Genomic DNA, 56,555 nt, shown 5'->3' on the forward strand with positions numbered 1-56,555 from the left:
GTGCTAATATAGCCGCAATAGTTTTCATGTTACCCTCCTTTTGTGCGCTTTTCTATAGTTTGCTTGGACATCACGATTCTATTCTGTAAAAAAACCAGCATTTCTGCTGGTTATTTTTGCGTATTAAACTCAAAGCTTAAATAATCTTGAACCGGAATCCATGCCCCGATCCCTTGCTGGGTTACGTTCCTTACCTCAATGCCTTTCTCACTACCTTTTAGTACAAGGTACACTTCTCCATATGTTACTTTTCCTTTTTCGTTTACAGCAGGCACATAACTCGAGAGCGTACCGTAATGGAGAGGGGCTATGTTATAAACGTTTGTTTTTCTTGTCCCTTTTCCAATGATGGTTTGAAAAGCGAGAGAAAGCTTTGTTTTTTCTGATGCCTTCATGAGCATCATTTTCTTAACATCATCACTGGAAGGAATTGAAGCTGTTAACCCTCCACTCACACTCTTTTCCTCTTCTTGACGGTACGACATTTTTGCGGTGCCTTTACCACCTCTATTGTCGTAGCGGTTAACGTTTGCTTGCTTGTACTGCCAATTAACATTTGTTTCTTGTGAATCATACATCAAAGGCCATTTCCCTAAATAAATACTTGCACGATACCCGATCGCGACTTTGGACGGAGAGATATGTGAATCATTTAGAATTTGAATAAGCTGAGGGTTTTCTATTTTGATATCAGTGGAATCAATTAACTCTCTTGTTAGCTCACTCGGTTGAAGTGTTGGTTGATCTTGTGTCGGATTTGGATAAGTGTTTTCTTTAGAGATATTCACTACCGAATCCGGTATTTGAATCGCATGTTTTTTAGAAACTTGTGTCGCTTCCTTCGCCATCGCATTCATTGGTAAGATGACTGTAAGAAGGATAATCATAAGAGCTATTTTCTTCATTTCTAGATTCTCCTTTTATCTGTATCTTTTTATACAGCAGACTCTTATGAGTATTTTTTTCAAGTTGTTGTCCTTTTATCCAACATCACATAAATCTTCTACCCCATACACTACCAAAAAAAGCCGCCGATGCTCGGCAGCTTACGTTACTTTTCAACTTCCTGTTCAAAAATCTCAATATCTCTCCACTTTCCGTACTTATAATACCCAATGGCAAAGATGCTCGATAAAACGAAGCTGATTCCGATGCCATAAGCGATCCCTTCTTCTCCAAACCAATCAGATAATAAATAGGTTAACGGTACTCTTAAGATCCAGAACGATATGATGTTTAATACCAATACTTGGACCATCGCACCTGCAGCTTTTACTACCCCATTCAATACGAAATTAATACCTAGAAACGGGTAAAAAAACGCGATCGTTTTTAAATAAGTCGTTCCGAATGCGATCGTTTCTGCATCATTAATAAAGAGTGAGACAAGGGTTTCTGCACTAAAGAAGATGATTGCACTAATCGTAAACGAGACACTTAGAATAAGGATGATACCATTTCTTGCTATTTCAGAAACACGATCCCACAACCCTGAACCAATGTTCTGACCAGCCATACTGTTAACGGCTGCTCCAAGCGTAAAGGCAGGAAGCATGATTACCCTGTCTAATCTTTGTGCTGCTCCAAACCCAGCTACAACTTGAGTACCGAAACTTGCAACGATTGCCATTATGGCGGTTACTCCCGCTGAGATCGTCATCATTTGCAGACCTGCAGGCACACCAAGCTTCGTGATTCGCTTCGTCTCTTTACCATCAGGCCAATGCGGCACAGTAAAAGGCACTTTGGATTTCCAAACCGAATAGATCACACCATAAAGGAATGCTGCTCCTTGAGCAATGATGGTTGCATATGCAGCACCTTCGATCCCCCAGTCAAAGTAACTTATAAACAAAGGGTCTAATCCTGCGTTTAAAATTACAGCAGCAAGTACAAATCGAATTGGCGTCTTACTATCTCCTAATGCTCGAAGCACTGTCCCAATAAAATTGTATCCAAACAAAAAAAGTATCCCTAAGAAGTTGATACGCAGATACAGCTTCGTCGTCTCAAATATATCCTCAGGAGTTCCTAAGAATGTTAATATCGCGTCTGTAAAAATAAAACCAATGATTCCAAACGTCACAGATAGCACTGTAAGAACAACTACGAAAGCATTTAATGATTCGATTAACCCTTCGTCGTCACCTGATCCCTTTCTTTGAGATAACACAGTAAGCGTTGCACTGTTAACACCGATAATAAAAGATAATACGGTAAAGATCACAGGAGCTGCGAGTGAAATTGCCCCAAGCGCATCTGAACCAAGTAAATTCCCAACCCAGAGACTATCAATAAATTGGTAGGATGTTTGTAGCATGTTGGTAAAAAATATGGGGAGCGAGAAAAAAATCATCTGTTTCGTGATGTTCCCCTGAGTAAAATCATAGGTGTTATTCATTTTTATTACCTTCTTTGATTTGAATTAAGTCTCTTTATGGTATACCCCTGGAGCGTCTTTGAAAAACAGAATGGCACACTTTGCAAATAATGGCATATTATCTTGTTTTAGAATTGCTCAATAAAGGAAGATTAAGATTAGCGTTGATATTGAAAGGAGAATGATGATGACGATGACTCAAACAGAATTGAAGGACAAAGTGTTAGAAATTCTAGAATCTCACCATGTTGGCACACTCAGTACGATAAAGGATAACAAACCGCACTCTCGCTTCATGACATTCTTTAATGAAGATCTAACATTGATGACTCCGACGAGCAAAGAAACACATAAAGTAGAAGATATTGAAGAAAACCATAATGTACATGTATTACTTGGATATGACGGTGAAGGTTGGCATGACCGCTATGTAGAAATTCAAGGTACCGTTAAGATCGATGACTCAAAAGAAACAAAGGAAAAAATCTGGGGAGATACGCTAAAAAGATGGTTCGATTCTCCCGAAGACCCGAACTACATCGTGTTAAGAATTACTCCAGAAACCATTCGTCTTATGAATGAAGGAGAAAATACGCCAGAGACGCTAGAGCTATAACAATAGAAGTGACACCAGGTACCTGGTGTCACTTCTTAATTTCAAATGTCTCTTCAAGCTCGATGCTATCGATTACGGATTGAGCCATCGAACAATGTTTTTTCGTTAATTCAAGAGCTTTTTCAACCTTTTGCTCATCAAGATCTCCTTCTAACGTGAAATGAAGGTGAATCTTCTCTACTCGGTTCGCTTTTTCTTCATTACGCGTAACATCAGCACTGATGTGGATATCTTCATATTTCATGCGTTTTTTATCTAAAATTTGACGAAGCACTCCACCACTACATACTGCGATCGAAGAAACGAGAAGTTGATATGGTCTAAAACCGGACTGCTCATCACCAGAAATATGTAATGTTCCGTATTCGAAGTCCGCTGTAAAACCAGTCTCTTCTTTTTTCATATTGAATTCCATCTTTTCCACTCCCTTTACGTTCAATATCTTTATTTTAAATGAGAGTCCGCCGAAATGCGAATGGTGGTTCTTTTCTGCCTTATCCATTATAATGGCACTCATATGATCGTCTTGACGGAGTGTGAAGAAGTTGATGAATCAATACCGGTACAGATTTTTAATATTGATTACAATCGTTTTTATATCTGGCTATTCTCAAGGCATGCTTTTACCGCTCTTATCGATTTTACTTGAAGAAGCTGGCGTTTCATCGAGCATGAACGGTCTAAATGCATCAGCCCTCTATATAGGAATACTTTTTGCCTCACCTTTCATCGAAAAACCGGTTAGGAAATATGGATATAAGCCAGCCATCTCGTTCGGATTAGTGTTAGTAGCAATTTCTATCACCCTTATACCGATCTGGCAAGCCTTCTGGTTTTGGTTTATCCTTCGAGTGATTGTTGGCATAGGAGACAACCTCCTACATTTCGCTACTCAGCTATGGATTACAACGAGCACTCCAAAAGAAAAGCGCGGAAGAAACATCGCGATTTATGGCTCTTCGTTTGGGCTTGGCTTTGCTGCTGGCCCGCTTTCAACAAGGTTAGTCGATCTATCGATTTACCTTCCGTTCTTACTTGCATCAGGGCTTGCACTCTTAACCTGGGGACTGTTAATTAGAATACGTAACGAATTTCCAGATTCCATCGATACGGGTTCAGATCGGGTTCTGATAAAGTATTGGAATGTCCTGAAAATTGGATGGGCAGCTTTACTCCCTTCATTCGGATACGGATTTTTAGAAGCGTCCTTGCATGGAAACTTTCCGGTATATGCGTTACGTATTGGACTTGATGTTAATGCAGTCTCCATCCTTCTTCCTTCGTTTGTTGTGGGAAGCTTAGTTTTTCAAATGCCGCTCGGAATATTAAGTGATAAATATGGACGGAAAAACGTTCTGTTAATAAGTATCTTCTGTGGATGGATCTGTCTATCTGCAGCGATTTTCACAACGTCACTTTCGATGTTATTCATCTTACTATTCATCTCGGGGATGACGGTTGGATCGCTTTTTTCACTGAGCATCACGTACTTAGCTGACCTCCTCCCTACTGACCTCTTACCAACTGGCAATATCTTAGCTGGTATTTTCTTTGGAGTCGGTAGTATCCTCGGCCCTTTTCTCGGCGGAATGTTTATCGACCTTTTGGAAAAGGGAAGTATCTTCTATGTGATCAGCGGAATGCTAATCGTCTTATTCGTAGGAATTGCGCTTCATACGACTACTCAACAAAACGCACCGCGTTATTCGACTAATTTATGAGTAAACTGAAACTTTTAAAGCCACTTTAATAGTATATAGAAAGCGTCGTTATTGACTTATCATATGAATATACTATAATGATAATTGTGATTAACTAATAATTATTATAAACAAATTACAATAAAAGGAGTCGATCCCCTTATGAAACTACGCGAAGAAATGCCAGAACTTGAAGGTGCTAAAACCTGGTTCAATGGAGAAGTTTCCAAAAGTGATTTAGTAGGAGACAAGCCTCTTACTCTTATTCATTTCTGGTCCATCAGCTGTGGCCTATGTAAAGAAGCTATGCCAATGGTGAATGAATTCCGTGATGAATATGCAGAAGACATGAACGTTATTGCTGTTCATATGCCTCGTTCTGAAAAAGACCTTGATCTAGATGAAATCAAACAGGTGGCTGATCAGCACGATATCTCTCAACCAATCTTTGTCGATAGTGATCATAAATTAACGGATGCTTTTGATAATCAATATGTACCTGCATACTATGTGTTTGATTCAGAAGGTAAACTCCGTCATTTCCAAGCTGGAGGCGAAGGACGCAAAATGTTAACGAAGCGTATCACGAAGCTTCTAGACAAAGCGAAAAAAGCAGAATAAAGAACGAAAGGCAGCTTACAATAAGCTGCCTTTTTATTTTCTCTTTAATTTTTTGTAGATAAAGAAACAAGTCCTGTATACGCCATACCCTACTACAGCACCGAAACCATTCAATAAAATATCATCGATATCGAATATTCGTTGCGCAGCAAGGTATTGAAGTAGTTCGATACTCGTACTGATCAATAACCCGATTAACGTTATGACAATAACGGACCTACACTTTCGGTGCACAAGAGGCACGAGAAAGCCCAGTGGCATAAAGAGTAGAACGTTTCCTATTATGTTCTTAATGATCAGCCAGTAACTCCCACTCTCCCACATCAACTTAATGCTATCGAACAATACAAGATTGACGGATTTTCCATATGGATAGTAATTGTAAATAAATAGAGTCGTGTAAAAGAGAGTGAGCAAATAGATAAAGAGTGCGAACGTTCCGCCTCTTCTCATCCACTTGTTATCTGTTTGAATGTCTTCGTTTTTGGTTTGCATGATTCCTATATCTCTCCCTATCCTCCATATGCTTACGAGCGACCGTTATGCTATAGTATTCTATACAAACTAAGTTCATGTAACTAAATTGAGGTGGTAAGATGCCCAACACATTAACAAGCACAGTGCTTACCCTATCATCAGCACTAGACGATCAAGCAATTCCCTATTTCTATATAAACCAAACCGCTTTATGGCTGCAAGGTGTATTAGATGATTGTAATTCTATAACTGTTTCGGTACAGTGGGACAATTTTGAGTCCGTAATTTCTTATTTCAATAACCATTATGGGCAAGCTACACCGAAACATACGGATGAAAAGTCCTTGGCGACCTACGAAATAGATGGGAATCCAGTAACCATCGAATGTGAATATAACACGGTTATCCGAACGAATCCCTATTTAATAGATGTTTCTCTAAATAACAAAACGGTTCCCACTCTATCCCTTTATCACTATCAACGCTCCGTAGAATGGGCACCGCTGATCAACGATCATCTAAGAAAGGTACAACAGAGAATAACGGAACAAAACGAGCAAGCCTGGAACCAGCAAAACTACGAAGCCTTACTAAATAGGCATGGAACTCCCGAGCAGGTAGCAGACAAACTCAAGTTAAATCCTAATGGAAAACTAAGATCTCTCCTTCCTTACTTGCCAGATCTAAAGGGGAAACGTATTGCTAACCTGATGGGCTCTCATGGAATGAAAGCAACTGCCATGGGTTTATTAGGTGCAGATGTCACAGTGATCGACTTCTCTTATGAAAATGAGCGCTATGCAAAAGAACTTGCAGATGCAGCATCGGTTGATCTGACCTATTACCTTTCAGATATTTTAAAATTAGGCACTGAGCATCATAGCAAATACGATATCGTGGTTATGGAACTTGGTATCCTTCACTACTTCTTGGATCTACATCCACTATTTCGAATCGTACATCACATTCTCAAACCTGGAGGTCAATTTATTCTTCAAGAGTTTCACCCGATCTCAACTAAATTGATTACATCGAAGGGTAAAAAGCATAAAGTAGATGGGAACTACTTTGATCCAACGATTCAAGAAACGAATGTTGCTTACAAAAAGCACTTGAACGAACAACAAAATACCAACGCCGTTCTTCAAAGAAAGTGGACGCTTGGAGAAGTGCTAACGAGTATTGCAGATGAAGACCTCATCATAAAACAAGTCGTAGAAGAACCTAATATCAAGGTCAACGACCGTGGCATCCCTAAACTGTTCACTGTAAAAGCAGAACGGTTAAATTAGAAAAAGCACCTTCAGAGGTGCTTTTTCTTACGTCTTATTACGAAACGAGTAATTCTAGTACTTCGTCATCTCGTTTATCGGAATAGTTCTTGCCAACAATTTCCGTTTGTTTATTCATCAGATTAGCTAGTTCTTCTGCTTCCTCTTTTTCACCAGCTACAAAAATTTTTTGCCACTCGCGCTTTTTGGACTTTTTATCTAGTTTGGATGCCATCGATTTGTACCATCTTTCTCGATTGGCTTTAATTCTGTCTTCGTATAGCTCTCTTTGTGCAGTACTTCCGTTACCAGGCGTGTTCTCGCTTCCAGTCGTACCTTCATAAATTCTCCAATTATCTTCATCCGGGTCCCACGCGTATTCCTCACTCTTCGTTAAGAAACCAAGTTCCGTTTCTAAAATACGTACATAATCATAATGCACAAGAATGATTCCAGTGTTTGGATAATCCTTACTTAATTGTTCGAGTTGGTCAAGCTGTGGTTCTTCTTCCCAATAAAGATTCGTCTTAACCGGTACCTGAGTACGTTCAACGAACCAGATTTGATCATCAGATGAAGCGATGATCACGAGACCCCGTTTTAAATCATTTTCAATCGAATTGATTTCATCCTGTACTTTTTGTTTTACCTTTTCAAAGTTCTCTTGCTCATCTTTATTGCCACTTTCTTTTAAGTAATCTTCAAAGTTTCGGAAACCATTCTTTAATTGAATCTTCCACTCACCATGTTGACGGTCTGGATCACGTCGGTCTGTATTTAAGTATAGAGTAAACACCTTATCTGGCTTTTGTACTTGAGCTCGTTTAATTTGATCTAGTTTTTCAGTTAATAGCATGTCATCGTGTCCTCCTTCACTTTTTGTTACTTATAAAATGGATTCCCTGTTTTTTGTAAGGATTAAACATAAAAATATGTAGCATATTTCATTTCTTTATGATAGTAACGATGAAGACTTTGTGATAGAATAAAATCATTAAAAGATAATAATAATTCTAATTTAATGAAATGCATTCTCATTTAGAAGTTATGAAAACCGTCTTTTCGGGCTTCAAACGATCTTTCTTAGCATGAAATGAGACATATAAGAACGCTGAGTATGAATATCTTTCTCAATTAGAAATTAACAAGGAGGAATGATGATGCAACAGTTGAATGTTCAAAACAGTACTTATACCACTCAAACTTCCTTTTGGTGGAATTCTTTCAAACGACATAGCGAGTTACTTGCTGCCTTGGTAAGTGGCTTGATCATTGCTTTCACGTGGTTGATGGAGGGCGAATTTTCTTCATCCATAGAAGCTGGGCTTTATATAACTGCTTTTATTATTGGGGGATTCGCGAAAGCAAAAGAAGGCATTGAGGATTCGCTAGAAGATAAAGATGTGAACGTGGAATTATTAATGATTATTGCTGCAATTGGTGCCGGCTCCATTGGATATTGGACAGAAGGGGCCATTCTAATCTTTATCTTTGCAGTCAGTGGTGCACTTGAAACATATACGTTAAATAAGAGTGAACGGGAACTTCAGTCACTAATGGACATACAACCCGAAACAGCTACCATCGTAGAGGATGGAATCGAGAAAGTTGTTCAAGCTTCGGAGCTAACGATCGATAGTACAATACTAATTAAACCAGGCGAACGCGTTCCTGCTGACGGAGTGATCTTGAAAGGTCAAACGTCACTCGATCAATCAGCAATTACTGGTGAATCTATTCCAGTGATCAAGCGGATCGATGATGAAGTGTTTGCTGGTACGCTTAATATATCCGGCCATCTAACGATTCGAATGACGAAACGGAACGAAGATACCGTTTTCCAAAAAATTATCGCTCTCGTTCAAGAAGCACAAGATCAAAAAGCTCCTTCACAATTGTTCATCGAACGATTAGAAGGCTGGTACGTTAAGATCGTATTACTTACGGGAGCTCTTCTTATGGTTCTCCCCCATTACCTCGTTGGGTGGACGTGGGAAGAAACGATCTATAGAGCGATGGTTTTTCTAGTTGTAGCTTCCCCGTGTGCGCTCGTTGCTTCAATTATGCCGGCTACGCTGTCAGCTATTTCAGCTGGAGCAAGGAACGGGATATTGTTTAAAGGTGGCATACATCTCGAACAGCTTAGTACCGTTCGAGCTGTTGCACTTGATAAAACCGGTACTCTAACTCAGGGAAATCCAGAAGTAACAGATGTAATTACAAGGGAAGACATCGAAGAAGACAAATTGATCCGAAACGTCGCTTCGATTGAGAGACAATCAACGCATCCATTAGCGAAAGCGATCGTTCATTTTGCTGGGGAGACGAATTGGTTTTTACCAGACGAAATGGAAGACCATTCTGGATGGGGCGTTAAAGCAAAAATCTCTGGAGTACAGTGGAAAGTCGGTAAACGTGAATTTTTCTCAGATGTAATTGGTTTTGATCGTTTTGAACAACGTTACAAGCAACTTCAACAAGAAGGTAAGACGATCGTACTTGCAGCTGATGAAGCAGGTATTGCTGGAATGATCGCGCTAAAGGATCAAGTAAGAGCAGAATCCTCTAAGCTTGTGAGAGAATTAAAGAAACTAGGCATCGAACCTGTCATGATTACTGGAGACAGTGAAGAAACGGCTAGAGCGATCGCCAATGAAGTAGGAATTGAAAAATACTATGCAAACTGTTTACCTGAAGATAAAGTAACAAGGATCAAACAGTTAAAAGAAGAATGCGGCTCTGTTGGAATGATTGGAGACGGCATCAACGATGCACCAGCTCTTGCTACAGCTGATGTTGGAATCGCTATGGGTCAGGGGACTGATGTGGCATTAGACACAGCTGATGTTGTACTGATGAAGAACGACCTGTCTAAACTAACTCGTGCAGTGAGCTTATCAAATCGATTGAATGGTATCGTAAAACAAAATGTCACCTTTTCTATTGCAGTAATTCTCGTATTGATCTTATCTAACTTCTTCCAGTTCCTAACGCTGCCTCTAGGTGTGCTAGGTCATGAAGGAAGCACCATCCTCGTTATATTGAACGGCTTACGTTTATTAAAATAATAAGTAAAAACAGCAGTCCAAGACTGCTGTTTTTATTTATGTAGACTTATTCCTCCTGAAGTAGTTGGAAGTGGCGTTTATTTCTCCTCCTACAACAATGACGAGGCCAGTTAAGTAAAACCATAGCATCAATGCGATTACGCCACCTAAACTACCGTAAGTTGCAGAGTAGTTCCCAAAGTTATTTATGTAATATGAAAAACCAAAAGAAACGGACTGCCATAACACCGAGGCTGTAATTGAACCTATGATCACATCTTTATAGTGCAAACGCTTATTAGGTGCGTAATAGTAAATAAACATAAAAACGATGATCATGATCGTGAGACTCAACAACCAGCGAATCAGTGAAAACATAAAGCTAAAGGTCTCTGGAATCATAAAGAAATCAACGAAAAATCGCCATAGCATTTCTCCAAAAACAGGCAATATCAATGCAACGACGATGACGAAGATCATTGCTAGTGACAATAAAATCGACAGCCCTCTTGCAAGAAGGAAATTTCTGCTTTCATCCACGTTATAAGCTCGGTTGAGTGACTTAATTATGGCATTGATGGCATTTGAAGCTGACCAAATCGTAGCGATAATTCCAAACGAAAGTAATCCCTTTCGTGCGCCGTCCTCAAGAATGAGATTTTCTTGTATCGTAATAAGAGACTCTGATGGAGCATATTGAGAAATCAAATCAAGAATTTGATCCTTAGAGAAATCAAAATGAGCCAGAAGGGTAATGGCGAAAATGAGGAAAGGAAAAAGCGACAGTAAGAAATAGTACGCGAGCTGCGCAGCTAAATCTGTCACCTGATGTTCCTTTATACTCGAGAAAAGCTGCTTACTAAAACTAACTAGAGATAAGTTCACCATATACCCTCCTGAAGTAATCTAGTGCGTGATCTCGCGGTTATGGTCTTTCGTTAATTCTTCACCTGCTTCTACAACCCTAGAACCAATTTCTTTAATATCTTTTTGTGTTTCTTTCACAATGTTAAGTGCTTCGACCGAGCTTTCTTTTAAACCGCTGAACTTCTTAGAAAGTGTCGTGATGTCATCCTGGACCTCTTTCATCAAATCACCAGCATCTTCAACCGTTTGTCTTACCTTATTCGAATAATAAGAAGGGTTGTTCTTAACTTCTCGAAGAACCTCTCCAGTACGCTTCGATCCTTCTTTGATCGATTGCCTTGTCCCTCGATCTAAAAGAGAAATAAGAGCCCCCGCTAGACCACCGATTAGGACAGCTTTAAAAAGTTTATTTTCACTCTTCTTCTGATATGTCTCATTCATTGAAAATTGCCTCCTTTAATTTCACAAAGTTGCGATTATTTTCCCTATAATAGGTGCGCTCAAACCTAACGAGCAGTGGTGTAGCGGCGAAGAATTCGGTCTACCGCACTTCCATAGCTTTCCCCAAATATCACAAGATGAACAAGAAGATAATAAAGCTGATAAATCGGAAAACGATCTTTGTATCCATCCTCTAATGGGTATTCTTCTTCATATCTTCTATAGAAAGCTTCTGAGTACCCTCCGAATAAATATGTAAATGCGATATCCACTTCCCGATCGCCATAGTATACCGCAGGATCTATCAAGAAAGGTCCTTCTTTACTACTTATCCAGTTTCCTCCCCAAAGGTCACCATGCAGCAATGAGTTTTTTGGAGTATGGTTCAGGATAGAGTGAAGATTGTCTCTAAGCTTCGTCAGAAGTCGATTACGTTCTTTCGTGAGGACTCCTTTTTCTTCAGCTAAGGATTGTAAGAAGCCTATCCGTTGATCACGATAAAACTGTACCCAATCATTCCGTTCGTTTGTTTGTGGGAGTTCCCCTATAAAGTTATTATGTTCTAAACCCGCCTTTTTACTATAGTGGGCATGCATATTCGCAACGACACTACCTAGTTCTTTATCAGCTTCATCGTTTTCAAAGGGAGGAATCCATTCTAATAAAAGGACGTTATTTCCTACTCCACCATCATGATGATAAAGAGGTTTAGGTACAGGGACCCCATTTTCTCCTAAAAGTGTAAGCCCATTTACTTCTGCCTGAAAAAACTCGTGACCAGCTGAAGGGTTGTACTTAACAAAATAGTCCCTTTCACTCGTTTTTGCATAAAACGTATGGTTGATGGAGCCACCTGTAACACGATCCCACTGATCGACCTTCCCAACGTCTCCATAAGCTTGAAGGGCGGACCGCACTTGAGAAATCATAGCCCGCTTTCTTCTCTAATGTGTTGAAGTAACTGATCGCAGCCCTTTTCTACCATCTCATAAACCTCATCAAAATTACCTGTGAAATACGGATCAGGAACATCTTCAATTTCAAAATCTTCTACGTAGTCCATCAGCCTAGAGATTGAACTCGTATTCGTTAGACCCGCCAATTTATGCAATTCACCTAAATTTCCTGCATCCATCGCGACAATATATTGGAATTCCTCTAGATCACTCTTTTTGACTTGACGTGCCTGCATCCCATCGATACGAATGTTCTTTTTATTTAAAAGGTCTGCAGTCCCTTCGTGCGGAGGCTCTCCGATGTGCCAATCACCAGTACCTGCCGAGTCGACGCTAATCATATCTGAAAGACCAGCATGTGCAACCTTATCTCGAAAGACCGCTTCAGCCATTGGAGATCTGCAAATATTACCGAGACAGACAAACAATACTCGAATCATACTTATCCCTCCATCGTTTTGATGTACACAGTACGGTTTCTTGGGCCATCAAATTCACAAAAATAAATCCCCTGCCATGTACCAAGAATCATTTTTCCGTCTTGAATTAAAATCGTTTGTGAAGCTCCTACAGTACTCGTCTTCAAATGAGAAGCAGAATTTCCTTCTGCATGCCGATATTTCGGATGTTCCCATGGATATACTTCATCGAGCCTCATCAACATGTCATGTTTGACGTCAGGATCTGCATTTTCATTAATCGTTATTCCAGCCGTAGTGTGCGCTGAATACACCACTACCATTCCATTTTTGATCCCTTCTTCTTCAATGGCGTTCTGTACAGTTGACGTAATATCGATCATTTCGTCTCGCTGTGTTGTGTTAACGGTCGTTTTCTTTAACATCTCTGAACCCTCCTAGTGATTTTTAAAATCTCAATGATGGTCTCGATCGTACAAATACAAATATGGAATATCAAGAAACAAATAATGCGTCTCGTTAATAGGGTACGAATATGTCCTTATCAATTCATTTGTTTCGATATCACTGTACATATCTGAGAGGTTCCCTATCCCTTCATGTTTCATTCTCATAATGTTTTCTAAGAAATACGGTCTCCAACTCCAGTTGTTTCCCACATACTCTGGTTGAAGTTCCCAGCTCCCATCATCGTTACGGTAGTAGTTCGAGGACACCTGATTCCCATCCTCATTGCATATATAACCTCTAAAGCAAGCGTCGTTCAAGGATCTTGAAGCTTGTGAGACAATGTCATCCCAATCGTTTTGCTTCATCATTTTAACCTGTTTTTGTAGATGCTCATTAAACCTTTTGGATAAATGATAAAGCGATAGAAGCCGATTTTGTTCATGATTGATAAACTGATGAAACTCCTTAGAAAGCAGTGGTTTGAATTGATCTCTTTCTAAAAATTCTGGACCTGGTTCTTTAATGTAATCACCTTGATAATAGCGACCACCGTTTTCCCAAGCATACTTCATCTGACCATGTCCTTCGATTCCTTCAAACAGTAAGGTGGCACCAATTTTACGTCCAAGCATCGACAATGCGTAAAGCACATCTCGATATTCTTGAGGCATGCCTTTATCTTTAAGACTAAAAAGATTTACTTTAATAATATTTGGATTTAAAATCGCAATCTTTTCGATATTGCTCATCTTATTTCCAGAATGGCTAACAGCTATTTGCACTCCGAGACTTCTATAATAAGTTAGAAGATGTTGAAGCTTCTTTAAATCACTTTCATCCACATCATAATCAGACACCTCTAACGCGATTCGCTCATATGGAATTCCGAGATTAGCATATCCCTCTAATGATGAAGTGATCGTCTCTCCACGATCAAACAACAAATGACTGGCATTACAGTTAAAAAACAAACATTCACCTGTCCCATAATTACTGTAATACTCGATCGCTAAATCTCGAACGATCGTATCGATTTCCAATATGTACTCTTCTGGTATCGAAGTATCTTCAAAGAAGAAACTAAGGTCTTCAGCACCTTTTTCTGTTTGGATTCTTCCCAATACTTCATATCCAATAATTTGTTTTTTATCAGCGCTGATGATCGGTTGAAAATATGGAAACACGTTCTCTTTATTGCCCATGACATCTAGTGCATCCACTGCTTATCCCCCTCTCCTATGTCGATTTAAATACTATTATTATAGCATGAACATCTAACTTTTTTAGAGGCTTGTCCCCTTCCAATTATGTCAGTTACTCTCTTAATTCTAAGCATAAATCCTATTAATAATTGGTTAATTATTGGTTTTTATGAGTTTGAGATTTATACTAGTAGTAACAATTAGTATAAAAGGTGATGATTTGAATGAGGGAAAGACAGACACGGGGCGAACAAAATGAGAGCTAATAAAGAACAAATCAAACGAATGAAGAAAAATGAATTCATCAGAACTGCGATTGAGTACGTCGATACAGGAGTCGTCATCACAGACCCTGAACTACCTGACAACCCCATCATATATACGAATAAAGGCTTTGAGCAATTGAGCGGATACACAGCAGAAGAGGTCATCGGGTTTAATTGCCGGTTCCTTCAGGGCGAAGACACGGACAGAACCGTATTAAATCAGATTAAGTCTGCCATTCAGAAGAGAGAAAAAATGAAAGTGGAAGTAAAAAACTATCGTAAAAACGGAGAACCATTTTGGAACGAGCTGCAAATTTTCCCCGTTTACATTGAAAGTGAAAAGCAGTCCTATTTTGTAGGTGTCCAACAGGACGTAACGAAACGTAAATATGCGGAAGAACGTTCCAATCATTATTTACAACAAGTAAAAGCGCTATCTACTCCGATCGTTCCGATCGATAGAGGTGTTTCGATCGTACCACTAGTCGGTGAAATCGATGATGAGCGACTAGAGCTTCTGCATCACAACGTGAGTAGACACATTCAAAGAAGCGGTGATCAGTATTTGATCCTAGACCTTTCTGGAGTGAGTCACTTTACAACTCAACTTCACAACGGCATATATCAACTCGATCAGCTCATCAAATTAATGGGAGCTACGCTAATGATGTCTGGGGTTCGGCCAGAATTTGTTCTTGAAAGTGTACGTTCGGATTTAACATTGTCATCGATTCAAAGCTTTCCATCTGTTAAACAAGCCTTGAAAACAATTCAATAAGAATAGGAAAAAAGCTTTCGAGATTGTTTTCTCGAAAGCTTTTTAGCAGACTTACTTAAGTCTTTCTTTTATAGATGCATTCAATGACTTCGCATCTGAGAGCGCTCTGTGGTCTTCCTCTATCTCACCAGGCTTAACAGCTTGACCGATGATGTAATCGACCATTTTCATTCCGAGAAAGTCGCATATGTATTGAAATTGCTGAATAAGAGGCAATCCTTTGATTCTTGGATTGTCGCCGCCACATGACACCACATACACTTCTTTACCTGCTAGCTTACTCTTTAAATCAAACCGTTCATCGCGCATTGCCTGCGAAAATCGATCGACCATATTCTTCATCGTCCCTGACATGCCGTACCAATAAATTGGCGTGGAGAAAACGAGAATATCGCTGTTGATAATCTCCTCAATCAAGTTATCGTGATCATCGTATACGCGTGTGAAACCACCTTCTGCATGACGTTGGTCATGAATGGGGCGGATGGATAATTGCCTTAAATAAACCTTTGCATGGTCGATGTCATCCAGTACATGGTTTGTTAAAGTTTCTGTGTTTCCATCGGGTCTTTGACTGCCGTCTAATACAAGTATCCTCTTCATATCATTCTCCTTTCTTTCGCACATATTTATTTTAACGATTACACAGTTCCTTTTACACTGTTTTGCTTAAAAAGGAGGAGTCATTTTGCAGAATTATTTAACCTGGTCGGTAAATGAGACCTTTTCACTCTTCTCACTACCTCACCTACTTGTACTAGTCACCTTAACGGGATTGCTAGTCCTTACCTACCTATTCAGAAAAACGCTACGAACAAAACGATATAACATAGCGTTTCGCTTTATTTTGATCTTTTTATTATTCCTGTCAGAAACGAGCTTTCATGCTTGGTTTAGTTATCACGATGAATGGCATGTCACGACAACGCTCCCACTGCAATTAAGCAGCATCTCCCTATTTCTCGCTTTGTTTTTGTTACTTTTAAAACGGCAGTTTCTGTTTGAGATAACGTATTTCGTAGGTTCGAGCAGTGCGCTTCTCGCAATGGTTACACCTGAACTTATTTATGCCTATCCGCATTTTCGTTTCTATCACTTTTTTGTTGCCCATGGCGGAATCGTTCTTACAGCGTGGTTTATGATCGTGGTTGAAGGATACAAACCATTTTATTCTTCCATTTGGAGAGCATTTATCTTTCTCAATGTGTATACAGCGTTTATTTTCCTACTAAACTTTCTTATTGACTCGAATTATATGTTTCTAATGGAGAAGCCGATGAGCAATACCATCTATGCCTACCTAGGCAATTGGCCATGGTATTTAGTAACGTTAGAAGTGATCGCCATTTCATTGTTTCACCTTTTATACTTGCCATTTGCCATGATTAATCGGAAAAGAGAGGTCCGTTTAAACAGTCCTAAAACAGGTAAATGACTATAAAACAGATCTTTGAAAGGATGAATATCATGAAACGTTATCACCTTATCGTAAGCGGGCGGGTTCAAGGTGTTGGATTCAGAGCATTCACACAGCAAAAAGCAGCAAAATACAATCTAAGTGGCTATGTGAAAAATAACACGGATGGTTCTGTAGAGATCGAAGCTCAGGGAGATGAAACACAGATTAAGCAATTTATTTCTTCGATTGAAAAAGGCAGCGCTTTTTCTTCTGTAGATAAGATCAATGCGAATGAAGAGGAAGTAAAGCATGAGGAAGAGTCTTTTTCAATACGTTATTAATGTTCAATCATCGCTTCTTACTCTATAATACTAGTAGATTTAAAATCGAATAAGTCGGAGGAAGCGGATTGTGACAAGTAACTCGTTTTTTGAAAATAATGAAACGATCAGAGTGCTAAATAGTATTGGTGACAATATCTTTGTATGTGATACAAGTTTTACCATCGCTTGGTATAATGAGCAGGCTGAAGATCTTTTGCAATCGATCATCGATTATCTTCCCGTTGATTCACCTTCACAATTAATCGGAAGAAGCATACATGACTTTCATAAGAATCCTGCCCATCAAAAAAATATTCTATTACATCATTTGCCTTATCAAAGTACGATCACTCTTTTCAATAAGTTTGCTGCCAATATCGTTATTTCAGAATATAGAAACGAAGACGGCGAAAAAGTGGGATACATACTTGTCTGGCGAGATGTAACTGAAAAGGAAAAAGAGATCGATGAAAACAGGAAACTTGTGGAGGAGTATTCGAATACTATCCTTCCTACTGTTCTTGAGAATGCTATTCTGCTTCCATTGATCGGCACGCTGACTGTAAACCGTTCAGAAAAATTGATTAGAAATGTACTCAGCTATTGCGCTAAAACGAAGACAGATTATGTTCTGATCGACTTTTCTGGATTAACAAATCTCACAGATCGTTCAGCCAATATAATAATTGAAACGATGACAAAGTCTCTTAGTCTGATGGGGATTCAAGTGGTTTATGTGGGGATTACATCACGAATTGTAAGATGGCTAATCGATCTTGACTTAGATTCGTCTATCCCTACCTATGCAACGTTTAGACAAGGAATCCGAGCCGTCATGAAAAATGAAGGATACGAACTTAAGAGGATCAATGAAAAGATCAAAAGCTGAAGAGCACACTCTTCAGCTTTTTTTATATTACATCTGTTTACTTGAAAACTGCTGAAACACCGTGTTTGTCTTGATTGGAAAAATTTCTTCCCCTGCTACAGTGTTCAATATCCGTTTATTTCTTTCTACAGATAGCGCAAGGTTTGTTGCCCCCGCACCGTGAGAATGTTCAAGATTTGTGAGGGTAAAGAAATGGTTTTCTCTCCCATCTTTGAAAACGAGTTGCTGGTTTAATGTGACTTTATACCTCTTTTCATCCTCCCACTCAATTTCATCGTGCATTCTCGTAAACCATTCAGGAAAATGAGGCTTGTAACCTGTAGCTAACAACACCTTCTCAGAATCTACCGTAAACGAATGGTCTTCTTGCCACTGTCTACATGCTAATCGGTATACGCCGTCCACTTTCTCAACACCGTTCACCTCTGTCATCGGCTGTATCGTGGCTTCAGGGTAATTCCCTTCAGCTGATCGATGGTAGAGCAAATCGTAAATGGCTTTCAAGGTTTCTGGATCGATTCCTTTTCTTAAAGGACCTAACGTTGAGAGCGCCTCTTCTCGCTCCTCGTATGAAAGTCGATGAAAGTAAGAAATATAGTCTGGAGAGAAAACTTCCTGACCTAGCTTCGCCGACTCTAATTGGAAGAACCCAGCTGACCTTGTAAACCAATTCAACTTGTACTTATAGTGCCTCTGGTCGTTCAGTAGATCATAAAAAAGTTCTGCTGCGCTTTGCCCAGAGCCGATCACAGTGACAGAATCAGACTGCTTTAACTGTTTCTCATGATAGAGATAATGATTTGAATGGAGCACGTCTTCTATCGGATACTTATCAAAACCTTCTGGAACATTTGGTAGACTGCCTGTACCTAACACAACGTGTTTTGCTTTCACTTTATGAGTCTCAGATCTTTTATTATCTTCAATGATCACTTCATAGTATCGCTCTTCTTTATGATACGTTACATCGATTACTTTCTTCCCAAATTGACAGTTAGAAAGTTTTGAAGCCACCCACCGCGTATATGCATTGTATTCCTTTCTCGGGATATCGAGTTTATTAAAAAAATAAAATTGATAAAGTCTGTCGTTCTCATGCAAATAATTAATAAACGTGTATGGACTCTTTGGGTTAGCAATCGTTACAAGGTCCGCTAAAAATGGCACCTGTAAATCTGCTCCCTCAATCAACATACCTGGATGCCAATTAAACTCTTCTTTCTGATCAAAATAAATCGCTTCTATGTCTAAATCCTCAGCGAGCGCCGCCATTCCGAGATTGAATGGTCCGATTCCTATTCCAACTAAGTCATACATCATTTGATTGTTCATTATCGTCACGTCCTTTTTCTCCACTTAAACAGTTCCATATCTTGTTTTACCCTAATCAACACGATTCTAAATCTATATGCAGATAAACTCTGATACAATTATGGTGAGGAAATAAATGGGAGGTACATCATGACGAATGATTTGTTTACTTTTTACTTGAGCGAGATTGAAAAGCCATTTTCAGGTTGGGACTTTTCTTATATTCAGGATACAGGACGTATTCATAGTGAGCGCTTGCCGTGGTGCTATACTTCAGAGGTTCTACCCATATTTAAGAATGCAAGGAGTGTTTTAGATATGGGTACAGGTGGCGGAGAATTTCTAGAGAAGCTTCAACCTTTCCCAGAAATGCTAGCTGCAACTGAAGGATATCCTCCAAATGTTCCGATTGCTAAGAACCGCTTGGAACCACTAGGGGTGTCTGTTCATGCATTCGAAGAGGATGATCATCTTCCTTTCTCGGATGACCAATTTGAGTTCATCATGAATAAACATGAGGCTTATTCTCCTACTGAATTAAAAAGAATTCTGACTTCAGATGGAAAGTTTATCACACAGCAGGTAGGAGGCTCCGACATGCTTGAACTCAATCGACTTCTTGGAGCATCCACTGAAACAGAATTTGAGCATTGGAACCTCGCTTATGCAGTGAACGAATTAGAGGATGCAGGATTCGAAGTGTTCGGTCAGGAAGCATTTCCAGAAACACGCTTTTATGATGTAGGGGCGATTATCTATTATTTAAAAGCCATACCGTGGCAAATACCAGATTTCTCAGTAGAACGTTATCGAGATGCGCTACTTAAGATACACCTGAAGATTCAAGAAGAAGGCTATCTTGATATTCCTTCAAGCCGATTTATTATTAAGGCTAGGCTCAAAGGTTAATTTGAACCCGCATACTGCGAGTTCTCAGCTTGTCGAGAAACCTATGTCGTTATTCAGTGCTCCCTATGCCGTAGTCGATGACGATCGCATGCTTTCCGCGGACGAACGTCCAAGCCCGAGGTGAAACCCGCACCCCGGTCTCGGCCGCCCGTACGACCGCAGGAGTCCGCGATCGTCTCTCCTACTTGAAGGAATAAATCCAAAGTCAACACTCCGTCCCAATAGTTTAACAGTCGAATATGGCAATTCTGACCTTCTTTTTATCCATCAACGTTATTTGGAAAGGAAAGAATCAACTACTCTTTTTGAACACCGAGTACCCTTTAAAAAAACACTCATCCAACCTGGATGAGTGTCAGCTTGTATAGAAACCCCGGTTCGTTCCTCTACAAGCTTTAAACCGCATACGGCGGGTTCTTTTTTGATTAATCTGCACTAACAGCTTTCGAGGCACTGATGGCGGAAAATGTAATGGTTACTGCGCATAGCAACGCGATGACAAGGAATCCTTTAGCGAGGGGCCAGAATTCCCATCCGTCAATAAAAACAGAGCGCATCGCCTCAAATAAATACGTTGTAGGGTTTATGATGGTCGCGATCTTTAACCAATTTGCTTCAATAAGTTCGTATGGAACGAATGTGGTACTTAGGAAGATAAGAGGGAAAAAGATGAAGGTCCCGGCCTGAGCCGACTGAGCATTCTTCGTTCGTAGTGCTATTCCAACAGAATAACCAGCAAAAGCCAGCCCCCATCCGAGCGTTAGCAATAACACAATCAAGATTCCACCAAATCCCGCAGCTATTTCAAGACCAAGGAAATAGGCGATGATTAGAATCAGGATGGTTTGAACCAAGAGCTGAAGCATACCAGCTATGATCGGACCAAGTACGATTGCAAGTCGAGAAGACGGAGTTAACAGCAGCCTCGAGAAAAAACCTGTCTCGAGATCATTCACTAACGCCTGTCCAGCACCACCGGCACCCCCGATCGCAGCAGAGACAATCGACACAGGAAGTATGAAAGCTAAGTAATTAGCTCCTTCAAATGCTGGAAGCTCTGAAATCCCACTAAGCCCACCTTCATATACCAACAAGAAAAAAAGACTAATAAATAGGTTCGGAATAAATATGAAAGGATTTCTAAGTATTGTAATGATACTTCTCTTGGAGTAGATCAACGTGTCCAGGAAGAAAGAACTCTTCATTTTCACACCCTCTCCTTTTTCTTATGCGTGACATTGATAAATACGTCATCTAAAGATGGAGGCTTTACATTGAGGGTTTTCGGAGACAGATTTTCTTCATCTAAATTCCTTACAAGTTCAGAAAGGAGTTTCGTGCCGTTTTCTGTATAGATCGTTACTTCATGTTTCGTTTGCTCTATGTTTTCACCGAGTCCATCTAAAACCTTGCTCGCATGATCTGCTTCCTCAAGGTTTTCAAATGTCAGCTGGATCGCATCGAACCCAAGCGTTCTTTTCAATTCTTCAGCACTTCCTGAGGCCACGATCTTCCCCTCATTGATAATACTGATTCGATCTGCTAACTGATCGGCTTCTTCAAGGTATTGTGTCGTTAGGAAAATCGTTGTACCTTCCTCTTTGTTCAATCGTTTGATCTCTTTCCAGATCGCCTGTCGGTTCATTGGATCTAAACCTGTTGTTGGCTCATCTAAAAATAAAATTTTCGGATTATGAACGAGCGTCATCGCAAGATCTAACCTTCTGCGCATACCTCCAGAATACTTTCCTGAAGGACGGTCTGCATCCCCAGTTAAGTCAACGAGGTTTAACAACTCAACTGCCCTTGCCTTTGCTTCTTTCTTCGAAAAGCCGAATAATCTTGCTTGCATTTCAATTAGTTCACGACCAGTCAAAACCGAGTCGATCCCTGTTTCCTGAAGCGCAACACCGATGTTCCTTCTCACACTCTCAGGATTCTCTTTAACATTTATACCTCCAACGAGAATTTCGCCTTCTGTTGGCTTAACTAATGTTGTAAGGATTTGAACAGTCGTCGATTTCCCTGCACCATTCGGCCCAAGAAAAGCAAAGAACTCCCCTTCTTTTACTTCAAAGCTTACACCTTGTACAGCTTTAACCTCTCCTTTATATGTTTTTACGAGCTCATTCACCTTTATTGATCCATCCATATCTCAACCCCCTTTTTGATAAAAAAATACACTTATCATGCGCTGCGATAAGTGTTCATCATGTTAGTCTTCTTCTTATTTTTTCCTGGTATTCTGGTGCTTGCTTCGATAACCTTTCCGTCATGAGCTGATCATATTTCAGTTGTTTTGCAGAGATCTTTTGCTTTATATGCAACCTGTCTTCCTCATCATTACAATTTTCTAGAATTTCTTCTAATGTTAAAAGCTCCTTCTTTAATTGTGTTTCCTCAGGAAGATAGCCACTGTTTTTTAGTATTTTGTATGCAATTCGTAACTCCTCAGGAATACTGGATAGATCCTCAAGCTTCTGCCGCTTCCCTTTTCCGGGTAAATCGTTAAACTCCCCATTCTTGATAGCAGTTCTGATTTTATCCTCCGCTATGAGCCAGGCTATATCCAAGATCCATTCCTCCTTTCATTCATTATCTATTTTTTCAGACGTTTTGTCATGAGTAATGCGTTATAAATTTCTCGAATCGAATTTCTAAAAATCCCTTTTCAGATAAAACACATGATGTTACCATAGTCATCGATTGGGATTTGAAAATGACTCCTTAAACGAAATATTATATAGAGAAAGGATGTTTCACATGCATATCGATAGCAAAGGTTGGTACGTTGAACAACTTAAAAAGCAAGATGTACGTTACATCGAAGGACGTAAGATCGAGAAGTACAAGAAGCACATTCTTAGAAGTCGCCTAGAGCAAGAATAGAACAAAACGGGGGACTTCCCCCGTTTTACATACTAATAGATACAAAGGGTTTGATACATAGGTACAAATTGATCACTCCGCCATTGGAGCGGGGTGGAGAGAACCCCTAACCCATCCGCGTTATACCTTCCAACAACTCGTTGATAGACGAGCAATTCATCGATGCCATCCCTTTGGTAATCGATCGGATACACACCACCAGGTGGATTAACATACCCACTGATCGGTTCTTTTAACTTCCCATCCGAATTATAAATTTCTGCTAGATACTCCTGACCTTTATACAATAAGCTTACGATATACGTCTTATCTAACGTTTCATTTCTAATTTCCGCTTGATAGTAGTCTAAATAGTTTACTTTGTAAGTGAAAGCATTCGTAAAACTTTCATTATCAAATAGCAATCTTAAATTCTGCTGGTAATAGGAGTAAAGAAAATCGTACGTAATTCCTCCGCTTCCACCTGAATCCGTTCTTACGAGTATTTCTTTTACATTCTTATCAGTGAATCTGCCAAGGTATAAAGTTGGGTTATACCCACTACTCCCAGGTAACGAAAACGAGACTTCATTGGATGTTTGCCCATCTTTAATCGAGAGCACCACCTGATCGATTAACGGAGAATCCGGATAAGGTTTTGATCCCGTCAGACTCACGACATCTGGATACCCATCACCTGTCACGTCTCCTACCTGTTGGTCGATTAACATCCTATTCCTATACACTCGATCCCCTCCCCATCCACCTCATATATATGCAAGCCTTCCAGTTTCTTTTCGTTGTAATCATATGGAAATAGATATAAACTAAATCAATCAAGGGAAGTGGGGGAAGCTATGAAGTCTGATTTTAATAAAGAACAAGCGATAGGTATCATGAGTGGTGCCGGCGCATATCTTCTTTGGGGAATTCTCCCTCTATATTGGAAGCTTGTTTCTGAGGTACCTTCTGAAGTTGTACTCGCCCATCGCATCATTTGGTCATTTGCATTCATGATCGTTATTTTGCTTATGTTAGGAAAAGGCTCTACTTTATGGAAAGACCTCATTACAATCATAAAACAACCCAAAAAGATGACATCGATCACGTTTGCATCCCTCTTTATCTCGATAAATTGGTTTGCATTCATATGGGCGGTAAACCACGATCATGTGATTCAAACTAGCCTTGGATACTATATCAATCCTTTGATAAGTGTACTTTTAGGCATCTTATTTCTAAAAGAACGCCTGTCATTCTGGCAGTTCATCTCCGTTCTACTTGCTACAATAGGGGTATTAAATCTTGTTTTTCAATTTGGAGAAATACCGTGGGTCTCGTTGATCCTGGCGGTGAGTTTTGGTCTTTACGGACTTTTGAAGAAAACGGCTAGACTTGGAGCCATGATAGGGCTCACCATCGAAACATTGTTGATCACACCTTTTGCGATCGGTTACCTCGTTTTTACTTATAACAGCTTGCCAGAAGCTTTCTATGCAAGTAACACGACAACAATGCTTTTACTTCTAGGTGCCGGGGTCGTTACTGCGATACCGCTCTTATTATTTGCTACTGGGGCAAACCGCATCTCTCTTTCGATGATTGGCTTTCTTCAATACATCGCCCCAACACTGATGCTTATTCAAGGAATCTTCTTATACGGAGAATCATTTACTTCTCACCATGCAGTAAGCTTCACATTAATATGGGTAGCACTATTGATCTTCACGCTTTCTAGAACGAAACTGTTTCGTCGCATACAGCCAGGCGGGCTTCAGCGGAAACATTCATACGAATCATAAAAAGATCCCCCTCACACGAAGGGGGATTTTACGTATCTGAAACCTTTTTGAACGGCCATAAATGTGTTGTAACAGTCTTAGAAAAGTGAGCGAGTACTCTTTCTTCCTTAAAGAAATAATCATCAGAAAGCGTATCTTCTAAAATCGTGAACGCTGCTTTTTGCAACGGCCACTTTTCATGCTTGATATCACCCTGAAAGACGTTGCCATTATGAACCACGAAGAGACGCTCTCTTTCCGTTAACCAAAAATCAAGATTTTCCTTTTCTGATTGATACGGTTCACCTATAGGACGGTAGCTGACCTGAAACTTACTTTGTTTGACGCCTCTATGTGTACGAACACCATTAAAGTAAAACGTTCCATCACGCTCACTCTTCGTTAAACGCGCACGAAAATATGGCAGACGAAAAAAATTTCTGGCGATCCACACTCCTAAATTGTGATTAGCATCAAGGCTAAAGAAGTGTACCCCTCTTTTGTCACCAAACTTAACATACGTTCTTACATTTAATTCGAGTAATGTTGAAGCAAAAGGTACAGAAGGCATTCCTCTAAATCGAATTCCACTCATTTCAAACGGGACAATTCCAATCCACGCTTCACCGTCAAATGTATCTACATCCAATTCCTCTGGAAGGAGTGTCTTTAACCAAGATGGGTCCACTGGCCAATGAAGAAATAGTAGGTCGCCCCAGGTTTGCTTCATGATCCAACCGTTACTGTTACTCATGAGATCTCCTCCTGCTCTATTTACTAGCTTACCCCATATGATGTGAAGCTTTCCATTCATAAACAGCCTCCATAACACAACGAAAGCAAAATCGTTGTATTACGATCCAACGATGTGGTAACGTTCAAATAGAATAATGAATGACCATTCAATCAATTTTTGGAGGGATGACTAATGGCGACACAAAAGCAAATTCAACTAGCGAAACGACCTGAAGGTATGCCATCTGATGAGCATTTTAACTTCGTAGAAACAGAGGTTCCATCACCGAACACTGGAGAAGTACTCTTAAAGACCCTTTATCTAACTGTTGACCCATATATGAGAGGAAGGATGACGGATGCTAAATCTTACGTCGCACCTTTTCAACTTGATGAACCGATCGATGGTGGCGTGATCGCAGAAGTCATTGAAACACAGTCAGAGAAGTTTAACAAAGGGGATATTGTCATCGGGCATCTAGGCTGGCAGGAATACTCTGTTGCAGCAGAGGACAACTTACGTAAGATCGATCCCGAAGCTGCCCCTGTAAGCACCCATCTAGGTGTTCTTGGAATGCCTGGTCTTACTGCTTATTTCGGCTTACTCGACATCGGTCAGCCAAAAGAAGGTGAAACCGTCGTCGTATCTGGAGCAGCTGGAGCAGTAGGTTCTGTCGTAGGACAGATTGCGAAGATCAAAGGCTGTAGAGTTGTCGGAATTGCTGGTTCAGATGAGAAAGTACAGTATCTAACGAATACGTTAGGCTTTGATGAAGGAATCAATTATAAGACATCAAACGTCTATGAAGCTCTAAAAAGCGCATGTCCTGATGGTATCGACGTGTACTACGAAAACGTTGGCGGCGAAATTGGAGATGCAGCGTTCAGTTTACTCAATAAGTTCGCCCGTATTCCGGTTTGTGGTGCAATCTCTTCTTACAATAAAACTGAGAAAGATCTTGGACCACGCGTACAGACGAAGCTCATCAAATCGAGTGCACTTATGCAAGGGTTCGTTGTGAATGATTTTGCAAAACGTTTCCAAGAAGGTGCAGAAGCACTTGGTAAGTGGGTTAAAGAAGGACAGTTAACTTACGAAGAAACGATCGTAGAAGGATTCGAACGCATTCCTGAAGCCTTCATCGGACTCTTCGAAGGGAAGAACCTCGGAAAGCAAATTGTAAAGGTAGCTGAGCCAGACATCGCTGTATTGCCTCATAATTAAGTAAAAGTCGCCCGCTTTCGAAGAAAGCGGGGTTTTTATTATTCTTTTTGTCCACGAACCTATCATATTGGTTATCTGTCCTTTTTTCGAGGAATAGTATTAACAACAGACTACTATTTAGGAGGACAACGATGATAAAATTACTCCTTAATATTCTTGCCTACCTACTTGTTATCACTGTGAATGCACTAGCAAATATCATACCGCTCAACGGACAGACTACTGGAGAAATTTCAAACAAGCTTGACGTACTGTTCACTCCAGCAGGGTATGTCTTCAGCATCTGGAGCCTCATCTATCTACTGCTAGGGTTATGGATTCTTCGTCAATTTCCTAAAGATCGTCGCAACTTACCCATCTATCAAGAAACAAGTGGACTGTTTGTTTTAAGCTGCCTATTGAATAGCCTCTGGATCTTCATGTGGCATTATGAGTATTTTGGAGCTTCCGTGCTCGTAATGATCTTATTACTTCTCACGCTCATCCGACTTTATGTGAAGGCAAAAGCGGCAGACGCCTCGTTTCTCGACCTCTTACCTTTCTCTGTTTATCTCGGATGGATCAGTGTTGCCACCATCGCAAACATCAGCTACTTCTTAACGTATATCGATTGGAATGGATTTGGTCTTTCAGCATCATTCTGGACTATTCTACTAATGATCGTCGCTTCAGTTCTTGCGCTTTATTTCCTGAAATACGAAAACGATTGGGTGTATCCGCTTGTGATCGTATGGGCATTGATCGGGATCGGTGTTCGTAATCAAGGCGATGTACCAGCAGTTGTTTTCACAGCTTATGGCCTTGCGATCGTAATCGCACTAGTTACGTTTATCTATTTGGTGAGAAAAATTAAGAAATAAATAAATCCCCTTTCCATTCCGGAAAGGGGATTTCGTTTATGCTAGAGATTTAAAGTCTTGTCCTAGTATTTCTTTCATACTATGGACGGTAATAAACGCCTTATGATCAACACTGCCTACATGTTTCTTTAGCTTCAGTAGATCTTTTCTTCCTAGGATCGTCGTGATCACTTCTTTTTCATCTGAAGTAAATGCACCGCGTGCCGTATGAATCGTCGCGCCTTTTCCGATTTCATTAACGATGAACGTACGGATTTCTTCACTCTCTTTGCTAATGATCACAATTTCTTTCTTAGCATCAAACATTTGAATTGTATAATCGATCACGAAACCATTCAGAATTACACCAAAGATCGCATACATACCAATTTCAGGACCGAATAGGAAAATGGAAAGCATTGCAATTGAAATGTCCGAGATCAATACACCTTTACCAACATCGATCGAAAAGTACTTGTTGATGATCATCGCAATGATATCTGTACCACCAGTGGAAGCTTTTTGATGAAAAACAAGTCCCATTCCAGCAGCAGCAATACACTGGCCAATGATAAGTTGAATCAGGATATCCTGACTAAATGGTTCCGTTATTGGAATGAATCGTTCAAGCAACCATACTGCTAAAGATAGAGCAAAGCTTGAATAAATCGTTTTTACTCCGAATTTGGGACCGAGAAACAGAATTCCAACTAACAAAAGCACTGCGTTCAAAATAATCATAAACATACCGACGGACAAGTTTGGGAGAAGATGGTTCATCACGATCGACAAACCGCTGACTCCCCCTGTTGCGAGACTGTTTGGAGATAGGAAAAAATGCACATGGGTAGCTACGCCGAGCGCCCCTAGTGTGATAAGCAGATAAGTTTTGATGTGATGAAGCATCATGTATCCCTCCCGTTGTTTTGTTTTCGTTTCATAAGCACAATCGGGATTATAATAGGGATTCATAGGTTTGTAAACAGCTTAAACCTAAGATTTATTAAGCAAGCGTTTCCAGTTTTAAAATAGGCACATATTACTATGAATTTTTGTAGTTTCGACAATAATTTACATATATTATCATAATTATCTAACTATATCGACAATATTTTTCTCCTTCTTTCCTTGTCTATTTTCTTCAATCAAACGTTTGTTTAACCTTCGCTACGTTCTACTATTTCACCGCAAATCGTGGTAAAGTAGATTCAAAAGACGCAAAAGGAGCCATAGGATGGTCATCATTTCGGTTATTATCGTCGTTGTTATCATGACGATTGTTATAGCTGCAGCCTTCGGTCTAGCTGTTTCTAAAGGATATAGCGTTAAACATACTGTAGATCCACTTCCTGAAGATAAACAACGATATTATGGTAAGGAGGAAAGTGAACATGAACGGACAGAATCGAAGTAATATCGAGCCCGGTAAAGAAGTAGAGATTGTTTTGAAGAAGGACCAACGTACCGGTAAATTAACAAAAGGCATTGTAAAAGATATTCTTACTAAATCCGCTAATCATCCCCACGGCATTAAGGTACGCCTTGAAGATGGACAGGTCGGTAGAGTAAAAAGCATTCTATAGAAAAGAGATCAGGTTCGCTTTACCTGATCTCTTTTCTTATTAATGGTGACAATTCACCTCTATAAAATACCTTTAACTCATGCAATGCACGTGTACAGCCTACATAAAGAAGCTTTGCATCCTGCGTATTCTCTTTATAGTTCTCTTTTGATGCATCCGCTAGTATAACTGCATCGAATTCCAGCCCTTTTGTGAGGTAGATTGGGGTGATCGAAACTCCCCCAGAGTAAGAACGATTCTCCGCAGTTATAAGGTTTACTTCTACGTGGGCTTTCTCTAAAGCTTTATAAAGAACCTGACATTCTTCATCCGTTCTACCGACGATTGCAATCGTATTTATTCCTCGGCCCTGCATCTCCACCGTTGTCTGAACTAAATCTTGCGTATAATTTTCATCAATAACTTTCTCATCGACACGTTTACCACTACGAAATACCGGTACTGCTGGTCTCACAGGTACATTCGCATGAGAGATAATGTGGTTCGCATACTCAATAATCTCCACAGTAGATCGGTAACTTTGCTCAAGTTCTATATAAAGCTCTTTCCCTTTAAATAATTCACCGAACTCACTCCATTGATGAATACCCTTGTAACCGTGTATCCCCTGTGCTAAATCTCCAAGTATCGTGAATGATTGACTTCGGTTAACTTTCTGCAAGATTGTAATTTGGAACGGTGAGAAATCCTGCGCTTCATCGATTACAACATGCTGCAATTTGTCGTCGTCTCGTACTCCATATAACTTAAATTGCAGGTACAGCAAAGGGGCTAGATCTTCAGTCGAAACTGCTTTTTTCCTAAGCCTCTTCTGTGTTTGCTTCACAATATCCTCTGGTAGAATACTGCTGGCATTGTCGGTGAAACCAGGCTTACTCTGAAATAACGTTTTGTAAAACGTGAGAGCAGTATGCTTAGGCCATTGCTTAAAATAGTTCTTCAGCTCTGCGTTCGCTTTTTTACGATACTCTTTCTGAAGATGACTTCCCTCTAGTTTCTTCACTTCGTCTTTAATCCAAAGTTTTATACGATTCATCAACATGTCTCGTTGTTTACCTAAGGGATAAACATGGAGGTCCTTCATCCATTGTGTCATCTTTTCAGCTGTTATGATCGCACCTTCCCATGCTTCAAACGGTCCAGGAGTTCCTATCGAATCTGAAAAATGTGTAAGAGCAGAATCTAGCCAATCCTTAAACCTGATCGATCCCTTTAATCTTCCTTCACTCTTATCAAAAGATAGGTCCTCTCCCTCAGGCTCAAACCACTTACTGAGGAGAAGGTCTGACTCTTCTAACTTTACTGTATCTTCAAGCTTCTGGAGCACCCAATCAGTAAATGTAGACTGTTGGATCCCTCCTACTCCAAGTTCAGGAAGAACGCCTGAAATATAATCGAGGAACATTCTGTTTGGTGCAAATATAATCATACGATCTGCTATGACCGTTTCACGATATTCATAAAGAAGATACGCGAGACGGTGAAGTGCCACCGTTGTTTTCCCACTCCCTGCTACTCCTTGAATAATGAGGGGTGTGGTTCGTTCTGCGCGGATAATATCATTTTGCTTCGCTTGGATGGTTGAGACGATATCTCGCAACCTGTTATCCTTTGCTTCACTCAACCTGTACAATAGAAACTCATCAGATCCAGATAAGTCTTCACTACCTTCTACATAAGAATCAACAACTCGTTGGAGCTCTTGATTTCGTATGACGATGTTTCTCTTAAGTTCAATATTTCCTTCCACTATGCCGTCAGGAGAATCATAGTAAGCTTCTTCCTCTCCTCCGGTAAAGGAGTAGAACATACTCGCGACAGGCGCTCTCCAATCGACCACGAGGGTTTCCTGGGTTTCATCGTCTGCCACTCCGACCTTCCCTATGTAATAAGCCTTCGTATCTTTATGATCTTCTTGAAAATCCATACGAGCAAAGTAAGGTTCCTTAGCGGCAATTTGTAACGATCCTCTGTTTTGTTCGCGAATACTTTCGAGTACTTGCTCTGTTACATCATCCCCTGAGTACTTAGGATATCGATTCAATTTTTCTTTCTGCTGATTGATCTCCGCAGCGATTTGTCTGAGTTGCTGCTTCTCTTCACGATAGGCACTTTGAATTTTTTCATCCAATTCAGTTACCTCCTTTAGAGATATATTTTTTAAGAGACAGAAAACTTATCTTACCATAAAACAGCCTAAAGAACAGCATGTTTTCGGAAAATTTAAAATTAAGTTGCATACCGACGAATAAATATGAGAAGACATAATAAAAGCTCCTGCCACACTGTAACGGGCAGGAGCAAAACTCTTCTATACACTTACAGGCTGTGCTTCATTTTCAAACGCAATGACAGCTTCTTCAAAAATGCGTAAACCTTCGTCCATTTGTTCTTTCGATACAATGAGCGGTGGAATCATACGGATGACTTCCTGATGCTTTCCGCATAGATAAAACAAAACACCTTTTTCAAGCGATAAATCCAGGATACGCATCATGCCTGCTCCATCTGGAGCACCAGTTTTCGGATCGATAATTTCAATCCCGATCATAAGACCAACACCCCTGATTTCACCGATTACTTCGTGTTTAGATTTTATTCTTTGAAGACCCTCTAGTGCGTATTCTCCCATTTGCCTTGAGTTTTCCAGAAGCTTTTCCTCTTCTATTACATCAAGTGTTGCGAGTGCAGCTTCACAAGCGATCGGATTCCCACCAAACGTTGTGCCATGGGTTCCCATCGGCCATTGGCTCATCAACTCTTTCGATGCCACCGTTGCACTAAGGGGCATACCTGATGCGATTCCTTTAGCGATGGCCATAATGTCAGGATTCACATCGAACGTTTGTGCAGCAAACCATTCCCCCGTACGCCCAAAACCAGTTTGAACTTCATCGAATATCAGCAAGATGCCGTGACGATCACAAATTTCACGAACTTTTTGCAGCCATTCTTTAGGTGGAATAATGTACCCACCTTCACCTAAAACAGGTTCAACGATCATACAAGCGACCTCTTCAGGTGTCACCTGATGATCAAATAATCGCTCCACATCTTTCTCAAGCTCTGCAACACAGTACTCGGCAGGATCGAGACCTTCTGGACAAGCTTTAACATCTGCATAAGGAAGTTGATAAGTCAGTCCGTTCGGTTGTAAAAATTTTCGATATTTACTTTTCGACGTACTCACACCGAGCGCACCGAGAGAACGTCCATGAAAACAACCTGTGAAAGAAACGACGTACTGACGTTTTGTAACATACTTTGCGAGCTTCAACGCGCCTTCGATCGCCTCTGTTCCGCTATTTGCAAAGAAGAAACAATCTAGATTTGATGGCATGATGCCACCCAGTCGTTCAGCTAGTTCTAAGATCGAATCGTACATGATTACGCCAGACGGTCCATGCATGAGTGAATCCGCGCCTCTTTTGATTGCATCGACAACTTTTGGGTGACGATGCCCTGTATTCGCAACAGCAATACCCGAGGTGAAATCTAAATATTTTGTTCCATCAGCACCGTAATAGTAACACCCCTCTTCTTTTACAACAGGAAGGTTAGGATGATCTTTCGCCATACTTGGTGCTAATAGTTCCGACATACGATTGTATCTTTCTTCAAATGATGCGTTCATTGTTTGTCTCCTCCTTAGATGTTAATTAGAAAAATAAATGAGCCATAACGACGATAATAGGTAGTGTAATAATTGTTCTTTGGATGAAAATAATCGCTAATTCTAGCACAGAGATCGGAATTTTTGACTTCACTAGTAATATACCGATTTCAGACATATAGATGAGCTGCGTTAAGGAAACAGCTGCAATCACGAAACGAGTTAATTCACTCTCGATTCCTGTACCGATTACCGCTGGCAGGAACATATCAGCGAATCCAACGAGCATTGCTGGTGCAGCAGAAGCAGCTTCAGGAATCTGCATCCATTGAAGGATTGGAACGATCGGCATTGCTAAATACGTGAAGAACGGCGTAAATTCTGCAATGATCAATGCAATGGTTCCTAGCGCCATCACGAGTGGAATAAGCGCAAAGTAGATATCAAGTACGGTATGAACGCCTTGACGAGCAACGGCCTTTACACCTTTTACTTGAGATGCTTTCTCTAGAGCCTTTTCTAACCCCCATCTGTAGTTTGAAACGCCCTCAGGAACGTCTTCAGAAATTTGCTTCCCTGTTACCTCATAATAGGTATCTTCTTTTCTAGAAAGAGGTGGAATTCTTGGGCAAACAACCGCTGCTACAAGTCCAGCAACGACAACTGTGAAGTAAAATGGAACAAACATGTCCTCAAGACCTATGAAACTAATAACTACTAAACTAAATGCAATGGAATTAATAGAGAAGTTTGTAGCAATAACTGCCGCTTCTCGTTTTGTATAATAGCCTTCTTCATATTGTTTTGTTGTAATCAATACGCCTACTGTGCCAGCACCCATCCATGATGCCAGTGCATCGATCGAAGAACGGCCAGGTAATTTAAATAGCGGTCTCATCACACGTTGCAGAGACGTCCCAATAAAGTCCATCAAGCCAAACTCAAGAAGTAGCGGCATCAACAAGCCAGCAAAGAGAAACCATGCTGCGAGTACAGGTACGAGTGCATATAGCATCGTCCCACCCGATACGTCAGAAATAATGAATTCAGGACCAAACGTATATAATGTCATTACTGCAAAAATTGCCCCTATTGCTCTAGTGGCAATCCAGAACCAGTTCACATAGAAAAGTTGCTTTAAAAACGGTCTTAACATAATAGACTTTGGTTCAAAGATCTTTACAAAAATAGGAATGATTGCAGAAACTACTAAAACGGCCGTCATCAATCCTGGAAGTACTGGCTCTAGACCTGCTTGAATCGATTCCGCCATGATTCCTACACCGATCGTTATCTTCCCATTAAATGGTACGGGAACAAGGAATAAAAGGACTCCGATGAGTGATGGGATAAGAAACCATAAATAATGACTAAGTGGACGAGTCGATACGGTACTTCCCCCTGTACCCTCGTACGAATAATTTTTTTGCTCTTTTGCTTCCATTGGTCACGCCCCCTGTTTTATATTAATACAAATTCTTGCATATTAATAAAAAAGAAGCAAGAAGAGATTTACTCCTTTGCTTCTTTTTAATGCAAGACCCGTGCCAATTATCAGTTTATTCTGTATTTTTTAAGTTTTCTTACCACGCTCGGTTGGCTTATCCCTAGTGCTTCCGCTATTTTTGTCGTTGTTCTAAATTTACGTTTGGCTTCCTCTAACCTCTGTTTTTCTAGTTTTTCTAACGAAGATTGTAGACTCTCACTCGTATTATTCATTTTTGAATAGGAGTCTTGGTGGATTCTATACGTATCTGGTAAATCATCCAGGTGAATAGTAGATGAATTTGAGGTGACCACAACACGCTCGATCAAATTCATTAATTCGCGAACGTTCCCCTTCCAATCAAGCTGACTCAACTCGTGTAAAACCTGCTTATCCATTACTCGTTTTCTTTTATACTCCTCGCAAAATTTGCTCAGAAAGGTATGAATCAGAGGAACGATATCTTCTTTCCTTTCTCTAAGGGGTGGAATGATAATCGGTACAACGTTTAGGCGGAAATATAAGTCTTCTCGGAACAACTTTTCTGTAACGGCACTTTCTAAATCTCGATTTGTTGCACTAATCAGCCTGAAATCCGAATGAATTTCTTTTCTGCCTCCTACACGATAAAAGCATTTATCCTGGATTAGTTTCAACACTTTCACTTGATTTGAAAGAGATAGTTCTCCGATCTCATCAAGAAACAGCGTTCCACCTTCAGCCATCTCAGCTAATCCCATCCGACCGCCTTTTCTAGCTCCTGTAAACGACCCATCTTCATATCCAAAAAGCTCAGCTTCAAAAAGAGCATCAGGTATCGCACCACAGTTTACTTCTATAAAAGATCCGTCTCTCCGCTCACTATTGTTATGTATGAACCGGGCCATCTCTGATTTACCTACCCCTGATTCACCTAATAGTAGAACACTAACATCGACACCACAAATTTGTTTCGCAGTAGCAACTAACTTCCTCATTTCATCGCTACGCCCAACGATTCCATCTTCTGTATGTTGGGACTTCAGCCAATTAAGTTCGGTGCGGACCCGCTCGACTTCAGCAGACATTTCTTCCATTCCAGCTTTTATTTCCATAAGCTCTGTAACATCATGTGAATAGCTAACAATTCGAATCAGCTTCCCGGTCTCATCATGCACCGGCACACCTGTAACAAGTAGTTTTTGACCATCTTGACCCGTTTGGACAAACGTCACTCGCTTATTCGACCGAACTACCATTGGCGTAGCTAGAGGGGTAAACAACCCTTCTTTCTCAAGCTCGTATACTGAGCGGCCCATTAGGTCCTTTGCCTTCACTCCATAAACAGTCCCGGTTCCTTCACTCGCTTTTACAATGATTCCATTTGGATCTGTAACCAAAATATCATCCTGAAGTGAATGGAAAATTGCTTTGTACTCATTCCAAGCATCCATTGTATCCCACCTATTATTCGTTTATGAATAAGTATTCTATTTTTAGTCTCAATCCTTGTCATAGCTGTATTAAGTTAATTCATTTTTGAATAATCTGTACTTTCATCATACCATATCGCTCTGTTTCAAAAGCAAAATTCTTTCCATTTAAAAACAAGAAAGATAAACTATTCTTTTAAATGAAATAAAGGAGGGTTTCCATTGGAAAACCTAAAAGGCAAAACAGCACTTATTACTGGAGCAGCTAGAGGAATTGGGAAAGCAGCTGCAGTGAGATTAGCAGAAGAAGGCGTAAATATCGGAATGATAGCAAGAACGGAAGAAACACTTCAAAGCGTAGCAAAAGAAATAGAAGCCAAAGGTGTGAAAGTAGCGTATGCTGTTGCAGATATTTCTTCCAATGAAGAAGTCACGACCGCCGTATCTCGTATTCGTGAAGAACTTGGTCAAACAGATATCCTGATCAATAACGCTGGTATTGCTAAATTTGGAGGTTTCATGGACCTTGAGGTTTCTGATTGGGAAAAGATTATCCAGGTTAACCTTCTTGGTGCTTACTACGTTACTCGCGCCGTCTTACCAGATATGATCGAGAGAGAAACAGGCGACATTATTAACATTTCTTCAACCGCTGGTCAGAAAGGCGCCCCTGTAACGAGTGCTTACAGCGCTTCAAAGTTTGGTCTGCTCGGACTAACAGAATCACTTGCACAAGAAGTGCGCAAGCACAATATTCGCGTTAGTGCCTTAACACCAAGTACAGTTTCTACTGACCTTGCTGTTGAAAACAATTTAACAGATGGAAACCAGGATCATATGCTTCAACCTGAAGACATGGCGGAGTTTATGGTTTCTCAGTTGAAGTTAAACAAACGTGTGTTTATCAAAACAGCAGGACTTTGGACAACAAACCCGTAACTCGCCTTAATCAGCCTATCAGGCTGATTTTTTTATGCTCTCTTTACCCTCCTTACATTTTGGACTATGACAACCCACCAATAGCGTAAGTTAGAAAAGTGTAGAACCTGTTTGGAAGGGAGAGGAAATGTTTGAACGAACAATACCCGACTCTTACAAGCCTCGTTGATCCATATGTATATGAGACGCTCCAATCGATCACAGGAAGCATGGTGACTGTTGAAACAACGAGAGGATCACTTCGTGGTGTCTTACAAACCGTTATGCCAGACCACATCGTGGTGCAAGTAAAGCAGACTCCTTTTTTTATTCGAATTCAACAAATCGTCTGGGTGTTTCCTAACTAATAAGATGGGAGGCCAATTATGTTTAAGCGAATCAATAAGCAATTGATTGAACTTCCCATCCCTGATCACGGTGACGCTAACGCAGCTGCAGCGGTTCAGGATTTATTGGGAGGAAAATTTGGTGAGATGTCAACGCTAAACAATTACATGTTTCAGTCTTTTAACTTTCGACAAAAGAAAAAATTAAAACCCTTCTACGACCTTGTCGCAAGTATTACTGCTGAGGAATTCGGTCATGTTGAGCTCGTTACAACTTCCATCAACCTATTAACAAAAGGAAGCTCTTTCCCTGGTCCACCGGATATCACGCCACTTCAAAACGGGAAAGATGTTCGAAACACCGCACAATTCGTTTCAACCGCTCAAACGGCTCTAGGCGCAGACTCGATGGGAAACTCCTGGCGAGGGGATTACGTTTTTAGTAGCGGAAACCTCGTTTTAGACTTAATGCATAACTTCTTCCTCGAAATTGGTGCCAGGGCGCACAAGATGCGCGTCTATGAAATGACCGATCACCCTACAGCAAGAGAGATGATTGGCTATCTGCTTGTTCGAGGCGGCACGCACGTCCTCGCATATGCAAAAGCAATAGAAATCGCGACAGGCACCGACTTAACCAAGATGCTTCCAGTGCCAAACTTAAGTAATTCAAGTTTCGACTACGCTAGAAAATTTGAGGAGCGGGGGTTGAATAACGTCCTTTACACTTGGAGTGATGGAGAGTATCAAGGCATTCGTCAAATTTGGAAAGGCACGAATCCTGAAAATGGCATGCCTTTACAAGTTATTGAAGGCACACCTCAAGGTGCAAAAATCCCTAGTCTAGACGATTTACCAGAAGAATTTGCCCCGGGAATCACTAGGGACCATTATGAAGAGATCGCAAAACGCTTGATGAAGAATATGTAAAAACACCTGCTTTCCATTTTGGAAAGCAGGTGTCCTCTTTTACCAGATCGATTCAACCCATTCAGGATGATCGATAAAAGGGTTTCGATTATGCTGATACTGATTATAAATCACATCATTACGGTTTCTCTCAAAGTCATCTACAGGATCCATCTCATGCCATGCTTTTAATACAGAAACTTTCCCCATGTATGGAGCAGAACCATTGTTAACGAGATCATTAAGCTCAAGATCTAGTTCTCCGCTATCTCCTTCGTAACGTACAGCCATATAAAATATCATTCTAGCTACGTCACCTTTTACACTGTCTCGTGGTTCCCATGAATCACTGTCAGAATAGTTTCCTCTCGCTTCAGTATTCTCTGAACCTCCATTATCAAAGTCTAGGTTTCCTCTTGAACCGTTTACGGTTACATCAGTAGGACGTAGATGATGGATGTCTGTCCCTGGTCCCATCGCAGTTCCGAAATCACCGTGAGATTTCGCCCATACGTGTTCACGGTTCCAATCGTCGACATTGCCTCCGTTCTCATACTTACTCTTAGACCAACCGCTATATAGTAAGAGAACGTTATTAGGATTAGCTGGGTCTTCGTCAGTCACTCGAAGCGCATCCCACACTTGACTATATGAAAGCTCTGTATGGTCATCGATAATCATATGGAGTTCTGATTTCAATGCATTTCCTGTTTTTCCTTCAGCAGATTGATAGTACGTACCATAATCCCCTCCAGAACCGCCGTTTCCGTCATTTCCTCCGCTACCGCTACTTGTTAACTCCATTGCAGTAACGCTTTTTTCACCTGGGTGTGCAAAATAATCAGTCAATGAACCCGTTACTTTAATTTTCTCACCCATTAATTCAGGGTTACTCTTCAACCCAAATTCACTTCTAAACTGTGATGGAATTTGGACATACAGCATATCGTCCATGTTTGATTCGCCCGCTTGATCTGCGATCGCCATCGCATAGTCATCTTGAAAGTTACTTGTCGAAACAGAAGTCGTCGATTCAGGCTTTCCAACGATGTATCCCTCTACCGTTACACCTGACTCCCCTTGATTCGCTATTCCCTGAGCTACAGAATACGGTGATGCAGCCGTTCCAGAACCAGATGCATTTGAAGGTGTGATCGACATGTACAAAAAGACAAGTGAAAGAGCGACCATGATTACGACAGTGGTTAGTACACGATTTCTAGCAGTAGTCATATAATATCCTCCCCGGTTTAATAGCCCACTTATAGGCTACTACTAGATTAAACGTACCGTATTAAGATGAATGAAACACGATGTAAATGTTACTTAATTTTATCGTGACTTTAGAACTAAGCGCAGGTTTTAGAAGACTATCAACCTAGATAACTTCATGAAGTTACCAAAGATTTAACCTGCCTTCACCTTTCATCAAAGCGTTTTGTCATATATAATCAATGAAGATTGTTAAACATTAAATAAAGGGTGTTTCCTATGAGTATATTAACCGTGAAAAACCTTACTCACGGATTCGGTGACCGAGCAATTTTTGATGATGTTTCATTTCGTCTATTAAAAGGTGAACACATTGGACTGATCGGTGCTAATGGAGAAGGTAAATCTACATTCATGAACATTATCACAGGTAAACTTGAGCCTGATGAGGGGACCGTCGAATGGTCCAAAAACGTAAGAGTCGGCTACCTCGATCAACACACTGTGTTAGAACGAGGCATGACGATTCGCGACGCATTAAAAGGTGCGTTTCAATACCTGTTCGATTATGAAGCAGAAATGAATGAACTGTTCGCAAAGATGGGAGACGCTTCCCCTGATGAGTTAGAAAAACTTATGGAGGAAACAGGTACTCTCCAGGATGTGCTAACAAACAACGACTTCTACGTCATCGATGCAAAAGTTGAGGAGATTGCGCGTGGACTTGGTCTCGATGAAATTGGACTTGAAAAGGATGTTCAAGATTTAAGTGGCGGTCAAAGAACGAAGGTTCTTCTAGCAAAGCTTCTCCTAGAGAAGCCTGAAATCCTTCTTCTCGATGAGCCAACAAACTACCTTGATGAACAGCATATCGTCTGGCTTAAGCGCTATTTGCAGGAATATGAAAATGCGTTCATCCTCATTTCACATGATATTCCTTTCCTGAACAGTGTAATAAACCTGATCTATCACATGGAAAATCAAGAGCTAACAAGATATGTCGGTGACTACAATAACTTCCTTGAAGTATATGAAGTGAAAAAGCAGCAATTAGAAGCAGCTTATAAGAAACAGCAGCAGGAAATTTCACAGCTTAAAGATTTTGTAGCACGAAACAAAGCTCGAGTAGCAACGCGGAACATGGCGATGTCGCGTCAGAAAAAACTCGATAAGATGGATGTCATCGAACTTGCAAAAGAAAAGCCAAAACCTGAATTTAATTTTAAGCAAGCGCGAGCATCAGGTAAATTGATCTTCGAAACGAATGATCTCGTAATCGGATACGACGAACCTCTATCTCGTCCTCTCAATTTAACGATGGAGCGTGGACAGAAAATCGCGCTCATGGGGGCAAACGGTATTGGGAAAACCACTCTTCTCAGGAGTATCCTTGGGGAGATTAAGCCGATAAGTGGATCAGTTGAAAAAGGCGACTACCTTTATATCGGATATTTCGAACAAGAGATCAAAACGAAATCCAATAATACATGTATAGAAGAAGTGTGGAAGGAATTCCCTCACTACAGCCAGGCACAAATTCGAGCAGCGTTAGCAAAGTGTGGACTTACAACAAAACACATTGAAAGCAAGGTAGACGTACTGAGCGGAGGCGAAAAAGCCAAAGTTCGCCTTTGCAAACTGATGAACAACGAATCGAACCTGCTCGTGCTCGATGAGCCTACAAATCACCTTGACGTAGAAGCAAAAGCAGAATTAAAACGTGCTCTACAAGAATATAAAGGCAGCATTATCTTAATCTCACACGAACCTGAATTTTATCAAGATGTTGCGACTGAGGTTTGGAATTGCGAAGACTGGACGACCAAACTTGTGTAATGCATCTAACGAGGCTTATCCCATTTAGGGGTAAGTCTTTTTTTATTGGTTTCTGAATGAATGAAAACATCTTGGAAAAAATAGGAACGTTGAATACGTTAGGAGGTTATTGAATTGACTGATAAGAATGCGTGGCCACAGTCTCCAGAACCCATTTGGCGGGTAGGGAAGCAACAAAGTCCTCTCTCTGCTCTCACTGAGAATATAGAAACAGATGTGGTCGTTGTTGGTGGTGGAATTACAGGGATTACTTCGGCTTATCTTCTCGCAAAAGAGGGACTACGCGTTGTACTTCTTGAAGCAAACCAGGTATTGAACGGAACAACAGGACATACCACTGCAAAGATTACAGCGCAGCACGACCTGATTTACGATGAATTTCTAAATCACTTTGGAAAAGAAAATGCACAGTTGTATTACCGTGCTAATGTTGAAGCATTGAAATTTATCAAACAAACGATTGATCAAGATTCCATTTCTTGTTCATTTTCAGAGGAAGATGCTTATCTTTATGCGACTACCCCAGAGTACGCAAGAAAATTAACAAATGAAATGCGTGCGTACCAACAGCTCGGCATTCATGGAGAGTTCGTAAACAGCCTGCCACTTGACCTTCCAATAAAAGCTGGCATCAAGATGCCAAACCAAGCTCAATTCGATCCAGTTGCTTATTTAACGCCTCTTCTCAATTCGTTCCTACAAAATGGCGGGAGGATTTATGAGAAGACTGTCGCGGTCGATGTTCAAAAAGGGACGAATCCAGTTGTTGTGACGAAGAATGGCTCAACCGTTACATGCAAACACGTGCTAGCTTGCTCACATTTCCCTTTCTATGATGGAAATGCCCTCTATTTTTCTCGCATGTATGCTGAAGCTTCTTACGTTGTAGCAGCATCCACGAAATCTGAATTCCCTGGTGGAATGTATTTAAGTGCAGAAGACCCTAAGAGATCGATGAGAAGTCATACCTTTAATGGTGAGAAGCTTGTACTCTTCGGGGGTGAGAGTCATAAGACCGGTCAAGGAAACAGATTGAGTGATCATTACAAAGCGCTTAAGTTCTTTGCAGAGGAAACGCTTGGAGTGAAGAATGTACTGTATCGCTGGTCGGCCGAGGACTTTTATACGCTAGACAAGCTTCCATACATAGGACCTGTTACATCCAAGCAGGATAACATCTTGATCGCTACTGGGTTTCACAAATGGGGCATGACGAACGGCACTACGGCTGCTCTTTTGTTCAAGGACTATGTAATGGGGAATACGAATCCATATCAAGACCTGTTTTCCCCATCACGCTTCTATGCGGATCCGAGCATCAAAACATTCCTCGTACAAAATGCGGACGTGGCTGGTCAATTTGTGAAAGGGAAATTGTCTGTTCCAAAAAAGAAAATCTCAGAATTGAAGCAAGATGAAGGAGCCGTTGTCCGTATCAACGGAAGAAGGGCTGGAGCATACAAAGATCAAGAAGGATCCGTTCACCTCGTCGATACAACTTGTACCCATTTGTATTGCGAGGTCGAATGGAATGATGGAGACCGAACGTGGGATTGCCCTTGCCACGGCTCTCGATTCGGGGTTGATGGTAAAGTGATCGAAGGACCGGCTGACAGACCTCTTACCAACTTAACAGATGAGCTCGAATAGTTTTTAGCTAGGAGGATTTCCTTCTGGCTTCTTTTTTTGTGAAAAATTCGAGTGAAACACTCTATTTCCGCGGAAATAATTCAACAATCGATTCAGTTCGACTCTATTCTTAGAAGCTACTATTCTTTACATTCCTCTCCTCAGCCGTTAGACTGGAGTTTATGATTTTATTTACCTAGGTAACTAATGTACGGAGGGCTCTATGATCACAACTAATGACATCTTTCATTCACTAAACCAAAAAATGCGTTTCATCATAAAAGAAGCAAATGAGAAACTGAACGAATTTGATCTCTACACATCTCAATGGGCAATTCTTTATTGCTTGGATCAGTTTGGACCTATGAAGCAAACAGAGATCTGGAAATACTTAAATGTTGAAGCACCCACCACCACTCGAACGCTTACTAAAATGGAAAGCAACAACTGGATCGAACGCGCTGAGGGTGAAGACAAACGTGAACGTATCGTTTGCTTAACGGATTATGCTAAATCAAAACTTCCAGAAATCAAGGCTTCGATTCAGGAAATGGAAGAATCGCTGCTGCAGAATTTATCAAACGAGGATCAAGAACAATTCATGACCCTGCTTAATAAGATTGGGTCAGAGAAAGAAGTGGTTACACATGGCTAACAAACGTCCTATATGGTCAAAGAGTTTCATTAACATCTTTGTGAGCAATTTATTTATTTTTGTTGTTTTTTACGCACTCCTAACCCTACTGCCGATTTACGTTACAGATGCAATGGGGGGATCTGAGTCTCAAGCAGGGTTGATCATCACGATCTTTCTACTATCAGCAATTATCGTTCGTCCTTTTTCTGGTAGATTAATAGATCGATTTGGAAAGAAAAAGATGCTTGTCGCGAGTGCCGCTATGTTTGGAGTCGCGACGTTTCTTTATCCGATAACCGATCAGTATATTCCGCTGCTCTTACTCCGTTTTTTCCATGGTATGTGGTTTAGTATCGTTACAACAGCTGCCGGTGCGATCGCTGCAGATTCCATACCACGAGAACGACGAGGTGAAGGCCTTGGATATTTCGCAATGAGTATGAATGTAGCGGTTGTAGCAGGGCCATTCCTAGCATTGACGCTCCTTCAATTCGTTTCATACCTTACGATCTTCTTAGTCCTCAGCGGCATAATGATCATAGGGTTATTGTGCACGATTTCGGTTAAAACAATTGAACATGAGACGATTAAAAAGAAAAGTTTAACAATGGAAGACTTGTTCGAACGTCGCGTAATTCCAATCGCGCTTGTTGGATTATTTCTAGCTTTTTCATACGCAAGCGTCATTTCGTATATTTCTCTATATGCCAAGTCTTTAGGGTTACTTGATGCTGCTGGATTCTTTTTTGCAGTTTTTGCTGTCGCGATGCTCGTTTCACGACCATTCACTGGAAGAATGTTTGATACGCTTGGACCAAACACTGTGATTACGCCAGCGTTTCTGTTATATGCATTTGGTCTTTTGACGCTAAGCTTTACGGATACGTCATGGATGCTCCTTGCTGCAGGTGGCCTCATCGGTCTCGGCTATGGCTCGATTGTTCCTAGCTTTCAAACTCTAGCCATTCAGGCTGCTCCTGACTCTAGAAGCGCTCATGCGACGGCTACCTTTTTCACTCTGTTCGATATCGGAATAGCTACTGGATCATACGTGCTTGGTCTCATCGTTCATTCATTAGGATATTCAAACCTATATCTCTTCCTTTCTGTTTTTGTAGCTGGCATTCTAGTGTTTTATCAGTGGGTTTCAAAACGACAGCCGAAAAAACAGCTTCAATCACAAGCAAATTATTAAGTAAATAGTTACCATACCGTGTTAAAGGGTTGAAGTCCTCAGAAAAAATAGCTATTATTGGGGAATCTAATTTTTCTGAGAGAGAGTGACAACCATGAATATTATAGAAGAAATTAATTCCATATTATGGGGACCGATCATGATATCGCTTCTTTTAGGAACCGGGCTATTTTTTACGATTAGACTTGGTTTCATCCAATTGACTGGATTAAAGGAAGGGTTTCGCCAAACATTTGGCCCCCTTTTTTCTAAGAAGAAAAAAGAAGGGATCTCATCCTATCAAGCCCTATCCACTGCCATTGCCGCACAAGTCGGCACAGGAAACTTAGCTGGTGTCGCAACGGCTATTGCTGCAGGAGGTCCTGGCGCTATCTTTTGGATGTGGATCTCTTCTTTCCTAGGGATGGCCACAATTTTTGCTGAAGCCGTATTGGCACAGAAATACCGGAAGAAAGAAAATGGTGTCGTCAAAGGCGGACCAGCCTACTATATTCGCGATGGACTCGGCAGTAAAAAGCTAGCCGTCTTTTTCGCAATCGCCATCATTGCAGCGCTTGGTTTTGTAGGAAACATGGTTCAATCGAATTCGATCGCTGACGCTTTCAATACTGCCTTTAACATCCCACCGCTCCTAGTCGGAATCATTGTTGCTGTTCTGATAGGGCTGATTCTTCTCGGTGGTATAAAGCGAATCGCTACGTTTGCAGGAAATGTTGTTCCTGTCATGGCTCTTCTCTATATCATTGGAGCGATTGCCATACTAATCTTAAACTACGAATCGGTACTACCCGCACTCGCTCTTATCGTAGAAGCAGCATTTACACCTGAATCTGCAGGTGGCGGTGTGCTCGGAGCTTCCATTAAAGAAGCGATCAGGTACGGCGTTGCACGAGGCCTTTTTTCAAATGAAGCAGGTATGGGTTCAACCCCACACGCACATGCTGTCGCAAATGTGAAGCACCCCGCTCAGCAAGGATTCGTTGCAATGGTCGGTGTGCTCATCGACACGGTCATCATCTGTACCGCTACTGCACTTGTCATCCTTGTTACGGAAGGCGCAGGGTCTAATTTAACCGGTATCGAGCTTACCCAAGCTAGCTTTTCTAGTGGACTAGGTGGCTTCGGTATTTACTTTATTGCATTTAGTCTACTGTTCTTTAGCTTTACGACGATTCTCGGTTGGGCGTACTTCGGTGAGACGAATGTGAATTTCTTATTCGGAGAGAAAGGGGTACCGATTTATCGCGCAATTGTTCTTCTATTCATTGTGGGAGGTACAGTGCTTAACGTTCCATTCGTATGGCAGCTTGCCGATACGTTCAACGCCTTTATGGTGCTTCCTAACTTAATCGCACTTGTTGCACTAAGTGGCGTTGTAAAGAAAGCCTATAAAGAGATCAAGACCTAATACAGCAATTAAAAAAGCTAACCTCTCAGCGAGGTTAGCTTTTTACAATTCTAGATGTGTAGTGATATTCATGCTTTTTAAGACGATCTCATCTCCAGACACATCTACTATATTGATCCCAGTATTATCTTGAAAGATCTTACGATAATTTGAAAATGGCATCCCTAGTACTCCTGCAAGAAAGAATCGAATGGTATTGTTATGAGCTACAACAAGAATCGTATCGTCTGGGTGCTTTTTCGCCATCTCTTTAAAGAAGGCTGAAGCTCTTTCATACATTTCTCTTGCCGTTTCTCCAGTTCTTCCAGCTCTCGTTTCCCAAGGATTAGCCATCCAGCTATGCCAGGAATCTGGATCCTCAGCAATAAAATCTTTTTTGGCTCTACCTTCCCACTCTCCAAAATCTCCTTCAAAGATTCGTTCGTCTGATTCAACGGGTAGACGTTCGCCTAGAATTAATTCCGCTGTATCACGTGCTCTAATTAATGGAGAGGCATAAGCTGCATCAAACGTCACTTTTCTTAAAAAGTCACCGGCAGCAGCTGCCTGCTTCCTACCAAGAGAAGATAATCCTATATCTGTTCTGCCGCAGTATAAATCTCCTGCTGCGTTCCATTCACTTTCTCCATGTCTGACGAGATAAATACGCGTCATTCTTTAAGTCCTCCTAATTTATAAAACGGTATTCAAGATTGAGACACAAATCGTCTCATTCGAAAGGCTTCCAACGCCCTGCGGATTTAACCGGCTTACTTCCGCTTTTACTATTATGCAAAAGCTGGTTCTATGATGCAAGTTACAAAAAATCCGCCAGCTTTTCACTGGCGGATAAAATTTATTGAGCGGCTTGTAGGCCTGCTTGGTTTAAGAAGTTCCATGGTTTGTTGAAGTGTGGTTGGAAAAAGAAATCTACAAATCCAAGTTCATCTACTGTCATGTTGTTTTGGATACATACTGAAAGTGTATTTACAGATTGAGTAACGTCCGCTTTTGAGATGACTTGTGCCCCTACAATACGACGGCTGTCTTCTTCGTAAACAACTTTTAGCGTGATCACTTCATAATCCGGCATAAATTCAGGACGGTTATTTTCTTCTATTGTGATTGTTTTCACATTCATGCCCGCACGAAGCGCTGCTTTTTCAGTTAAGCCTGTTGATGCCATACTAAGATCAAAAAGATGTAGACCTGAAGTACCTTGCGTTCCCATATACTTAATCGTAGGCTTCACGATATTTCTACCGACTAACGTTCCCATTCGAACTGCATTTGTTGCGAGCGGAATATAAGCGTGCTCCCCAGTTGGATTGTATTTGATCGCACAGCTGTCTCCCGCAGCAAAAATGTCTTTATTGCTTGTTCGCATATACTCGTCGACGATGATCGCACCGTTATCAAGCATATCGACCTGACCTTTTACAAGTTCAGTATTCGGGCGGAAACCTACACATAGTATGACAAGATCAGATTCGTATTCGCCTTTATTTGTATAAACCTTTGTTACGTTTCCATCATACCCTTCAAAACGTGTTACCGTTTCATTTAATGCAAGGTTGATTCCTCTCGTTTTAAAGTCTTCTTCGATAATATCAGTAAATTCAGGGTCCAAATATTTGCTCAAGATACGATCCTCACCATCGATGAGCGTTACTTCTTTTCCGTACTTTTGAAAAGCTTCTACAAGTTCAACACCAATATACCCAGCGCCAATCACCGTTACCTTCTTAGCATTCTTCGCTCGTTCAATGATGGTATTGGCTTGGTTATAGTTCTTTGATAAAAGGATGTTATCGAGCTCTATCCCCTCGATTGGAGGAACGACTGGCCAAGACCCTGTTGCCATTACGAGCTTATCAAAGTTATCTTCTAGTTGTTCACCTGTTTCTAAGTTTCTTACTGTGATTGTTTTTTGTTCTGTATCTATTGAAAGCACTTCATGCTTCATCTTCATCGTAACACCCATGTTTTCTAACTGTTCAGGAGAAGAGTAGAATAACCCTTTTGGATCTTTTACAACGCCACCAACATACAGTGCGATACCACATGATAAGAAAGAAACGTTATCGTTACGTTCATAAACGGTAACCTCAGCTTCAGGATAGAGATTTGCTATATTTGAAACAGCTGCTGTTCCAGCGTGTGTACAACCTACTACTGCTACTTTCATTTAAAATTCCTCCTGTTTTTTGTGAAGGTATTCACATGTTAGTTATCAGTTATGTGAAATGTTTCACATTAACCTTAACCATAGTATATGACAGGACTTATACGTTGGCAATGATTATGCTCAACATTTCACAATTAGTTCACTTTTACTAAACATCCCCGCCCTTTTACCCATACTTGTTTTGGTGCTCCTTCTTCTTCTCTAAGTACTCTTCATCTGTTCTTACAATTTTCCACTTCTCTTCAAAGATACGTGCCGACTCAGCCTTCTCTTCATCTATGTTTCTTTCATTAACATTACCATCAGAATCATATTTCTTCCCACCTTTATAATTTGCATATCTTCTAGATCTCGTGTATCCCATCTGTATATACTTTCTCGCCATATCCATTCCAACAAAATCATTTTCTTTCTTATATTGTTGAAACATTTGATAGATTTTCTCCGAAGATTCTTTTGCGATTTCTGGCGTTTTAAATCTCCAATGAGGCAAAATTTCACTTTTGTAAGGCTCTACCAGCAAAACTCCCTGTTCTCCACGACCTACTCGATACTTTTCTGGGTTCTCACGAAAATCTACCTTCTTAAAATCTACATCATAATTAAAGCTCATCTCGACGCCCTCCTCTTTCATTACTCTTTCCCCAATTTGATAAAAGATAACGAGTTTTACTCTTAAACAAACGTTTGATTGAACAAAAAAAGGACACCCGTTTAGGTGCCCATCGTTTAATGCGTGGCTTGTTCGACCATCTTTTTTAGTTCAGCAAGGCTTTCACCTTCAAATCGTTTACCATCGACATACAAAACTGGTGTATCTGAGACATTCATCTCTTTTGCATAACTGATGTCATCATCAATTGCGTTACTTCCAGTACCGTCATTGTATGCCTTCATTACTTCTTCTGTCTTTTCTTCGCTTACTAATCCGTTAAGGGTTTGCTTTAAATACGCATCAGTGTAACGCTGTTCTTCACCCTTATCCTGGAGGTTATCGAACACCACATGGTGAAACTGCCAGAATACGTCATTGCCAAGGACTTGATAAACAGCTTCAGCAAACCTCGCCGCTCGTTTAGAATCTTCTTGGATAACAGGATGATGAACATAGTAGAACTTCACTTTACCCGTGGCGATCAGCTCTCCTTGCATTTGTAAGAATAAATTATCATTGAACTTTTTACATGACGAACAGTTGTAATCCCCGAATTCAACGATTTCAACTGGGGCTGAAGCTTCACCAAGACTAGGCTGTTGATCACGATCAAAGCTTCCAGCTTCGGATGCCCCGTTTGAAAGGATAAAAGCAATGAGACCAATAATAGCAAGTCCTACAACCCACATTATTGGTCTCCGTATTGACCACCTCATCATGCCACTCTCCTGTTAGTCTCTTGTTTCTACCTTTTGATCTGTCATTTCAAAAGTCCAGCCTTTCTTTTTCAAGAAGTTCCATAGGCTGAACGGACCACCGCCTCCTAACATTAACGAGATCGACATAGCTAATAAAGCAAGGTCCAATTCATAACCACCCAACATTCCTGTTGAACGCTTCACCGTGAGTAACGCGCCGATAAGAATGATAGCAAATAGCACACTCACGATACGTGTTCCGAGGCCAAGTATCATCAGTACACCACCAGCTAACTCAATGATTCCTACTACATAAGCGAGAAACCCTGATAACCCGATCGTTTCAAAGAATGCTACAGTATTTTCAATTCCGTCCGAAAACTTAAAGAACCCATGTGAGAAAAAAAGGATTCCAAGAGCAAGTCGAATCATTACTAACCCTATATGGGGGTAGGTCTTCATCATCGTTCCTCCCCAAGATATATTTTGACATCGTTCGACATAACTAGTTATATCAAAGGTATCATAGCAAGATTACTTATTGCAAAGCTATTTCACTGCTTTTCCTGGCGAATCATCGTGGCATTTCGAATAATTTGATTGATAACTTCTGAGAAGACTAGTCCGACTGCAATCGATCCTGAGATCATAAAAGCCTTCGCAGCTAAATTGATAGCCGTATTATAGTCATTTTGGACAAAATTTCTCATCGCATCATAAGCGAGCCCTCCTGGAACGAGAGGTATGATCCCTGCAACACTAAAGATGATCACAGGTGTCCGATAAACCTTTGCAAATACTTGACTCATAACTGCTATGAAAAATGAAGCTGTTACAGTAGCGATTACGGCATCGATACCAGACTTCTCCATAAAGAAATAGATGAGCCAACCACACATACCAACAAATCCACCTTTTAACAAAGAGGGTTTTGGGGCGTTAAAAATCACACCGAATCCGGTGCTTGCGATAAAACTCGTAATAAGCTGTGCAAGGAACGTCATCAACTTTCTTCCCTCCTATAAGAACGACACGACAACTGCGATTCCAGCTCCGATTGCAAAAGCAGTTAAAAAGGCTTCTGCTCCTTTTGAGAGACCTGATATCAGGTGTCCCGCCATAAGGTCCCTTACAGCGTTTGTAATCAACAACCCTGGTACAAGCGGCATCACAGATCCAATAATGATTTTATCAAGCTCGGTACCAAGCCCTGTATAAACAAACAAAACAGCAAGCAGCCCAATAACAAACGATGCAAGGAACTCTGAGAAAAACTTGATGGGGACGAGTCGATTAAACCACGTCACACTAAAAAAGCCTCCTCCACCTGCTAATACCGCGGGGAAAAAATCATCCCAGCTTCCTTGAAACATAATAAGGAAGCACCCACTCGCTATAGCTGCTGCAACGAGTTGCGTTGGAAAGGTATAACGTTCTGACTGATTATCTAGTCTTTCAAGCTCTAGATAAGCTTCTTGTATCGTTAATTCTCCGGCACTAATTTTTCTAGAGATGCTATTCACCTTAGTCACTTTATGAAGATCTGTTGTTCGTTCAATGATTCGAATCAGCTGTGTTTTTGATGGCTCTGGTCCCTCTACAGAGAAAAAGATTCCCGTTGGTGTAACGTAACTATTGGAATTTGCCGCGCCGTAAGCTTCCGCTATTCTTCTCATCGTATCCTCGACTCGGTAAGTTTCACCACCGTTTTGAAGCATAACCTTGCCTGCAAGTAGACATACTTGAATGACATCGTAGGTATATGTAAGTTGTTTTTCCATGAATTTCTCCTGACAAGTAATAAAATCACCTTTATATTACCATTAGTTTATATGAACAGGTTATTCTTTATCAAATGACCATCGTCGTTATTTTATCGAAAACAAAAAAAAAGCGCAGGAGTTACCTGCGCTTTAATTCGATACCCTCTGCATTTGCGTATAAATCGACATATATGCATCAGACTCTTCAATCTTACCCATTTCTCTGTACACTTTCGTTAACCACTGAACTGGTGTTGGATCAGTTGGATGCATCTCCATCTCCCAGTCAAAACACTTTATCGCTTCATTGTACTGTCTTAATTTATGATAAAGCTTCCCTAACTGAAATTGTTTGTCAGGATCATCGTGAATCTCTGCCATCGTCTGAATCGTCGTTAAGATAGGTAACTCTTTATTATCTTCATAAAGCGGCTTGAGCCATTCGAAGACAAAATCGATCTCATACCTCTCTAAGAGTTTCGGTACAAGCGTCTGAAGGAGCAAAGGAAGGTGTCGGCGATTTTCTTCTATGCACAAACAGTTCTGTAGAAGCGGAAGCTCGATTTCATCTAGACGTGTCTGTGGAGATTCAAACACTTTTAACAACTGTTCACACTCTCGTTCTGATATTTCATCTTGTCTAGAAAGTAATAGGTTTATTGCTTCAGTGTTCTTATTTAAATCAATAAGGGATTGAAAAACCTGTTTACGAAGGGCAGGTATATGTGGTGCTTCGGAATACATATTCCATAGCAGGAGTGCTCGTTCATGGTTAGTGAGAGGGATATCTAAAGAGGGAAGTTTTTTCTCATTTTCATCGTGTGGAGATACGAGATAATGATGTAAGCTGAGGGCAGCGTGCTCAATCCGTCGACCATCGCGTTTATATAGGGACGCAAGATATGGCGTGCCCGAAACGAGGTCTTCATACGTAGCCATCTCAGCGTATAACGAATCGGCTGCTTGAAGCTCTTGGCCACCCCACTCGTACATAGACTTCACTTTTTGAAAGTCTAACTGGTTGGATAGATCCTGAGCCCACTTTGATGTGGAGTCCGCATAAAGCGCAATCATAAGTATTTTGAATGCAAGACGAAGCTGGCCGTTCCTTCTATATTCATAAAAGTACTTCTTCTGTAGATGAATGATTTTTTCTTTTTGAAGAAAGGATTCGAAATAAGAAAAGATGAGTACGACTTCTTGAGGAGAGTATTTTCGTTGAATGGACTGTAAGACATGCTTGGTGGATTTTAATACAATGATTTGAGGGTCTAAGAATTTTGTAATCAACGGATGGGGTGCGTTGAGAACAATACCCTGTTGAAAGGCTTTCTCTATGAGGGATCCAGGTTTCACTTCTATACTTTTACCAGTGATAAAATCATCTTTATAAAAGAACAGATAAAACTTACTGCCGTTCGACTTCACTGCTTCTAGAATTTTCATCCGATGATGAATCGCCAAACGTTCGATGCGTAGTTGGACAGGCTTCTGATTCGAGATGAGTGTGACGCTTTGTTTTTGCTCGATCATTCAAATCCCTCCGGGCAGAGCTGATTTTATTCCTACCCTTATTCTACCACTCAATCGTGATGGAGAAAAGAACGCGAAGAACGCTTCCTGTTCCTTTATTTGGATAAAGTTTCAATGTTAGGTTTTCTGACATGATTTCTAGAATATTTTCTATTCAGCATGTATAATAAGACTTTGCGTTTCAGAAAAGTCAAGCCGAACTGTCTGAAAAATTAAATTTTTATAAAAATTTCCAGTAAGTGAGTTATTTTTTACTTCATAATGGGAAGATGGGTAATATATCATACTCTTCTCAAAATCTAATAAATAGGAGGAAATACATATGGATATATTGGAGACTATTGTATCCGCCGGGAACGACCTCGTCTGGTCAAATATCTTGATCTTTGTCCTTATTGGTGTAGGATTGTATTTCACGATTCGCTCACGATTCGTACAGTTCCGTCTTTTCGGTGAAATGTTCCATGTTCTTGCAGAAAAGGACACGATGAAAGGAAGAAAGAAATCCGTTTCCAGTTTGCAAGCGTTCTTCATTAGTACCGCTTCTCGTGTTGGTACTGGTAACCTTGCAGGTGTTGCGTCAGCTGTCAGCATCGGTGGCCCAGGGGCAGTATTCTGGATGTGGCTCATCGCATTACTAGGTGCAGCGAGTGGATTCGTTGAAAGTACGCTTGCTCAGATTTACAAAGTACGTGACGGAGACGACTTCCGAGGTGGTCCTGCTTACTACATGCAGCGTGCACTTAAAGCGAGATGGCTTGGCATTATCTTCGCAGTGCTCATCACGTTTAGTTTCGGTCTCGTGTTTAACTCCGTACAGTCAAACACGATTGCCCTTGCTTTTGAGAATTCCTTTGACGTTAACCGTTGGGTTCTAGGTGCAATTCTTACAGTAGCAACTGCAATCATTATCTTTGGTGGCGTTCGTCGAATCGCTGTCGTTTCTCAAATCATCGTTCCGATCATGGCAGGTATTTATGTTATCGTTGCGCTTTACGTATTGATCGTGAACTTCGCACAGGTTCCTGACATGTTCGCACTTATTTTCCAGCATGCTTTTGGTCTTAAGGAAGTGACTGGTGGTGGCGTTGGTGCTGCCATGATGCTCGGAATCAAACGTGGACTCTTCTCAAACGAAGCAGGTATGGGTAGTGCGCCGAACGCTGCCGCAACTGCAGATGTCTCGCACCCTGTTAAACAAGGTCTTATTCAAGCGTTAGGCGTGTTCGTCGATACACTTTTAATCGCTACAGCTACTGCTTTTATGATTTTGATGTCTGACGGGTATGTCGATTCTAAACTCGACGGTGTTCAGCTAACACAGGAAGCGATGAATCAACACCTTGGCAGCGGAGCAGGTATCTTTGTAGCCATCGCCGTTCTATTATTTGCCTTTAGTTCGATTATCGGGAACTACTATTATGGTGAAACGAATATCGAATTCATCAAATCTAGTCCAACAGCGAAATTTATTTATCGTCTTGCCGTTCTCGGCATGGTAATGTTCGGAGCGAATGCCGGATTCGGAATCGTTTGGAGCATGGCCGATTTATCTATGGGACTCATGGCACTTCTTAACTTAATCGTCATCGCGATTATTGGTAAGATCGCATTCACTGCCCTGCAGGATTATCGCGAACAGCGAAAAGCTGGTTTGGACCCTCAGTTCTACAAAGATACGATCAAAGGGTTAGAATCTGACATTTGGACAGATAAACCAGTTCAAGATAAATCTAACTAATACACACTATACCCTCTGAGGAATTTGGCAGTTTGGCCAATCCCTTTAGAGGGTATTTTTGATTATGAGTTAACTTTGAAAGGAGCGTGCTACAAGATGAGCAATAACAAAGGCTTAAGTGACAAAGTAAAAGGTGCCGTTTCTAAAACAAAAGGTGAGCTTAAAGATCAAGTAGGAAATGCAAAAAACGACCCTAAGATGCAAGAAGAAGGTAAAAGAGATAAATCAAAAGGTGAATACCAGGAACGAGCTGGAGAAGTGAAAGACAAGAAGTAATCTATGGAGCACAAAACAGCCTCTCTACTTTTGTAGAGAGGCTGTTTTGTAATTTTACAATTAAATTATGAACGTTGAGATAGAATGACGCGGCATTTCCACACTAAACTTCTCACTATTCAAGTCAATGTTTACAGCTACTGACTCGTCGCCCTGATTCATCATGACTACTACAATTTCACCGGATGGATTGCGGAAGGTTGACGACTGGATAAGGTTACTTGATTTTGTATGATCAATTCTCACTGCTCCAGGCTTTACATATTTGCTAAAGTGACCGATGTAGTAAAACGAGCTATTATAGTGAACTTCATCTTTCTTCGTATCCACGATGACGGGAGCATCACAGTAGTTCCCGACATGATTTGGTCCACCTTCTTCATTCAGCACGATGTTCCAATCGATCCATGCTTCTAGGTAATTATTGATGTCTCCCATAATATTACGGGCATAGCGCTCGCCAGTATGCCAAGCTCCTAGCTGGACGCCGCCTTCGATACACCCTTCTGTGAAAATAAGGTGCTTATTAGGAAACGCATGGTGTACCTTTGAAAGGTTCTCAAACTCCTCAGACACGTACCAATGAAGACCTGTTCCCCAGACGTACTTCGCTGCTTCTGGATCAGAAAGAACCGTCTTTGCTCTTTCATAAACGACGTCACGATTGTGATCCCAGATAATGACCTTGAGGTCACTTTTTCCATGCTTTTCTAACGTTGGTCCAAGATGATCTTTAATAAAATCGCGCTCATCTTCAGCTGTGTAGAGACATGAATCCCAAACCTGCTTCGCTTCAGGCTCATTTTGGATTGTGATTCCCCATATCGGAATCCCCTCATCTTCCATCGCCTCTATGTACTTCACATAATACTCAGCCCAAACAGGCATATATTCTTTGAGAAGTGACCCACCGTGATTCATTTCTTTGTTACTCTTCATCCAGTGCGGAGGGCTCCATGGAGAGGAAACAATCGTTATGTTTTCACCCGCGATTTTTGCTGCATCTTTAATGAGTGGAATGACGAGCTCTTTTTCTCTATCGATCGAAAAGCTTTCGAGCGATGTATCTCCCTCTTCAACATACGTATAATTTTCTAAGGAAAAGTCACAGCTATTGATATGAGTTCGACCAAGTCGATAGCCAAGACCCTCTTCAGGATCAAAATAGTTGTGAAGGATTTCTTGTCTCTTTTCTTTACTGATCAAAGAAAGAGAATAAGCGGCTGCTTCTGTAAAAGCACCGCCAAAACCTACTATCGTTTGAAACGTTTTATCTGGATTGATTGAAATGTCGACAGCACTTGGTGAGACTGCTGAGGAAAAGGAAACGGGTTCCTTTTCCTGCAGTCGATCTCCTGTATCTCTTGCCGTTTGAACATGCGTTATCGTCTTTGTCTTCACACCGATCTACTCCTTTCTTTTAAGCGTTCAAAGGTAGGACAGTTCCTCTGTTCTTAACGATTTCTGCGTACCAAAGTGCACTATCCTTCCAGATTCTTTGTTGCGTCTTGTAATCTACATAAATGATTCCGAATCGCTTATCATATCCGAAGCTCCACTCGAAGTTATCGAGCAATGACCATAAGAAGTAGCCTTGAATGTTCATGCCCTCTTCATTTAAATCAGACACTGCTTGAAGATGCTTATTCACATAATCGATTCGCTTCTGATCGTGAACACGGCCGTTCTCGAGCTTATCATCGTACGCAGCCCCGTTTTCAGTAATATAGATCGGTAGATTCGTATACTCACTGCGCAATCTTCTAA

At 40.8% G+C, this 56,555-nt stretch carries 61 protein-coding genes (2 of these 61 cut by a window edge); 26 read left to right on the forward strand and 35 right to left on the reverse strand.

Going from position 1 to position 56,555, the window contains the following annotated elements; translation table 11 throughout:
* The 3 genes from pdaA to ACXAEY_RS19650 all read right to left on the reverse strand — a co-directional run.
* Positions 1–28, reverse strand: the start of a protein-coding gene (gene pdaA / locus ACXAEY_RS19640; RefSeq protein ID WP_474814340.1) for a delta-lactam-biosynthetic de-N-acetylase. Its footprint begins 761 nt before the window's first position; the window shows 28 of its 789 coding nt (coding positions 1–28); it begins with the start codon at positions 26–28; the stop codon falls past the left edge of the window.
* 82 nt (positions 29–110) lie between these two features.
* Positions 111–905: a YfkD famly protein gene (locus ACXAEY_RS19645; RefSeq protein ID WP_270182648.1), complete on the reverse strand. Its 795-nt coding sequence runs from the start codon at positions 903–905 to the stop codon at positions 111–113.
* A 146-nt stretch (positions 906–1,051) separates the two neighbouring features.
* The gene (locus ACXAEY_RS19650) at positions 1,052–2,401 is read right to left on the reverse strand and encodes an MATE family efflux transporter (protein ID WP_474814342.1); all 1,350 of its coding nucleotides are present in this window, start codon (positions 2,399–2,401) and stop codon (positions 1,052–1,054) included.
* Positions 2,402–2,573: 172 nt separating this feature from the next.
* Here ACXAEY_RS19650 and ACXAEY_RS19655 point away from each other — a divergent pair, with 172 nt between their 5' ends.
* The gene (locus ACXAEY_RS19655; RefSeq protein WP_474814899.1) at positions 2,574–2,996 is read left to right on the forward strand and encodes a pyridoxamine 5'-phosphate oxidase family protein; all 423 of its coding nucleotides are present in this window, start codon (positions 2,574–2,576) and stop codon (positions 2,994–2,996) included.
* A gap of 28 nt (positions 2,997–3,024) precedes the next feature.
* Here the strand turns inward: ACXAEY_RS19655 and ACXAEY_RS19660 are convergent, their stop codons facing one another.
* Positions 3,025–3,411, reverse strand: a complete 387-nt coding sequence (locus ACXAEY_RS19660; protein ID WP_270182747.1) for an OsmC family protein — start codon at positions 3,409–3,411, stop codon at positions 3,025–3,027.
* Positions 3,412–3,544: 133 nt separating this feature from the next.
* Between ACXAEY_RS19660 and ACXAEY_RS19665 the strand changes: the two genes are divergently transcribed.
* Together ACXAEY_RS19665 and ACXAEY_RS19670 are read left to right on the forward strand one after the other, a co-directional pair.
* A complete protein-coding gene (locus ACXAEY_RS19665) occupies positions 3,545–4,717 on the forward strand; it encodes an MFS transporter (RefSeq protein WP_474814901.1) in 1,173 nt (390 codons plus the stop codon).
* Between the two features lie 141 nt (positions 4,718–4,858).
* On the forward strand, positions 4,859–5,317 hold the full coding sequence (locus tag ACXAEY_RS19670) for a TlpA disulfide reductase family protein (protein ID WP_270182650.1): 459 nt from the start codon (positions 4,859–4,861) through the stop codon (positions 5,315–5,317).
* A 33-nt stretch (positions 5,318–5,350) separates the two neighbouring features.
* On the opposite strand, the gene ACXAEY_RS19675 is transcribed toward ACXAEY_RS19670, so the two are convergent.
* Entirely contained in the window at positions 5,351–5,812 is a 462-nt protein-coding gene (locus ACXAEY_RS19675; RefSeq protein ID WP_474814345.1) for a VanZ family protein, read from the reverse strand.
* A gap of 101 nt (positions 5,813–5,913) precedes the next feature.
* Between ACXAEY_RS19675 and ACXAEY_RS19680 the strand changes: the two genes are divergently transcribed.
* Complete coding sequence (locus tag ACXAEY_RS19680; protein WP_474814348.1) at positions 5,914–7,086, forward strand: class I SAM-dependent methyltransferase; 1,173 nt, start codon at positions 5,914–5,916, stop codon at positions 7,084–7,086.
* Between the two features lie 37 nt (positions 7,087–7,123).
* Here ACXAEY_RS19680 and ACXAEY_RS19685 read toward each other — a convergent pair whose 3' ends face one another.
* The gene (locus ACXAEY_RS19685) at positions 7,124–7,921 is read right to left on the reverse strand and encodes a VLRF1 family aeRF1-type release factor (RefSeq protein WP_474814350.1); all 798 of its coding nucleotides are present in this window, start codon (positions 7,919–7,921) and stop codon (positions 7,124–7,126) included.
* A 301-nt stretch (positions 7,922–8,222) separates the two neighbouring features.
* Here ACXAEY_RS19685 and ACXAEY_RS19690 point away from each other — a divergent pair, with 301 nt between their 5' ends.
* The gene (locus ACXAEY_RS19690) at positions 8,223–10,133 is read left to right on the forward strand and encodes a heavy metal translocating P-type ATPase (protein ID WP_474814351.1); all 1,911 of its coding nucleotides are present in this window, start codon (positions 8,223–8,225) and stop codon (positions 10,131–10,133) included.
* Between the two features lie 36 nt (positions 10,134–10,169).
* Here the strand turns inward: ACXAEY_RS19690 and ACXAEY_RS19695 are convergent, their stop codons facing one another.
* The 6 genes from ACXAEY_RS19695 to ACXAEY_RS19720 form a co-directional block, all read right to left on the reverse strand.
* A complete protein-coding gene (locus tag ACXAEY_RS19695; protein WP_270182655.1) occupies positions 10,170–11,000 on the reverse strand; it encodes a YihY/virulence factor BrkB family protein in 831 nt (276 codons plus the stop codon).
* An 18-nt stretch (positions 11,001–11,018) separates the two neighbouring features.
* Positions 11,019–11,420: a YtxH domain-containing protein gene (locus ACXAEY_RS19700; protein WP_270182656.1), complete on the reverse strand. Its 402-nt coding sequence runs from the start codon at positions 11,418–11,420 to the stop codon at positions 11,019–11,021.
* Between the two features lie 65 nt (positions 11,421–11,485).
* Positions 11,486–12,349 (reverse strand): fructosamine kinase family protein, encoded by an 864-nt coding sequence (locus ACXAEY_RS19705; protein ID WP_474814354.1) that lies wholly within the window; start codon positions 12,347–12,349, stop codon positions 11,486–11,488.
* Positions 12,346–12,816 carry a low molecular weight protein-tyrosine-phosphatase gene (locus ACXAEY_RS19710; protein ID WP_474814356.1) on the reverse strand — a complete coding sequence of 157 codons (471 nt, stop codon included), beginning with the start codon at positions 12,814–12,816 and terminating at the stop codon, positions 12,346–12,348. The genes ACXAEY_RS19705 and ACXAEY_RS19710 overlap by 4 nt, the downstream gene beginning before the upstream one ends.
* 2 nt (positions 12,817–12,818) lie before the next feature.
* Positions 12,819–13,220, reverse strand: a complete 402-nt coding sequence (locus ACXAEY_RS19715) for a secondary thiamine-phosphate synthase enzyme YjbQ (protein WP_474814358.1) — start codon at positions 13,218–13,220, stop codon at positions 12,819–12,821.
* Between the two features lie 30 nt (positions 13,221–13,250).
* Positions 13,251–14,465 carry an EAL domain-containing protein gene (locus ACXAEY_RS19720; protein ID WP_270182660.1) on the reverse strand — a complete coding sequence of 405 codons (1,215 nt, stop codon included), beginning with the start codon at positions 14,463–14,465 and terminating at the stop codon, positions 13,251–13,253.
* A gap of 237 nt (positions 14,466–14,702) precedes the next feature.
* On the opposite strand from ACXAEY_RS19720, the gene ytvA reads away from it, so the two are divergent.
* A complete protein-coding gene (ytvA, locus tag ACXAEY_RS19725) occupies positions 14,703–15,491 on the forward strand; it encodes a YtvA family blue-light photoreceptor (protein WP_474814361.1) in 789 nt (262 codons plus the stop codon).
* Between the two features lie 51 nt (positions 15,492–15,542).
* Here ytvA and ACXAEY_RS19730 read toward each other — a convergent pair whose 3' ends face one another.
* Positions 15,543–16,094, reverse strand: coding sequence for a flavodoxin family protein (locus ACXAEY_RS19730; protein ID WP_474814363.1), 552 nt, complete (start codon positions 16,092–16,094; stop codon positions 15,543–15,545).
* An 85-nt stretch (positions 16,095–16,179) separates the two neighbouring features.
* Here ACXAEY_RS19730 and ACXAEY_RS19735 point away from each other — a divergent pair, with 85 nt between their 5' ends.
* From ACXAEY_RS19735 to ACXAEY_RS19745, 3 genes are all read left to right on the forward strand, one after another.
* Positions 16,180–16,926, forward strand: coding sequence for a YwaF family protein (locus tag ACXAEY_RS19735; RefSeq protein ID WP_474814365.1), 747 nt, complete (start codon positions 16,180–16,182; stop codon positions 16,924–16,926).
* Between the two features lie 32 nt (positions 16,927–16,958).
* Positions 16,959–17,231, forward strand: coding sequence for an acylphosphatase (locus ACXAEY_RS19740; RefSeq protein WP_474814367.1), 273 nt, complete (start codon positions 16,959–16,961; stop codon positions 17,229–17,231).
* A 70-nt stretch (positions 17,232–17,301) separates the two neighbouring features.
* A complete protein-coding gene (locus tag ACXAEY_RS19745; RefSeq protein ID WP_270182665.1) occupies positions 17,302–18,102 on the forward strand; it encodes an STAS domain-containing protein in 801 nt (266 codons plus the stop codon).
* Positions 18,103–18,129: 27 nt separating this feature from the next.
* On the opposite strand, the gene ACXAEY_RS19750 is transcribed toward ACXAEY_RS19745, so the two are convergent.
* Positions 18,130–19,434: a lysine N(6)-hydroxylase/L-ornithine N(5)-oxygenase family protein gene (locus tag ACXAEY_RS19750; protein ID WP_474814369.1), complete on the reverse strand. Its 1,305-nt coding sequence runs from the start codon at positions 19,432–19,434 to the stop codon at positions 18,130–18,132.
* A gap of 126 nt (positions 19,435–19,560) precedes the next feature.
* Between ACXAEY_RS19750 and ACXAEY_RS19755 the strand changes: the two genes are divergently transcribed.
* The gene (locus ACXAEY_RS19755) at positions 19,561–20,322 is read left to right on the forward strand and encodes a class I SAM-dependent methyltransferase (protein ID WP_474814903.1); all 762 of its coding nucleotides are present in this window, start codon (positions 19,561–19,563) and stop codon (positions 20,320–20,322) included.
* A gap of 425 nt (positions 20,323–20,747) precedes the next feature.
* Here the strand turns inward: ACXAEY_RS19755 and ACXAEY_RS19760 are convergent, their stop codons facing one another.
* Genes ACXAEY_RS19760 through ACXAEY_RS19770 form a run of 3 tightly spaced genes read right to left on the reverse strand, consistent with a single transcriptional unit; the run spans position 20,748 to position 22,895 of the window.
* Entirely contained in the window at positions 20,748–21,527 is a 780-nt protein-coding gene (locus ACXAEY_RS19760) for an ABC transporter permease (RefSeq protein WP_474814371.1), read from the reverse strand.
* A 2-nt stretch (positions 21,528–21,529) separates the two neighbouring features.
* Positions 21,530–22,474, reverse strand: a complete 945-nt coding sequence (locus ACXAEY_RS19765) for an ATP-binding cassette domain-containing protein (protein ID WP_270182667.1) — start codon at positions 22,472–22,474, stop codon at positions 21,530–21,532.
* A 58-nt stretch (positions 22,475–22,532) separates the two neighbouring features.
* Positions 22,533–22,895 (reverse strand): DnaJ family domain-containing protein, encoded by a 363-nt coding sequence (locus tag ACXAEY_RS19770; RefSeq protein ID WP_474814374.1) that lies wholly within the window; start codon positions 22,893–22,895, stop codon positions 22,533–22,535.
* A 190-nt stretch (positions 22,896–23,085) separates the two neighbouring features.
* Here ACXAEY_RS19770 and ACXAEY_RS19775 point away from each other — a divergent pair, with 190 nt between their 5' ends.
* On the forward strand, positions 23,086–23,211 hold the full coding sequence (locus ACXAEY_RS19775) for a DUF2639 domain-containing protein (protein ID WP_270182669.1): 126 nt from the start codon (positions 23,086–23,088) through the stop codon (positions 23,209–23,211).
* 32 nt (positions 23,212–23,243) lie between these two features.
* On the opposite strand, the gene ACXAEY_RS19780 is transcribed toward ACXAEY_RS19775, so the two are convergent.
* Positions 23,244–23,936 (reverse strand): VCBS repeat-containing protein, encoded by a 693-nt coding sequence (locus ACXAEY_RS19780; protein ID WP_474814376.1) that lies wholly within the window; start codon positions 23,934–23,936, stop codon positions 23,244–23,246.
* Between the two features lie 111 nt (positions 23,937–24,047).
* Here ACXAEY_RS19780 and rarD point away from each other — a divergent pair, with 111 nt between their 5' ends.
* Entirely contained in the window at positions 24,048–24,992 is a 945-nt protein-coding gene (rarD, locus tag ACXAEY_RS19785) for an EamA family transporter RarD (RefSeq protein ID WP_474814377.1), read from the forward strand.
* Positions 24,993–25,020: 28 nt separating this feature from the next.
* Here rarD and ACXAEY_RS19790 read toward each other — a convergent pair whose 3' ends face one another.
* Positions 25,021–25,725, reverse strand: coding sequence for a YqjF family protein (locus ACXAEY_RS19790; protein WP_474814379.1), 705 nt, complete (start codon positions 25,723–25,725; stop codon positions 25,021–25,023).
* Between the two features lie 174 nt (positions 25,726–25,899).
* Here ACXAEY_RS19790 and ACXAEY_RS19795 point away from each other — a divergent pair, with 174 nt between their 5' ends.
* Positions 25,900–26,931 (forward strand): NADP-dependent oxidoreductase, encoded by a 1,032-nt coding sequence (locus tag ACXAEY_RS19795; protein WP_270182673.1) that lies wholly within the window; start codon positions 25,900–25,902, stop codon positions 26,929–26,931.
* Between the two features lie 131 nt (positions 26,932–27,062).
* Positions 27,063–27,791 carry a TspO/MBR family protein gene (locus tag ACXAEY_RS19800; RefSeq protein ID WP_474814381.1) on the forward strand — a complete coding sequence of 243 codons (729 nt, stop codon included), beginning with the start codon at positions 27,063–27,065 and terminating at the stop codon, positions 27,789–27,791.
* Between the two features lie 36 nt (positions 27,792–27,827).
* On the opposite strand, the gene ACXAEY_RS19805 is transcribed toward ACXAEY_RS19800, so the two are convergent.
* Positions 27,828–28,676 carry a YitT family protein gene (locus ACXAEY_RS19805; RefSeq protein ID WP_270182751.1) on the reverse strand — a complete coding sequence of 283 codons (849 nt, stop codon included), beginning with the start codon at positions 28,674–28,676 and terminating at the stop codon, positions 27,828–27,830.
* Between the two features lie 328 nt (positions 28,677–29,004).
* On the opposite strand from ACXAEY_RS19805, the gene ytzI reads away from it, so the two are divergent.
* Positions 29,005–29,184 carry a YtzI protein gene (ytzI, locus tag ACXAEY_RS19810; RefSeq protein ID WP_270182675.1) on the forward strand — a complete coding sequence of 60 codons (180 nt, stop codon included), beginning with the start codon at positions 29,005–29,007 and terminating at the stop codon, positions 29,182–29,184.
* On the forward strand, positions 29,162–29,353 hold the full coding sequence (locus tag ACXAEY_RS19815) for a YwbE family protein (protein ID WP_270182676.1): 192 nt from the start codon (positions 29,162–29,164) through the stop codon (positions 29,351–29,353). The genes ytzI and ACXAEY_RS19815 overlap by 23 nt, the downstream gene beginning before the upstream one ends.
* Before the next feature lie 19 nt (positions 29,354–29,372).
* Here the strand turns inward: ACXAEY_RS19815 and ACXAEY_RS19820 are convergent, their stop codons facing one another.
* The 4 genes from ACXAEY_RS19820 to ACXAEY_RS19835 all read right to left on the reverse strand — a co-directional run bounded on the left by ACXAEY_RS19820 (position 29,373) and on the right by ACXAEY_RS19835 (position 35,885).
* Positions 29,373–31,472, reverse strand: coding sequence for a HelD family protein (locus ACXAEY_RS19820; protein WP_474814905.1), 2,100 nt, complete (start codon positions 31,470–31,472; stop codon positions 29,373–29,375).
* 192 nt (positions 31,473–31,664) lie between these two features.
* Positions 31,665–32,987 carry an aspartate aminotransferase family protein gene (locus tag ACXAEY_RS19825; protein ID WP_474814384.1) on the reverse strand — a complete coding sequence of 441 codons (1,323 nt, stop codon included), beginning with the start codon at positions 32,985–32,987 and terminating at the stop codon, positions 31,665–31,667.
* A 25-nt stretch (positions 32,988–33,012) separates the two neighbouring features.
* Complete coding sequence (locus tag ACXAEY_RS19830) at positions 33,013–34,410, reverse strand: YjiH family protein (RefSeq protein WP_270182678.1); 1,398 nt, start codon at positions 34,408–34,410, stop codon at positions 33,013–33,015.
* A 110-nt stretch (positions 34,411–34,520) separates the two neighbouring features.
* The gene (locus ACXAEY_RS19835) at positions 34,521–35,885 is read right to left on the reverse strand and encodes a sigma-54 interaction domain-containing protein (protein WP_474814386.1); all 1,365 of its coding nucleotides are present in this window, start codon (positions 35,883–35,885) and stop codon (positions 34,521–34,523) included.
* Positions 35,886–36,086: 201 nt separating this feature from the next.
* On the opposite strand from ACXAEY_RS19835, the gene ACXAEY_RS19840 reads away from it, so the two are divergent.
* The 3 genes from ACXAEY_RS19840 (at position 36,087) to ACXAEY_RS19850 (ending at position 38,059) form a co-directional block, all read left to right on the forward strand.
* On the forward strand, positions 36,087–36,803 hold the full coding sequence (locus tag ACXAEY_RS19840; protein WP_474814388.1) for a 3-ketoacyl-ACP reductase: 717 nt from the start codon (positions 36,087–36,089) through the stop codon (positions 36,801–36,803).
* 131 nt (positions 36,804–36,934) lie between these two features.
* Entirely contained in the window at positions 36,935–37,150 is a 216-nt protein-coding gene (locus tag ACXAEY_RS19845) for a YuzF family protein (RefSeq protein WP_270182681.1), read from the forward strand.
* Positions 37,151–37,168: 18 nt separating this feature from the next.
* Positions 37,169–38,059, forward strand: a complete 891-nt coding sequence (locus ACXAEY_RS19850; protein ID WP_474814390.1) for a manganese catalase family protein — start codon at positions 37,169–37,171, stop codon at positions 38,057–38,059.
* Between the two features lie 39 nt (positions 38,060–38,098).
* Here ACXAEY_RS19850 and ACXAEY_RS19855 read toward each other — a convergent pair whose 3' ends face one another.
* Positions 38,099–39,271, reverse strand: a complete 1,173-nt coding sequence (locus ACXAEY_RS19855) for an endonuclease (protein ID WP_474814393.1) — start codon at positions 39,269–39,271, stop codon at positions 38,099–38,101.
* Positions 39,272–39,529: 258 nt separating this feature from the next.
* Here ACXAEY_RS19855 and ACXAEY_RS19860 point away from each other — a divergent pair, with 258 nt between their 5' ends.
* The 5 genes from ACXAEY_RS19860 (at position 39,530) to ACXAEY_RS19880 (ending at position 45,955) form a co-directional block, all read left to right on the forward strand.
* A complete protein-coding gene (locus tag ACXAEY_RS19860) occupies positions 39,530–41,086 on the forward strand; it encodes an ABC-F family ATP-binding cassette domain-containing protein (RefSeq protein ID WP_474814395.1) in 1,557 nt (518 codons plus the stop codon).
* Positions 41,087–41,200: 114 nt separating this feature from the next.
* Positions 41,201–42,736: an FAD-dependent oxidoreductase gene (locus ACXAEY_RS19865; protein WP_474814398.1), complete on the forward strand. Its 1,536-nt coding sequence runs from the start codon at positions 41,201–41,203 to the stop codon at positions 42,734–42,736.
* 202 nt (positions 42,737–42,938) lie between these two features.
* A complete protein-coding gene (locus tag ACXAEY_RS19870; protein WP_270182685.1) occupies positions 42,939–43,370 on the forward strand; it encodes a MarR family winged helix-turn-helix transcriptional regulator in 432 nt (143 codons plus the stop codon).
* On the forward strand, positions 43,363–44,547 hold the full coding sequence (locus ACXAEY_RS19875; protein ID WP_474814400.1) for an MFS transporter: 1,185 nt from the start codon (positions 43,363–43,365) through the stop codon (positions 44,545–44,547). The genes ACXAEY_RS19870 and ACXAEY_RS19875 overlap by 8 nt, the downstream gene beginning before the upstream one ends.
* Positions 44,548–44,641: 94 nt before the next feature.
* Complete coding sequence (locus ACXAEY_RS19880) at positions 44,642–45,955, forward strand: alanine/glycine:cation symporter family protein (protein ID WP_474814402.1); 1,314 nt, start codon at positions 44,642–44,644, stop codon at positions 45,953–45,955.
* A gap of 42 nt (positions 45,956–45,997) precedes the next feature.
* On the opposite strand, the gene ACXAEY_RS19885 is transcribed toward ACXAEY_RS19880, so the two are convergent.
* From ACXAEY_RS19885 to ACXAEY_RS19920, 8 genes are all read right to left on the reverse strand, one after another.
* Positions 45,998–46,609: a histidine phosphatase family protein gene (locus tag ACXAEY_RS19885; protein ID WP_474814404.1), complete on the reverse strand. Its 612-nt coding sequence runs from the start codon at positions 46,607–46,609 to the stop codon at positions 45,998–46,000.
* 181 nt (positions 46,610–46,790) lie between these two features.
* Positions 46,791–48,122 carry an FAD-dependent oxidoreductase gene (locus tag ACXAEY_RS19890; RefSeq protein ID WP_474814406.1) on the reverse strand — a complete coding sequence of 444 codons (1,332 nt, stop codon included), beginning with the start codon at positions 48,120–48,122 and terminating at the stop codon, positions 46,791–46,793.
* Positions 48,123–48,288: 166 nt separating this feature from the next.
* Positions 48,289–48,735 (reverse strand): DUF4385 domain-containing protein, encoded by a 447-nt coding sequence (locus ACXAEY_RS19895; RefSeq protein ID WP_474814408.1) that lies wholly within the window; start codon positions 48,733–48,735, stop codon positions 48,289–48,291.
* Positions 48,736–48,851: 116 nt separating this feature from the next.
* Positions 48,852–49,496 (reverse strand): DsbA family protein, encoded by a 645-nt coding sequence (locus ACXAEY_RS19900; RefSeq protein WP_474814410.1) that lies wholly within the window; start codon positions 49,494–49,496, stop codon positions 48,852–48,854.
* Positions 49,497–49,508: 12 nt separating this feature from the next.
* Positions 49,509–49,937 carry a DoxX family protein gene (locus tag ACXAEY_RS19905; protein WP_474814412.1) on the reverse strand — a complete coding sequence of 143 codons (429 nt, stop codon included), beginning with the start codon at positions 49,935–49,937 and terminating at the stop codon, positions 49,509–49,511.
* A 92-nt stretch (positions 49,938–50,029) separates the two neighbouring features.
* Complete coding sequence (locus ACXAEY_RS19910; protein ID WP_474814906.1) at positions 50,030–50,479, reverse strand: threonine/serine exporter family protein; 450 nt, start codon at positions 50,477–50,479, stop codon at positions 50,030–50,032.
* A 15-nt stretch (positions 50,480–50,494) separates the two neighbouring features.
* Entirely contained in the window at positions 50,495–51,256 is a 762-nt protein-coding gene (locus tag ACXAEY_RS19915; RefSeq protein WP_474814414.1) for a threonine/serine exporter family protein, read from the reverse strand.
* A 132-nt stretch (positions 51,257–51,388) separates the two neighbouring features.
* Positions 51,389–52,771 carry a tetratricopeptide repeat protein gene (locus ACXAEY_RS19920; RefSeq protein ID WP_474814416.1) on the reverse strand — a complete coding sequence of 461 codons (1,383 nt, stop codon included), beginning with the start codon at positions 52,769–52,771 and terminating at the stop codon, positions 51,389–51,391.
* Positions 52,772–53,093: 322 nt separating this feature from the next.
* On the opposite strand from ACXAEY_RS19920, the gene ACXAEY_RS19925 reads away from it, so the two are divergent.
* Both ACXAEY_RS19925 and ACXAEY_RS19930 read left to right on the forward strand, forming a co-directional pair.
* Positions 53,094–54,512: an alanine/glycine:cation symporter family protein gene (locus ACXAEY_RS19925; RefSeq protein WP_474814417.1), complete on the forward strand. Its 1,419-nt coding sequence runs from the start codon at positions 53,094–53,096 to the stop codon at positions 54,510–54,512.
* 96 nt (positions 54,513–54,608) lie between these two features.
* Positions 54,609–54,788, forward strand: coding sequence for a CsbD family protein (locus tag ACXAEY_RS19930; RefSeq protein WP_474814419.1), 180 nt, complete (start codon positions 54,609–54,611; stop codon positions 54,786–54,788).
* Positions 54,789–54,848: 60 nt separating this feature from the next.
* Here ACXAEY_RS19930 and ACXAEY_RS19935 read toward each other — a convergent pair whose 3' ends face one another.
* Together ACXAEY_RS19935 and ACXAEY_RS19940 are read right to left on the reverse strand one after the other, a co-directional pair.
* The gene (locus tag ACXAEY_RS19935; RefSeq protein ID WP_474814421.1) at positions 54,849–56,189 is read right to left on the reverse strand and encodes a glycoside hydrolase family 30 protein; all 1,341 of its coding nucleotides are present in this window, start codon (positions 56,187–56,189) and stop codon (positions 54,849–54,851) included.
* 19 nt (positions 56,190–56,208) lie between these two features.
* Positions 56,209–56,555 carry the 3' end of a GH1 family beta-glucosidase gene (locus ACXAEY_RS19940; protein ID WP_474814424.1) on the reverse strand. It continues 1,000 nt past the right edge of the window, so only the last 347 of its 1,347 coding nucleotides appear in the window; its start codon lies beyond the right edge, outside the window; it ends in the stop codon at positions 56,209–56,211.

It is taken from the genome of Anaerobacillus sp. ABA4_114, from assembly GCF_056159065.1.

Excerpts from the sequence above, each read along its gene's own strand:
- ACXAEY_RS19900 (WP_474814410.1), bottom strand. The coding sequence starts at position 49,496 with ATGATGAGGTGGTCAATACGGAGACCAATAATGTGGGTTGTAGGACTT.
- ACXAEY_RS19740 (WP_474814367.1), top strand. The coding sequence starts at position 16,959 with ATGAAACGTTATCACCTTATCGTAAGCGGGCGGGTTCAAGGTGTTGGA.
- ACXAEY_RS19790 (WP_474814379.1), bottom strand. The coding sequence starts at position 25,725 with ATGAGTAACAGTAACGGTTGGATCATGAAGCAAACCTGGGGCGACCTA.
- ACXAEY_RS19655 (WP_474814899.1), top strand. The coding sequence starts at position 2,574 with ATGACTCAAACAGAATTGAAGGACAAAGTGTTAGAAATTCTAGAATCT.
- ytvA (WP_474814361.1), top strand. The coding sequence starts at position 14,703 with ATGAGAGCTAATAAAGAACAAATCAAACGAATGAAGAAAAATGAATTC.
- ACXAEY_RS19650 (WP_474814342.1), bottom strand. The coding sequence starts at position 2,401 with ATGAATAACACCTATGATTTTACTCAGGGGAACATCACGAAACAGATG.
- ACXAEY_RS19795 (WP_270182673.1), top strand. The coding sequence starts at position 25,900 with ATGGCGACACAAAAGCAAATTCAACTAGCGAAACGACCTGAAGGTATG.
- ACXAEY_RS19895 (WP_474814408.1), bottom strand. The coding sequence starts at position 48,735 with ATGAGCTTTAATTATGATGTAGATTTTAAGAAGGTAGATTTTCGTGAG.
- ACXAEY_RS19910 (WP_474814906.1), bottom strand. The coding sequence starts at position 50,479 with ATGACGTTCCTTGCACAGCTTATTACGAGTTTTATCGCAAGCACCGGA.
- ACXAEY_RS19905 (WP_474814412.1), bottom strand. The coding sequence starts at position 49,937 with ATGAAGACCTACCCCCATATAGGGTTAGTAATGATTCGACTTGCTCTT.
- ACXAEY_RS19925 (WP_474814417.1), top strand. The coding sequence starts at position 53,094 with ATGGATATATTGGAGACTATTGTATCCGCCGGGAACGACCTCGTCTGG.
- ACXAEY_RS19685 (WP_474814350.1), bottom strand. The coding sequence starts at position 7,921 with ATGCTATTAACTGAAAAACTAGATCAAATTAAACGAGCTCAAGTACAA.
- ACXAEY_RS19855 (WP_474814393.1), bottom strand. The coding sequence starts at position 39,271 with ATGACTACTGCTAGAAATCGTGTACTAACCACTGTCGTAATCATGGTC.
- rarD (WP_474814377.1), top strand. The coding sequence starts at position 24,048 with ATGAAGTCTGATTTTAATAAAGAACAAGCGATAGGTATCATGAGTGGT.
- ACXAEY_RS19805 (WP_270182751.1), bottom strand. The coding sequence starts at position 28,676 with ATGCTTCATCACATCAAAACTTATCTGCTTATCACACTAGGGGCGCTC.
- ACXAEY_RS19710 (WP_474814356.1), bottom strand. The coding sequence starts at position 12,816 with ATGATTCGAGTATTGTTTGTCTGTCTCGGTAATATTTGCAGATCTCCA.
- ACXAEY_RS19695 (WP_270182655.1), bottom strand. The coding sequence starts at position 11,000 with ATGGTGAACTTATCTCTAGTTAGTTTTAGTAAGCAGCTTTTCTCGAGT.
- ACXAEY_RS19825 (WP_474814384.1), bottom strand. The coding sequence starts at position 32,987 with ATGAACGCATCATTTGAAGAAAGATACAATCGTATGTCGGAACTATTA.
- ACXAEY_RS19885 (WP_474814404.1), bottom strand. The coding sequence starts at position 46,609 with ATGACGCGTATTTATCTCGTCAGACATGGAGAAAGTGAATGGAACGCA.
- ACXAEY_RS19730 (WP_474814363.1), bottom strand. The coding sequence starts at position 16,094 with ATGAAGAGGATACTTGTATTAGACGGCAGTCAAAGACCCGATGGAAAC.
- ACXAEY_RS19880 (WP_474814402.1), top strand. The coding sequence starts at position 44,642 with ATGAATATTATAGAAGAAATTAATTCCATATTATGGGGACCGATCATG.
- ACXAEY_RS19890 (WP_474814406.1), bottom strand. The coding sequence starts at position 48,122 with ATGAAAGTAGCAGTAGTAGGTTGTACACACGCTGGAACAGCAGCTGTT.
- ACXAEY_RS19660 (WP_270182747.1), bottom strand. The coding sequence starts at position 3,411 with ATGGAATTCAATATGAAAAAAGAAGAGACTGGTTTTACAGCGGACTTC.
- ACXAEY_RS19875 (WP_474814400.1), top strand. The coding sequence starts at position 43,363 with ATGGCTAACAAACGTCCTATATGGTCAAAGAGTTTCATTAACATCTTT.
- ACXAEY_RS19920 (WP_474814416.1), bottom strand. The coding sequence starts at position 52,771 with ATGATCGAGCAAAAACAAAGCGTCACACTCATCTCGAATCAGAAGCCT.
- ACXAEY_RS19700 (WP_270182656.1), bottom strand. The coding sequence starts at position 11,420 with ATGAATGAGACATATCAGAAGAAGAGTGAAAATAAACTTTTTAAAGCT.
- ACXAEY_RS19675 (WP_474814345.1), bottom strand. The coding sequence starts at position 5,812 with ATGCAAACCAAAAACGAAGACATTCAAACAGATAACAAGTGGATGAGA.
- ACXAEY_RS19800 (WP_474814381.1), top strand. The coding sequence starts at position 27,063 with ATGATAAAATTACTCCTTAATATTCTTGCCTACCTACTTGTTATCACT.
- ACXAEY_RS19815 (WP_270182676.1), top strand. The coding sequence starts at position 29,162 with ATGAACGGACAGAATCGAAGTAATATCGAGCCCGGTAAAGAAGTAGAG.
- ytzI (WP_270182675.1), top strand. The coding sequence starts at position 29,005 with ATGGTCATCATTTCGGTTATTATCGTCGTTGTTATCATGACGATTGTT.
- ACXAEY_RS19670 (WP_270182650.1), top strand. The coding sequence starts at position 4,859 with ATGAAACTACGCGAAGAAATGCCAGAACTTGAAGGTGCTAAAACCTGG.
- ACXAEY_RS19715 (WP_474814358.1), bottom strand. The coding sequence starts at position 13,220 with ATGTTAAAGAAAACGACCGTTAACACAACACAGCGAGACGAAATGATC.
- ACXAEY_RS19680 (WP_474814348.1), top strand. The coding sequence starts at position 5,914 with ATGCCCAACACATTAACAAGCACAGTGCTTACCCTATCATCAGCACTA.
- ACXAEY_RS19705 (WP_474814354.1), bottom strand. The coding sequence starts at position 12,349 with ATGATTTCTCAAGTGCGGTCCGCCCTTCAAGCTTATGGAGACGTTGGG.
- ACXAEY_RS19750 (WP_474814369.1), bottom strand. The coding sequence starts at position 19,434 with ATGAACAATCAAATGATGTATGACTTAGTTGGAATAGGAATCGGACCA.
- ACXAEY_RS19645 (WP_270182648.1), bottom strand. The coding sequence starts at position 905 with ATGAAGAAAATAGCTCTTATGATTATCCTTCTTACAGTCATCTTACCA.
- ACXAEY_RS19915 (WP_474814414.1), bottom strand. The coding sequence starts at position 51,256 with ATGGAAAAACAACTTACATATACCTACGATGTCATTCAAGTATGTCTA.
- ACXAEY_RS19930 (WP_474814419.1), top strand. The coding sequence starts at position 54,609 with ATGAGCAATAACAAAGGCTTAAGTGACAAAGTAAAAGGTGCCGTTTCT.
- ACXAEY_RS19830 (WP_270182678.1), bottom strand. The coding sequence starts at position 34,410 with ATGGAAGCAAAAGAGCAAAAAAATTATTCGTACGAGGGTACAGGGGGA.
- ACXAEY_RS19860 (WP_474814395.1), top strand. The coding sequence starts at position 39,530 with ATGAGTATATTAACCGTGAAAAACCTTACTCACGGATTCGGTGACCGA.
- ACXAEY_RS19850 (WP_474814390.1), top strand. The coding sequence starts at position 37,169 with ATGTTTAAGCGAATCAATAAGCAATTGATTGAACTTCCCATCCCTGAT.
- ACXAEY_RS19775 (WP_270182669.1), top strand. The coding sequence starts at position 23,086 with ATGCATATCGATAGCAAAGGTTGGTACGTTGAACAACTTAAAAAGCAA.
- ACXAEY_RS19835 (WP_474814386.1), bottom strand. The coding sequence starts at position 35,885 with ATGGATGCTTGGAATGAGTACAAAGCAATTTTCCATTCACTTCAGGAT.
- ACXAEY_RS19765 (WP_270182667.1), bottom strand. The coding sequence starts at position 22,474 with ATGGATGGATCAATAAAGGTGAATGAGCTCGTAAAAACATATAAAGGA.
- ACXAEY_RS19690 (WP_474814351.1), top strand. The coding sequence starts at position 8,223 with ATGATGCAACAGTTGAATGTTCAAAACAGTACTTATACCACTCAAACT.
- ACXAEY_RS19870 (WP_270182685.1), top strand. The coding sequence starts at position 42,939 with ATGATCACAACTAATGACATCTTTCATTCACTAAACCAAAAAATGCGT.
- ACXAEY_RS19665 (WP_474814901.1), top strand. The coding sequence starts at position 3,545 with ATGAATCAATACCGGTACAGATTTTTAATATTGATTACAATCGTTTTT.
- ACXAEY_RS19760 (WP_474814371.1), bottom strand. The coding sequence starts at position 21,527 with ATGAAGAGTTCTTTCTTCCTGGACACGTTGATCTACTCCAAGAGAAGT.